The organism is Funiculus sociatus GB2-C1 (assembly GCF_039962115.1).
Lineage (GTDB): Bacteria > Cyanobacteriota > Cyanobacteriia > Cyanobacteriales > FACHB-T130 > Funiculus > Funiculus sociatus.
The window spans coordinates 57548-115218 of sequence record NZ_JAMPKJ010000008.1 but is presented as its reverse complement, the minus strand read 5'-3'; the positions used below and the strand labels follow the sequence as shown (position 1 = coordinate 115218).

At 45.9% G+C, this 57671-nt stretch carries 47 protein-coding genes and 1 pseudogene (2 of these 48 running past the window's edge); 19 read left to right on the top strand and 29 right to left on the bottom strand.

The features are described from left to right. From NDI42_RS06255 to NDI42_RS06240, 4 genes are all read right to left on the bottom strand, one after another. Positions 1-479, bottom strand: partial view of a TIGR02587 family membrane protein gene (locus NDI42_RS06255; protein ID WP_190460361.1) — the 5' portion only. Its footprint begins 403 nt before the window's first position; 479 of the gene's 882 nt are visible here — the first part of the coding sequence; it begins with the start codon at positions 477-479; the stop codon falls past the left edge of the window. Positions 480-725: 246 nt separating this feature from the next. Further along, a complete protein-coding gene (locus NDI42_RS06250; RefSeq protein WP_190460359.1) occupies positions 726-1655 on the bottom strand; it encodes a peptidoglycan recognition protein family protein in 930 nt (309 codons plus the stop codon). Positions 1656-1798: 143 nt separating this feature from the next. Then, on the bottom strand, positions 1799-2251 hold the full coding sequence (locus NDI42_RS06245) for a nitrate reductase associated protein (RefSeq protein ID WP_190460357.1): 453 nt from the start codon (positions 2249-2251) through the stop codon (positions 1799-1801). A gap of 537 nt (positions 2252-2788) precedes the next feature. After that, entirely contained in the window at positions 2789-4144 is a 1356-nt protein-coding gene (locus NDI42_RS06240) for a chloride channel protein (RefSeq protein WP_190460355.1), read from the bottom strand. A 711-nt stretch (positions 4145-4855) separates the two neighbouring features. Between NDI42_RS06240 and NDI42_RS06235 the strand changes: the two genes are divergently transcribed. Next, positions 4856-5356 carry a hypothetical protein gene (locus tag NDI42_RS06235; RefSeq protein ID WP_190460353.1) on the top strand — a complete coding sequence of 167 codons (501 nt, stop codon included), beginning with the start codon at positions 4856-4858 and terminating at the stop codon, positions 5354-5356. 174 nt (positions 5357-5530) lie between these two features. Here NDI42_RS06235 and NDI42_RS06230 read toward each other — a convergent pair whose 3' ends face one another. From NDI42_RS06230 to NDI42_RS06190, 9 genes are all read right to left on the bottom strand, one after another. Beyond that, the gene (locus NDI42_RS06230; RefSeq protein ID WP_190460351.1) at positions 5531-7039 is read right to left on the bottom strand and encodes a NarK family nitrate/nitrite MFS transporter; all 1509 of its coding nucleotides are present in this window, start codon (positions 7037-7039) and stop codon (positions 5531-5533) included. 764 nt (positions 7040-7803) lie between these two features. Next, complete coding sequence (locus NDI42_RS06225) at positions 7804-10026, bottom strand: molybdopterin oxidoreductase family protein (RefSeq protein ID WP_190460349.1); 2223 nt, start codon at positions 10024-10026, stop codon at positions 7804-7806. 85 nt (positions 10027-10111) lie between these two features. Further along, positions 10112-11770 (bottom strand): ferredoxin--nitrite reductase, encoded by a 1659-nt coding sequence (locus NDI42_RS06220; RefSeq protein WP_190460348.1) that lies wholly within the window; start codon positions 11768-11770, stop codon positions 10112-10114. A 311-nt stretch (positions 11771-12081) separates the two neighbouring features. After that, positions 12082-14295: a molybdopterin oxidoreductase family protein gene (locus NDI42_RS06215; RefSeq protein WP_190460346.1), complete on the bottom strand. Its 2214-nt coding sequence runs from the start codon at positions 14293-14295 to the stop codon at positions 12082-12084. 144 nt (positions 14296-14439) lie between these two features. Further along, the gene (locus tag NDI42_RS06210) at positions 14440-15300 is read right to left on the bottom strand and encodes a nitrate ABC transporter ATP-binding protein (protein WP_190421044.1); all 861 of its coding nucleotides are present in this window, start codon (positions 15298-15300) and stop codon (positions 14440-14442) included. Positions 15301-15351: 51 nt separating this feature from the next. Then, entirely contained in the window at positions 15352-17352 is a 2001-nt protein-coding gene (locus NDI42_RS06205) for an ABC transporter ATP-binding/substrate-binding protein (protein ID WP_190460344.1), read from the bottom strand. A gap of 142 nt (positions 17353-17494) precedes the next feature. Further along, positions 17495-18337, bottom strand: a complete 843-nt coding sequence (ntrB, locus tag NDI42_RS06200) for a nitrate ABC transporter permease (RefSeq protein ID WP_190421137.1) — start codon at positions 18335-18337, stop codon at positions 17495-17497. 88 nt (positions 18338-18425) lie between these two features. Beyond that, complete coding sequence (locus NDI42_RS06195; protein ID WP_190460343.1) at positions 18426-19772, bottom strand: CmpA/NrtA family ABC transporter substrate-binding protein; 1347 nt, start codon at positions 19770-19772, stop codon at positions 18426-18428. Positions 19773-19801: 29 nt separating this feature from the next. Further along, positions 19802-21337 (bottom strand): ferredoxin--nitrite reductase, encoded by a 1536-nt coding sequence (locus NDI42_RS06190; RefSeq protein ID WP_190460340.1) that lies wholly within the window; start codon positions 21335-21337, stop codon positions 19802-19804. A gap of 412 nt (positions 21338-21749) precedes the next feature. Here NDI42_RS06190 and NDI42_RS06185 point away from each other — a divergent pair, with 412 nt between their 5' ends. The 3 genes from NDI42_RS06185 (at position 21750) to trpE (ending at position 26193) form a co-directional block, all read left to right on the top strand. Continuing rightward, positions 21750-23819, top strand: a complete 2070-nt coding sequence (locus tag NDI42_RS06185) for a DICT sensory domain-containing protein (RefSeq protein WP_190460338.1) — start codon at positions 21750-21752, stop codon at positions 23817-23819. 151 nt (positions 23820-23970) lie between these two features. Further along, positions 23971-24405 carry a photosystem I reaction center subunit II PsaD gene (gene psaD, locus NDI42_RS06180; protein ID WP_190421054.1) on the top strand — a complete coding sequence of 145 codons (435 nt, stop codon included), beginning with the start codon at positions 23971-23973 and terminating at the stop codon, positions 24403-24405. A 261-nt stretch (positions 24406-24666) separates the two neighbouring features. Beyond that, entirely contained in the window at positions 24667-26193 is a 1527-nt protein-coding gene (gene trpE / locus NDI42_RS06175; protein WP_190460337.1) for an anthranilate synthase component I, read from the top strand. Positions 26194-26337: 144 nt separating this feature from the next. On the opposite strand, the gene NDI42_RS06170 is transcribed toward trpE, so the two are convergent. Continuing rightward, positions 26338-27609 carry a septal ring lytic transglycosylase RlpA family protein gene (locus tag NDI42_RS06170; protein ID WP_348231380.1) on the bottom strand — a complete coding sequence of 424 codons (1272 nt, stop codon included), beginning with the start codon at positions 27607-27609 and terminating at the stop codon, positions 26338-26340. A gap of 193 nt (positions 27610-27802) precedes the next feature. Between NDI42_RS06170 and NDI42_RS06165 the strand changes: the two genes are divergently transcribed. From NDI42_RS06165 to NDI42_RS06150, 4 genes and pseudogenes are all read left to right on the top strand, one after another. Beyond that, positions 27803-28690, top strand: a complete 888-nt coding sequence (locus NDI42_RS06165; RefSeq protein WP_190460332.1) for a PhzF family phenazine biosynthesis isomerase — start codon at positions 27803-27805, stop codon at positions 28688-28690. Between the two features lie 146 nt (positions 28691-28836). Then, positions 28837-29178, top strand: coding sequence for a DUF952 domain-containing protein (locus NDI42_RS06160; protein ID WP_190460329.1), 342 nt, complete (start codon positions 28837-28839; stop codon positions 29176-29178). A gap of 179 nt (positions 29179-29357) precedes the next feature. Beyond that, positions 29358-30203: pseudogene (locus NDI42_RS06155) on the top strand (Rpn family recombination-promoting nuclease/putative transposase). A gap of 58 nt (positions 30204-30261) precedes the next feature. Further along, positions 30262-31101 carry a M20/M25/M40 family metallo-hydrolase gene (locus tag NDI42_RS06150; protein WP_190460326.1) on the top strand — a complete coding sequence of 280 codons (840 nt, stop codon included), beginning with the start codon at positions 30262-30264 and terminating at the stop codon, positions 31099-31101. Positions 31102-31180: 79 nt separating this feature from the next. On the opposite strand, the gene NDI42_RS06145 is transcribed toward NDI42_RS06150, so the two are convergent. From NDI42_RS06145 to bicA, 3 genes are all read right to left on the bottom strand, one after another. Beyond that, positions 31181-33169 carry an alpha-amylase family glycosyl hydrolase gene (locus NDI42_RS06145; protein ID WP_190460322.1) on the bottom strand — a complete coding sequence of 663 codons (1989 nt, stop codon included), beginning with the start codon at positions 33167-33169 and terminating at the stop codon, positions 31181-31183. Between the two features lie 279 nt (positions 33170-33448). Continuing rightward, complete coding sequence (locus tag NDI42_RS06140; protein ID WP_190460320.1) at positions 33449-34378, bottom strand: ribonuclease D; 930 nt, start codon at positions 34376-34378, stop codon at positions 33449-33451. Between the two features lie 309 nt (positions 34379-34687). Further along, the gene (gene bicA, locus NDI42_RS06135) at positions 34688-36397 is read right to left on the bottom strand and encodes a bicarbonate transporter BicA (protein WP_190460318.1); all 1710 of its coding nucleotides are present in this window, start codon (positions 36395-36397) and stop codon (positions 34688-34690) included. 446 nt (positions 36398-36843) lie between these two features. Between bicA and NDI42_RS06130 the strand changes: the two genes are divergently transcribed. The 5 genes from NDI42_RS06130 (at position 36844) to NDI42_RS06110 (ending at position 42114) form a co-directional block, all read left to right on the top strand. Then, the gene (locus NDI42_RS06130; protein ID WP_190460317.1) at positions 36844-40584 is read left to right on the top strand and encodes a hydantoinase B/oxoprolinase family protein; all 3741 of its coding nucleotides are present in this window, start codon (positions 36844-36846) and stop codon (positions 40582-40584) included. 56 nt (positions 40585-40640) lie between these two features. After that, positions 40641-40958 (top strand): hypothetical protein, encoded by a 318-nt coding sequence (locus tag NDI42_RS06125; RefSeq protein ID WP_190460315.1) that lies wholly within the window; start codon positions 40641-40643, stop codon positions 40956-40958. Next, positions 40955-41323 carry an aspartyl protease gene (locus tag NDI42_RS06120; protein WP_190460313.1) on the top strand — a complete coding sequence of 123 codons (369 nt, stop codon included), beginning with the start codon at positions 40955-40957 and terminating at the stop codon, positions 41321-41323. Before NDI42_RS06125 ends, NDI42_RS06120 begins: the two co-directional genes overlap by 4 nt. A gap of 243 nt (positions 41324-41566) precedes the next feature. Beyond that, positions 41567-41782 (top strand): hypervirulence associated TUDOR domain-containing protein, encoded by a 216-nt coding sequence (locus NDI42_RS06115; protein ID WP_190460311.1) that lies wholly within the window; start codon positions 41567-41569, stop codon positions 41780-41782. An 8-nt stretch (positions 41783-41790) separates the two neighbouring features. Next, on the top strand, positions 41791-42114 hold the full coding sequence (locus NDI42_RS06110) for a DUF3140 domain-containing protein (RefSeq protein WP_190460309.1): 324 nt from the start codon (positions 41791-41793) through the stop codon (positions 42112-42114). Positions 42115-42247: 133 nt separating this feature from the next. On the opposite strand, the gene NDI42_RS06105 is transcribed toward NDI42_RS06110, so the two are convergent. Beyond that, positions 42248-43237 (bottom strand): pentapeptide repeat-containing protein, encoded by a 990-nt coding sequence (locus NDI42_RS06105; protein ID WP_190460306.1) that lies wholly within the window; start codon positions 43235-43237, stop codon positions 42248-42250. Between the two features lie 108 nt (positions 43238-43345). Between NDI42_RS06105 and NDI42_RS06100 the strand changes: the two genes are divergently transcribed. Further along, complete coding sequence (locus tag NDI42_RS06100) at positions 43346-43495, top strand: hypothetical protein (RefSeq protein ID WP_190460304.1); 150 nt, start codon at positions 43346-43348, stop codon at positions 43493-43495. Position 43496: 1 nt separating this feature from the next. On the opposite strand, the gene NDI42_RS06095 is transcribed toward NDI42_RS06100, so the two are convergent. Continuing rightward, complete coding sequence (locus NDI42_RS06095) at positions 43497-43736, bottom strand: hypothetical protein (RefSeq protein ID WP_190460303.1); 240 nt, start codon at positions 43734-43736, stop codon at positions 43497-43499. Positions 43737-43910: 174 nt separating this feature from the next. Here NDI42_RS06095 and psb32 point away from each other — a divergent pair, with 174 nt between their 5' ends. Continuing rightward, positions 43911-44615 carry a photosystem II repair protein Psb32 gene (gene psb32, locus NDI42_RS06090; RefSeq protein WP_190460301.1) on the top strand — a complete coding sequence of 235 codons (705 nt, stop codon included), beginning with the start codon at positions 43911-43913 and terminating at the stop codon, positions 44613-44615. Here the strand turns inward: psb32 and NDI42_RS06085 are convergent. The 5 genes from NDI42_RS06085 to NDI42_RS06065 all read right to left on the bottom strand — a co-directional run bounded on the left by NDI42_RS06085 (position 44612) and on the right by NDI42_RS06065 (position 49687). Beyond that, positions 44612-44995, bottom strand: coding sequence for a DUF4346 domain-containing protein (locus tag NDI42_RS06085; RefSeq protein WP_190460299.1), 384 nt, complete (start codon positions 44993-44995; stop codon positions 44612-44614). The two genes, psb32 and NDI42_RS06085, sit on opposite strands and share 4 nt — an antisense overlap. A 238-nt stretch (positions 44996-45233) precedes the next feature. Beyond that, on the bottom strand, positions 45234-45836 hold the full coding sequence (locus tag NDI42_RS06080) for a Uma2 family endonuclease (protein ID WP_190460297.1): 603 nt from the start codon (positions 45834-45836) through the stop codon (positions 45234-45236). Between the two features lie 121 nt (positions 45837-45957). Next, entirely contained in the window at positions 45958-47160 is a 1203-nt protein-coding gene (locus tag NDI42_RS06075) for a GNAT family N-acetyltransferase (protein ID WP_190460295.1), read from the bottom strand. Positions 47161-47352: 192 nt separating this feature from the next. Continuing rightward, a complete protein-coding gene (locus tag NDI42_RS06070; protein ID WP_190460293.1) occupies positions 47353-48945 on the bottom strand; it encodes a DUF1565 domain-containing protein in 1593 nt (530 codons plus the stop codon). A 193-nt stretch (positions 48946-49138) separates the two neighbouring features. Continuing rightward, positions 49139-49687, bottom strand: a complete 549-nt coding sequence (locus tag NDI42_RS06065) for a DUF2808 domain-containing protein (RefSeq protein ID WP_190460291.1) — start codon at positions 49685-49687, stop codon at positions 49139-49141. A gap of 338 nt (positions 49688-50025) precedes the next feature. Between NDI42_RS06065 and NDI42_RS06060 the strand changes: the two genes are divergently transcribed. The 3 genes from NDI42_RS06060 to NDI42_RS06050 all read left to right on the top strand — a co-directional run bounded on the left by NDI42_RS06060 (position 50026) and on the right by NDI42_RS06050 (position 51878). Continuing rightward, positions 50026-50892, top strand: a complete 867-nt coding sequence (locus NDI42_RS06060) for a hypothetical protein (protein ID WP_348231379.1) — start codon at positions 50026-50028, stop codon at positions 50890-50892. Between the two features lie 122 nt (positions 50893-51014). Further along, positions 51015-51188, top strand: a complete 174-nt coding sequence (gene rpmF / locus NDI42_RS06055) for a 50S ribosomal protein L32 (RefSeq protein WP_190421102.1) — start codon at positions 51015-51017, stop codon at positions 51186-51188. A 96-nt stretch (positions 51189-51284) separates the two neighbouring features. After that, on the top strand, positions 51285-51878 hold the full coding sequence (locus NDI42_RS06050; RefSeq protein ID WP_190460288.1) for a sulfite oxidase-like oxidoreductase: 594 nt from the start codon (positions 51285-51287) through the stop codon (positions 51876-51878). A 248-nt stretch (positions 51879-52126) separates the two neighbouring features. Here NDI42_RS06050 and NDI42_RS06045 read toward each other — a convergent pair whose 3' ends face one another. From NDI42_RS06045 to NDI42_RS06030, 4 genes are all read right to left on the bottom strand, one after another. After that, positions 52127-52333, bottom strand: coding sequence for a hypothetical protein (locus NDI42_RS06045; RefSeq protein ID WP_190460286.1), 207 nt, complete (start codon positions 52331-52333; stop codon positions 52127-52129). A gap of 234 nt (positions 52334-52567) precedes the next feature. Further along, a complete protein-coding gene (locus NDI42_RS06040; RefSeq protein ID WP_190460284.1) occupies positions 52568-53947 on the bottom strand; it encodes an aldehyde dehydrogenase in 1380 nt (459 codons plus the stop codon). A gap of 153 nt (positions 53948-54100) precedes the next feature. After that, positions 54101-55240: a hybrid sensor histidine kinase/response regulator gene (locus NDI42_RS06035; RefSeq protein WP_190460282.1), complete on the bottom strand. Its 1140-nt coding sequence runs from the start codon at positions 55238-55240 to the stop codon at positions 54101-54103. 264 nt (positions 55241-55504) lie between these two features. Then, positions 55505-55798 (bottom strand): hypothetical protein, encoded by a 294-nt coding sequence (locus NDI42_RS06030; RefSeq protein WP_190460280.1) that lies wholly within the window; start codon positions 55796-55798, stop codon positions 55505-55507. Between the two features lie 139 nt (positions 55799-55937). Here NDI42_RS06030 and NDI42_RS06025 point away from each other — a divergent pair, with 139 nt between their 5' ends. Next, entirely contained in the window at positions 55938-56369 is a 432-nt protein-coding gene (locus NDI42_RS06025) for a hypothetical protein (RefSeq protein WP_190460278.1), read from the top strand. 52 nt (positions 56370-56421) lie between these two features. Here the strand turns inward: NDI42_RS06025 and ureC are convergent, their stop codons facing one another. Continuing rightward, on the bottom strand, positions 56422-57671 hold the 3' portion of the coding sequence (gene ureC / locus NDI42_RS06020; RefSeq protein ID WP_190460276.1) for an urease subunit alpha. 481 nt of this gene lie beyond the right edge of the window; only the last 1250 of its 1731 coding nucleotides appear in the window; its start codon lies beyond the right edge, outside the window; the stop codon is at positions 56422-56424.

The window sequence follows — 57671 nt, the reverse complement described above, 5'->3', positions numbered from 1 at the left end:
GTTTGGTTTGGGGGTGGAGGCGTATCCTGACCATCTGAAGGCTGATAGCGATCGCCACTCAACAAGGCACGAGAAAGCGCCACGCCTAGCGAAAATGGGATACCCTCGAAAATCGCTTTTCCCACTGCCTCACTCAAAGAGGTATCCTGGGTGATTTCGCGCAACAAAATCAGGAGAATAGTAGCGCAGACGATGCCGATAGCGATCGCCTCCACGCTATCCATCAGTGCATCACTTGCTTTAATTCCCTTGGCTTTGCGGAATCCTTCCGTGCGAGTTAGCATAAAAACTGCAACAAAACTGGATGCGATCGCCCCCAAAAGTACGGGCGGTTTGGTAAACGATCCTATCCACCAAACTTCCATCGTATACAGCAGCGGAATTCCAAATAAAAACCCACCCGCTGCGCCCCGAATTAGGTCGTTGCATTCCTTCGACCATATATTTTCGGGTTTACGTTTTCGCGTGTGTTTGTACATGATGAAAATTTTAAAAAATGCTACCTCTAAATGGCATCCACTTTTAGGTATAGGGTGCGGTAGTCGCAACGTGACATCGCCCTTAAATTTTAAAGAAAACTCTAATATTTAGATTTATTACTCGTTTCCTGCTTACCTTAATAACGAAGGTTGTGAGGCTTTGTATTCTGCTTATTGCCCCTACCATATGTAAATTTTCCTTAATTGAAATTCTGTAGGGCGAGCATTGCCCACCCTACTCAATTACTACTTTTGGTTACGCCATCTTTTGGCAAACTCTTCCAGAGTTGCTTTAGGAATTTGCGTTTGCAGCCACTCCATCGCATCATCTTGATGAGGCAACCCCTGGTAATATTTACACATATTAACCAGATTAATTGGAGGGGGTGTAGCAGGTTTTGTTAACGCATTCCAGGTAGTAGTACCAACAATTCCATCAGCCTTTAGCCCTTGCGACTTTTGAAAAGCAATTACAGCGGTTTCTGTACCGCTACCGAAACTCCCGTCAATTGGGCCAGGATTAAAGCCTCTGTCTTTCAACAACTGCTGCAACTCTTTTACTTTTGCACCACTAGATCCTACCCTTAAAGAATCATCACTTAGCGGCACGCCTCCTGTAGACAACTTTTGGCGCACAGCTTGACGTAAACGTGGCAGTTGAGCATATAGCCAATCACCAGGACAATCAGTAGCAGAAAAGTCTCGATGTCCTTTGATATTGTCAGGGGAAATTTTGCAGGAATCGCAAATCGAAACACATAATTCCACTAAGCTATTCCATTGTTTTTCGCCCATTTGGTAGGTCATGAACCTGCCTTCATTTTCTATCCCCGGCGATTCGTTACCAACCGGGTTGCCAGAATGAGCTGATTTAACGCACAAACCCCGTTTTACTTTTGCTAAAGAACCCTGTCTTCCTTCTAAAAGAATGCCCCCAGTTGTGTTTAAAAAGTTGTGTCCGGAATCATCCCATCCAAAAACATCCATATGTGTATTCTGGACACTTTTGGCAAATCTTTTAGCTCCATCCACAGTTGCTTTCGAGATATCGCTTGGGGAATTTGGCGTATCGGTGTGGTGGATAATAACGTATTTAGGCACTGTTTCGGCAGGCCACTTTTTAGGAGGTCTGGCTCCCCATTCTTGGGATGAAATGACGCTAGCGGTGAAAGGCATTTTGATACTTCCTCTAATGCTTACTGGCAGAGAAATGAGCCTAACTACTAAAGTCTGAGCATTTTTCTCTAAGCGCCTCATTTTTAACCAAATAATTATGCTGTAGCAAGGTTGGAGGAAGATTTTTTACATTTCTTGATGCCTTACATTAAGTGAAATTCCTTGAGTGCTGGTAAAAAGTTCATGTTTTCGTGGCTGGGGCGACTGAGTTTAATTAGGGCAAAGCGTTGGGCGGGAGTCAAGGCTACCCACTGTTGGGGTGTCACCGTTACCCCAAATTCAGCTGCTTTTTCCTGAATGCTATCTGGCACGTTGATTGCATCCATCCAGGGAGGGTGAGGTTCTACTGGCAAGTCAGTTGGGGGAATGCCTGTGTGTTCGATAACGCGCTGGTGGAGAAATTGGCGATATGCTTGAATTTCGTCTGGTGTGGTGCAGGGCATATCTACCACAGATTGACGCTCAGCTTGGCTAAATTGGTGCCAGTGGGGTAATTTTAATTTTACGCCGCAAGTGTCTAATTTCATCCGCACTTGCATGGGAATGCAGCGTAGGGAATCTACGAAGTCTGCTTCAAATTGAAAGAAATCAGCCATTTGATTTTAGAGTTTGGATTTTGGATTTTGAAGGAATTTTTGGGAGGTTAATTCTTCCCAAAACAACGCGCGTGATTTTGCGAACATCGGATTTGTTCATTGCTCCGACGATTGCCAAAACTGAAGTTAAGGATAATTGTAAAGTTAGGGAGCCACCCCCGTGCGCGGGTTTCCCTCGTGAGAGACGTGGCGTTTGAGAAACTAATAGCAATTCACTTTTTTACCGCTAAGCTAATGGCTTTTCTTAGACCCCTGTCTTGCCCGAAGATTTGGGTAAGTCAACTTAACGTTAGCTTGGCGGTTGAAACCGCAGCTAGACAAACAAAACCCGCCTGCGCGGGTTAAAAGAACCTTGATATTTCGTCAGTCCGCGTTTGCTTTAGCGTTCCCGAAGGGTAGGCGGACTTCGTTTGTTTAGCCGCGACTTCCAGTCGCCAGGGCTTAAGTTGACGCAAATGAGCATTGCCATGTCCCTACCAAGGTGACAAAAACAAAAGAACTGCGATATATTCCACCCGGCTGAGAAACGCTACATTCTTAAGTATTTGCAATGCCAGCAGCTAATCTTACTTCCTGGGCTTCTCCGCCAAAGACAGTACGCGATCGCTGTGTTTTAATCAATGATACTTGAGTGGTCAACAGGAAACTCACAAAACTGGCAATTACCAGCACTGGAACCATCGCGGTATCGGAGAGTACGCCCAAAATCACAGTGGTACTGATGGGCGTTTTTGTCACCGCCACATTCACCGCCGCCATCATGCAAATCATCCCAATTGTCGGATGGATTTCCGGGAAAGCCAGTGAAATAGCTAAACCCACCGCTGCACCAATGTAAAACAGTGGAAAGATGAATCCACCCCGGAAACCGGAGTGCAGGGTGCAACATACCGCTAACATTTTCGCAAAAGCGATCGCAAGCAACATCGTCATCCCAAAAGTAGAACCTGTTTCAACGACGGTTTGAATTTCTTTCTCGCCAAAAAACAGCGTTTGGGGGAAAACCAAAGCAATCAAACCAATTGATAATCCTCCCAGCGTGGCAAGTAGAATCGTCTGGTGTCGCAGGTACTCACTCAGATGCCCGACCATCCGGAACAGATAAATAAAGATAACAGCAATTAGCGCCCCTAATATTCCTAGAATTGCACCCTGAGCTAAATTAGTTAGCGACAGTTTCGGAATAGCGGCAAAGTGGTACATCCCACCAATCGTTAACCCGGTATTAAACCGAAACACAACAAAGCTCAAAATCGCTGAAAGTACGGCTGGGATTAGGGCTTCGTAGTATTCCAAGCCTCGACGATGGGGAAGTTCCAAGGCGAAGAGTGCGCCACCAAGAGGCGCACCGAAGAAGGCTCCAAGGGCAGCACTCATCCCGCAAAAGGTCAGCACGCGGGTTGCTGTTAGGGTCAGGTGGAGCTTTTGACCAAGCCAGCCGCCAAAACTGCCATTAATCTGTACAAGTGGGGCTTCTGGGCCAGCGCTACCGCCTGCGGTAATCGAAAATAAGGATGCTAGAATCATCGCTGGAGTTTGGCGCACAGAAATTCGCCCTGGATCGTGTACCTTATCGACGACAAAGGCAACTTCACCGGGAAGTCCCATTAAGTGCAGCGTGACACCAACCAGAAATCCGCCAATGGTAGTGGCAATCCACACGTAATTCCATGCGGGGAAGTTGCTGGGGAAGTAGGGGTTGAGAACATCAGGAAGTGTGTGCCAGACAAAATGTAAACTTCCTTCCAGCACGTAGTAGTAAGCTGTTGCAACTAATCCTCCAGCAATGCCAATTACTGCGGCACAAAGGATTGTTTGCTGGTAGGTAAGTTCGCGATCGCTACTTTCTGGTGTATCGGTCGCCGTTGTTTGAGATTGAGCATTTGATGACATGAAATATCCTCAATTTTAGTAGCCATCGAATCAAAAGAGTTTCTCGTTTGTAGTTGGAGACAAAGAACGAGGGGAAAAATTGCTAATGCCCGATTATTGCTGCATCGTCCAGGAAATCTTCCTAATTAACTATCTGGGGTTCTTTGAGAAGAAATCCGCTGTTTCTCCCCAGACAGTTGAGAGGATGTCCCAGAAGTGTCAAAAGTTAGCTTGATCCCCCAACCCCCCAATGAATTGGGGGGAGAATCAAGTCTTAGTCCCCCTTTTTCAGGGGGATGCAAGGGGGATCTCCACCGTCTAAGCGTCTCGGTTATGACTTTTCAGACATCCTCTGAAATAATGAATGGCCTTTTTCAAATCTCTAGACAATTAAACCTACCCAAGCAGTAAAAGTGAAAATGTATTGAAAGTAGCTTTTAGCGCTGAAGTTAAAAATAGATGACATAACCCAGATGCAAGTTTGGCATCCTGGTTAGCTCAAACGGCACTTTCCACAGACGCGATCGCTTCTCAACCCCAATACTGGGTTAAGACTCGCTCCCACCTAGCCTTTTCATCACTAACCGAGATGTATTGTTAGCAAGCCTTTCAGATCGGGACAATTCCAAAATTGACCTGATCTGGTGATGAATGTCTTGTCCCAGAAATGTACAATAGTATCAATGACTACAAAATACTTTTAAAATTTGTGCAGCGGGGAAGGCAGGGAAAATGGTTTTAGGTAAAACACAGGCACGGTTTAGCGCTTCCAGCTTGTCAAACAGTCCAACGGGCGTTCAATCAGTTAGAAAATTCAAATTTAATTTTCTAGCTGCGTGTTTAGTGGCTTCGGGATTGCTTGCTTCTGCGACAGGCGCATTTGCGGCTAGCGGAGAGCCGCTTTTAGATGCAGAACAGGTACAGCATTTATCCTGTGTAAAACAGGGAGAGCGTTTGCTGTGCGAGGTGGAAAAGACTAGCGATCGCGCCTCGGCTCCCAACCAAACACCTGAAAGCCTAAAATCATCTACTGTCACTATTAACTTGCAAATGCTCACTCCCCAAGAGCAAGAGTCACTTGCAAATATTCTTCTCTGGCTTACCTATCTTATTCCTAGTGGCGCTTGTGTAGGAATATTGTTGTATGACAAGTATTGCCTTCATCGCGCTACGGCTCTCAATCAGAAAATAGAGGTTTTGGAGAAGTTGTGGAAGCAAACTACCCAAAACTAATCCCTTGATAGCCTTCCACTTTTAGAAAAATAAGACTGAAGCCCGACGACTGTACGCGAGAGCCTGCGCTCTCTTCGCTTAATCTTGGCGCTCGCGTATAAAGCCCGCTTTCGCGGGCTTTGTTTGTGTAGCCACACCCTTGTAGGGTGTGGCTGTATTTGGTAGTAGTTGAAATTAATGTCGTTCCTGTTCGTGGGAAAAAACTTCAGTTTTTGGAGATAAAACTTCTGCTTCTTCACCTTCATGAGAGCCTTCCGGTTCTTTGAGGAAGAATGCACAAAAACTAGCTGCAATTAAGCCAACTAAGCCTAGCATCTGGAAAAAGATGCGATCGCCCGCAGCACCTTGAGGTAACAAGCTATATACAGTGAGGAAAATCACCGCCCCCACATTGCCGTAAGCACCGACGTTACCAGCAATTTGTCCCGTCACTCGCCGCTTAATCAGCGGGACAATCGCGTAAGTTGCCCCTTCTGCTGCCATTACAAAGAAGGAAGCAGTCATGGTCATAATTACTACAACCAAAAGCGGTATATTACCACCCAAACTGCTAAATACTAAATACCCAGTTCCAGTTCCTGCCAGTGTCGCCGCCAGCGTCCATTTCCGGCTGCCGATTTTGTCAGAAATCAAGCCACCTCCCGGACGAGCTACTAAGTTCATAAATGCGTAAGTTCCAGCAACTGCCCCAGCGATCGCCGCAGTTAAGCCAAAGCTTCTTTGAAAAAATGTAGGCAGCATGGAAACAACTGCAAGCTCAGAACCAAAACAAGCGAGGTAAGCCAATTCTAAATTAGCTACTTGAGAAAATTTGTAGCGTTCTTCAGCGGGATATCGTTTTGTACCATTCATCAAATTCTTATTGGCTTTCCAGCAATTGTAAGCCTGGAACGCATATAAGCAGACCAGCAGAAACCAAGCGGTATACAGTTGCGTAGTGTTGATGAAGTCAACTCGATTTAAACGCCAAGCAATTAAGCCCAAAACTCCCACTAAGGGAATGTTCATCAGCATCATAAACCAGAAATCTTTCTGGGTTGTGACTTCCATCCCCGCGCTGCTTTCTGGGCGCTCGTAAACTTTGCCGGGAGGTGTATTTTGGACGTTAAAGTAATAAATTACCCCGTAGATAGCAGAAACAATTCCGGTGAGTGCGATCGCAAACCGCCAGTTAACTTGACCCGCACTTAAAAAGGCGACGGCGGCGGCAATAGTCGGTAAAGTGAACGCAGCACCCGCCGACCCAAAGTTACCCCAGCCGCCATAAATACCTTCCGCTAAGCCAATTTCTTTGGCAGGAAACCACTCCGCCACCATTCGGATACCAATCACAAAGCCACACCCGACAATACTCAATGCTAAGCGGCTATAAACTAATTGTTCAAAGTTCTGTGCCAAGGCAAACGCTAAACAAGGTATGGCAGCATAAACTAGCAGGCATGAATAGGTAATCCGAGGGCCAAAGCGATCTAATATCATCCCCACAATAATTCTGGCTGGAACTGTGAGAGCGACATTACAAATAGCCAAAGTTCTAAGTTGTGGTTCCGTTAAACCGAAGTCTGCTTTTACTGCTGTGGCAAATGGGGCAAAGTTAAACCAAACCACAAATGTCAGAAAGAAAGCAAACCAGGTTAAGTGTAAGATGCGGTATCGACCGCTAAATGACCAGACTCCAGACATTTAAAAATCTCCTTTTTTAAAAAAAAGTACAACAATCTTCCTCTCACACAACTTAGTCAAAACAAAGTTTTTGTTTACCCGAAAACTAATTTTGAATGCTTAGGCTTTCTTTAATTGTTCAATATCAAATTTTTCTTTAGGGATTTGAGCTGAAATGCAGGTAATTAATTTCATTTTGTTCGGGAGAGGGCTTTCCTGTTAGATTAATTAGGTTTGTCTAGGATTTTCGTATACTCTGTTACCAAAGTTCAATTTATTTTTAAATCTCTTTTATTTTGATAATTGAATCTATTTTTATAATTATTAGTTAATCCAGTATTGCAATTTACGCAACCATTGGATGCAAAAAGTGCCTAATGCGTTGTGCTATACAACCCAAAAAGCCCAATTTGTGTTACCACACGTTGGCGCGTCCGAAGCGATCGCGTCCCTAAAAATCGCCTAATTTATAATCCAATACAGTTCACTGAAAGCTAAAAATCCCAACCCTACCTAGAGAATGGTTGAACAACGTGAAACCTAACAGCACTCATGAATTCCTTAGGTTTCCTTCTCACCCAACCACTCCCCAGGAACTAATTAGGGTTATAGGATACCAACAGCATCCGTTCCCAGAGCTTAACTTACAATTAATCTTGAGATAATAGAAAAGTTGCCACTATTTTGATGTTTTTGTTAACTCATATCTTCCACCTGCCCTAGCGTTTTTATTTTGATGCCATCCTTCCCTCCATTGCGGAGGGGTTGCGGAGGTAAAAGATTCCTCAAACCGAAATTGGTGGAGAAAAAGTCTCAGAGTAAGCGTTTGACGGCAGATATTCAGATGAATCCATCTGGGTAGCAACGGGTACAAGTTGCACCGCACAGGCTTTTAACTCTGGTTGCAGGGATTGAGGACAAGAGACTGGATGGGTAAGGGCGTTGGCTTCTGCCTTGTCTGCCCAAAGATAGCCCCAGTGTATGGGGACAAAGACAGTTCCGGGGGAAATTGTCTTTGTGACTTTGGCTGGAAATCGGGATGTACCGCGACGACTTCGGACTTCCAGCAAATCGTTCTCCTGAATACCCAGCTTTGTAGCATCGCGCGGATGAATCTCAATAAACGGATTCGGGTGCATCTGGGAAATTTTCTCAATGCGTCCAGTGCGGGTTTGAGTGTGCCAATGTCCGTAAAGTCTGCCAGTCGTGAGGACAAAGGGATAGTCTGGATCTGGTGGTTCTGCTAAACCCCGCGAATGATGGGCAACAAAACGCGCCCTTCCATCAGGCGTGGAAAAACGGAAATTTGTATACAGCCTTTTTACCGTGCTTGGTAAAGATTTGGGTTCTTTTTTGTCCGGTTCGGGCCATTGTATAGGGCCTTGTGCTGCTAGTCGTGCATGACTGATGCCAGTTTGTTCGCAGACGCGATCGCGTGTCAACTGCACAAATTCCGCATAAACTTCTGCTGAAGAAGTAAAAGCAAAGTGTTCAGCAAATCCCAAGCGACGACCGACTTCTGCAAAGATTTCCCAATCTGCTCTCGCCTGTCCTACTGGCGGACGGAAAGCTGGACAAAGCGTTACTACTCGCTCAGAATTGGTCATCGTTCCAGTTTTTTCGCCCCACTGCGCTGCTGGTAACAAAACGTGAGCAAATTCGGCAGTTTCTGTGGGATAGTAAGCGTCTTGATAGACAGTAAAAGGCGAAGTCTTAAGGGCGGCTTTTGTCCGTTCCAAATCCGGCATACTCACCGCTGGGTTAGTCGCCGCAATCCACAAAAATTCTACTTCTCCCGCCTCTAGTCCAGTAATAATTTCCCAAGCGCTGCGGCCGGGAACTGGCGAAATTTGCCCAGGTTGTAATCCCCAAAACTGCTCAACTTCAGTTCTGTGCTGCTCATTCTTCACCAAACGATACCCTGGCAAAAGATGAGCCAAACCGCCAACTTCCCTTCCTCCCATCGCGTTCGGCTGACCTGTCAGCGAAAAAGGGCCGCTTCCGGGAAAGCCAATTTGACCAGTCATGAGGTGCAAATTGATCAGACTGCACACTTTGGCGGTACCTTCTGAAGACTGGTTTAAACCCATTGTCCACATAGACAGCACACGCTTCGATTCAGCCCAAGCTTTTGCGGCTGTTATCAAGTCATGGATGGAAATACCGCATCGTTCAGAGACAACTTCCGGCGGATACTGCTGAATTACCTCAGTGTAGGATGGAAAACCTGTGGTGCATTCGTCTATAAATTCGATGTTGAGGCGGTTCCAGCGCAGCAGCAGATAAGCAATACCATTGAGTAGATCGATGTCTGTACCTGGTCGAATTGCCAGATGCAAATCTGCGGCCTCAGCTGTGGTAGTGCGGCGCGGATCGACCACAATCATTTTGACATTATTGTTTTGTTTGTGGTGTTTCCGCAGTCGGTTAAAGATAATCGGGTGACATTCTGCCGCATTGGAACCGATGATAAAGGCACAATCTGTTAATTCCAGGTCTTCGTAGCAACAGGGGGGGCCGTCTGAACCTAAGCTGTAATAATACCCGGCTGTGGCGGAAGACATACACAGACGCGAGTTGGTATCAAAGTTATTAGTACCCAAAATACCTTTAAAAAGTTTTTGGGCAAGATAATAATCTTCCGTGAGGAATTGACCGGAACCATAGAGGCAGATTGCATCTGCACCAGAGGTGTCACGCACAGTTTTAATGCGGCTTGCGATCGCATCTAAGGCTTCGTCCCAAGAGGCGCGACGGAAAGGTTCATCCAGGGAATCGCGCATCATTGGATACATCAGTCGGTCTTTACTGATGGACTCTGTAACTGTGGCTCCTTTGACACATACCATACCCTGACTCGAAGGATGAGCGCGATCGCCCCGAACTTTCCAGACAGGATTGCCTTTACTATCTCGATTCGTTTCCCGATTAGCTTGGGCTGGCGGCGAAACTTCTAAACCACACCCAACACCACAGTAAGGGCAGAGCGTTTTGATTAAATCACTCATATTATTAGTTATTTGTTATTGGTAATTAGTCATTTGCTAATGGCTAATGGCAGTTAAGAATTACCTATTACCCATTAGCAACAAACTAATGACTAAGAACTAATGACTGCTTAGGTTTTGCCCCAAAGTGTTCAACCAGTAAATCTCGCAGCACTGGCTTAAGATCGTCGCAGGGAATCGATTTCATCACCCGGCTACCAAGTTCAGCTTCATAGCCGACTTTTCCGCCCATCCAGATATCCACGGCTTCGACGACTTTGCCATTTTTGCGTCCCTTTGTTCCCATCAACCCAATATCTGCCACTTGCGGTTGACCGCAGGAATTGGGGCATCCCGTCCAGTGAATTCGTATTGGTTGAGGTAAAGTTAATTCTGCTTCCAATGCTTTAACAAAAGCCAAAGCGCGGTTCTTAGTTTCTATTAGTGCAAAGCCGCAGAATTGACTTCCTGTGCAGGAAACTAACCCGCGCATCAAGTTTTCTGGATCGAATGAAAAACGTTCTAAAAGTGGTTCTTTTAAAAACGCTTCCATACGAGTATCGGGAATATTGGGAATAATCAAATTTTGCTCGACTGTAAAGCGAATTTCACCACTGCCATACACTTCGGCAATTCTGGCTAAGTCAAACATATCTTGGGCATACATCCGACCGACGGGAATATGTAAACCCACAAAGTTTAATCCAGGTTGCTTCTGTTTATAAACTCCGATGTAATCTTTCTTTTCCCATAGGAATTCATCTTTTTCAGCAGCCGATTGTAAAGGTATAGTTCCGCCAACTTCACCAAAGCGTTTTTCTACCTCTTCTCTAAACTTCTCAATTCCCCATTTATCAATTAGATACATCAGCCGCGACTTTTGCCGATTTGCCCGAAGTCCGTGGTCGCGATAAACTTCTAAAATGGCTCGACTCAAAGCCACCACGTCTTCTGGTGGAACCCAAGCATTCATGGGAACTGAAGCTTCGTAACGTTTGGGCGAGAACATCCCGCCGACGATGACATTAAAGCCGATGGTGTCGTTTTTGTAAGCTGGGATGAAACCAATATCGTTAAGTTCGGCGTGAACTGAATTGTCACGACAACCTGCGATCGCAATATTAAATTTTCTTGGCAAATTCGTAAACTCTGGATTCCCTTTGCCCATATTAGTGATCATGTCCTGCACCATGCGACACAATCCCCGCGTATCGACCAATTCATCTGGATCGATTCCTGCTAAAGGTGAACCCGTAATATTGCGAACATTGTCCACGCCAGACTGAACCGATGTTAATCCAGCTTGTTCTAATTTTCGGTAGATGTCTGGTACATCTTCAAGACGTATCTGTCGCAGTTGAATATTTTGCCGTGTGGTGATATCGGCGTTTCCCTCATCTCCGTAATGCTGCACAATTTCAGCCAAAACCCGCATTTGGTAAGCACTTAAAATCCCATTCGCCAGCCGCATCCGCAGCATAAATTTGCCTGGTGTCACCGTGCGGTAAAATAAACCCAAAACTCGCAACCGATAGTCTCTATCGGCTTCTTCCATCGCTTCCCAGCCAATCTCTGCTAAATAGTCTAGTTCTTGCTTTAATACCAGACCATCTTTTTCGGATTTAATCCTTTCAAATTTGTTTTGGGTTGGTGTTGCTTCGCCTGCATTTGTCAAATTTTCAGATGATTCGACGGTTGCTGGGGAGCCGTTCGCTTCCACCTGAGCTTTACCTACCTTTCCTGGTACTTCGGTTGCTTCCGTCATAAGTTTTAGCCTCGTTGCATATTATGTCTGTAGCGAGCGCACGACTCGCCTCAACAGCTATTTATTGGACAATCTAGCCAGATTTTTATCTAACCTTATGCCCTCTTATGCCAGGAATCGGTAGACTTTGTTACAGAAGATGCCTATTTACCCAGAACCCCACCTTTTGAAATATTTATAATTTTTTAACTCTTTCTTTTGGAAGATTGCTAAAACTCTCTTTGGATGTGTGCTTCTCTGACTCAGCGCCCTCAGCGCCTCGGCGGTTCGTTCCACCAAAAAGGACTAATTTTTCACAAATTTCTGGCAAGCTAAACTCGTGAAGAAAAAGCCGGAGATTTAGTGTCACAACGCAAATAACCTCCCTCAGATTTTTCGGCAGCAACAGGTACAAGTTGCACCGCACAAGCCTTTAATTCTGGTTGCAGCGAGTCGGGACAGGATATGTGATGAGTTAGGGCATTAGCTTCTGCTTTGTCTGCCCAAAGTGCGCCCCAGTGCATTGGGACAAAGACAGTTCCGGGGGAAATTGCTTTTGTTACTTTAGCTGGAAAACGAGATGTGCCACGACGAGTTCGCACTTCCACCAAATCATTCTCCTGAACATCTAAATTGGCAGCATCGCGGGGATGAATCTCAATAAATGGATTCGGGTGCATCTGCTTGATTTTATCAATCCGTCCCGTGCGGGTTTGGGTGTGCCAATGGCCGTAAAGTCTGCCTGTAGTTAGGACATAGGGATAGTCTGGATCTGGTGGTTCTGCCAAACCGCGTGAATGGTATGCCCCAAAACGCGCCCGTCCATCAGGCGAAGGAAAGCGGCCATCTGTATACAATCGCTTCACAGCCGGGAGTCTAGATTCCTTTTCCTTTGGGAGGGGCCATTGTAGCGGGCCTTGCGCTGCTAGTCGTGCGTGACTGATGCCACTCATATCGCAGACGCGATCGCGTGTTACCTGAGCATATTCGTCGTAAACTTCAGCTGAGGTAGAGTAAGGAAATTTGTCGCCGAAGCCCAGTCGCAGTGCTACTTCCACAAAGATTTTCCAATCGGCTTTCGCTTCACCGGGAGGAGTACGAAACGCCTTACATAAAGTGACAACTCGCTCAGAGTTAGTCATTGTCCCAGTTTTTTCGCTCCACTGCGCCGCCGGAAGCAAGACGTGAGCAAATTCGGCAGTTTCGGTGGGGTAATATGCGTCTTGGTATACCGTAAAAGGCGATCGCATTAACGCTGCCTTAGAACGTTCCAAATCGGGTAAACTCACAGCCGGGTTAGTTGCTACAATCCAGAGCATTCCGACATCACCAGTTTCTAGACCCGTGATGATGTCCCACGCCGCCAAACCTGGAACAGGCGAAATCTGTCCGGCGGGAAGTTGCCAAAATTCTTCTAATTCCGCGCGATGTTGGGGATTTTTTACCACTCTATAGCCTGGTAGGATGTGGGAAAGTCCCCCAGTTTCTCGTCCGCCCATCGCGTTTGGCTGACCTGTCAGGGAAAAAGGGCCGCTCCCCGGTTTACCAATCTGAGCGGTCATCAGATGTAGATTAATAATAGTCCGTACCTTGGCAGTCCCTTCCGAAGACTGATTCACGCCCATCGACCACATAGACAGCACCCGCTCAGAATCAGCCCAGTAGCGAGCAGCTGTTTCCAGTTCTTTTACGGATATGCCGCAGCGTTTGGCGACAACTTCCGGCGGATAGTGCTGAATCACCTCAGCATAAGCCGGAAAATTGGAGGTGCATTCGTCAATAAAAAAAGTATCAATTCTGCCCCAACGCATTAACAGGTGGGCGATACCGTTGAGTAAATCGATATCAGTCCCTGGTTTTATCGCTAAGTGTAAATCTGCTGCTTCCGCTGTGGTGGTTTTTCTGGGATCGACCACAATCATTTTCACCTTGGGATTTTTCTTGTGGTGTTTCCGCAGGCGGTTAAAAATAATTGGGTGACATTCTGCCGTGTTGCTACCGATGATAAAGGCACAATCGGTTACATCTAAATCTTCGTAGCAGCAGGGAGGGCCATCGCTTCCAAAGCTCTGAGAATAACCCGCCACGGCGGAGGACATACAGAGGCGAGAATTGGAGTCAAAATTATTAGTACCCAGACACCCTTTCAGGAGTTTCTGAGCAACATAATAATCTTCTGTTTGCAGTTGTCCAGAGCCATACATACAGACGGCTTCTGGCCCTTGAGTCGAGAGAACGGTTTTAATCCGACTCGCCACACGATCTAAAGCTTCTTCCCAGGAGGCGCGGCGGAAGGGTTCGTCTAGGGAATCGCGCACCATTGGATACAGAAGTCGGTCTTTGGACAGAGACTCGGCAACGGTTGCACCCTTGACACACACCATACCCTGACTGGAAGGGTGAGTGCGATCGCCCTGCACTTTCCAGATGGGAGTTCCTTGACTATCCCTATTTACTGCTTTACCTGGTTGTGCTGGAGGTGATACCTCCAGTCCGCAACCAACACCGCAGTAAGGGCAAAGGGTTTTTGTAGTGTCAGTTGTCATTAGTCTATAGTTTATTGCTAATGGCTAAGCAGTCCTAGTTTGATGAAAAAAACGAACTGCTGAGGCGCAGAGGGCGCAGAGTAAGAGAATTTACAACTCCTGCAAGGATTGCTATTAGCTATTAGCAATCCTTCAATTAGCCGACTATTCATCGTCATGAGCAAATCGGTTATACAGGAAGTCTAAGGCGTAGTTACGCAAGTTGTAGTATTCGGGATTTTCCATGATCTGGGCGCGGTTGCGGGGACGGGAGAAGGGAATATTCAAGATTTCGCCGATTTTAGCTTTTGGGCCGTTGGTCATCATTACTAACCGATCTGCTAGAAACAGCGCTTCGTCGATGTCGTGGGTAATCATTAAGACTGTTACCCGATGTTCCCGCCAAATTGTCAGGAGTTCTTCTTGTAATTCTTCTTTGGTGATGGCATCTAATGCGCCGAAAGGCTCATCTAAAATCAGAACTTTGGGGCGTATGGAAAGGGCGCGGGCGATCGCTACCCGCTGTTTCATCCCCCCAGATAGTTGCGTTGGCTTTTTGTCAGCGGCTTCGGTGAGTCCCACCATCGCCAAATGTTCTTTGACGATGGCGACTTTTTCTTTGTGGGGTTTGTCTGGGAAGACGGAATCTACTGCCAAATATACGTTATCAAAGGCAGTCATCCAGGGCAGGAGACAATAGTTTTGAAACACCATCATCCGATCTGGGCCTGGTTCGCGAATTGTCGCAGTTTGCAGGCGCACTTCCCCATGAGTCGGCTTGTTGAAACCTGACACCATGTTTAACAGTGTGGATTTGCCACAACCAGAGTGACCAATCAGGCAGATAAATTCGCCTTCGTAAACGGTGAGGTTTACCCCATCCAGAACGGTGCATGGCCCTTGGGCAGAAGGATAGACTTTGGAGACATTCTCAATTACCAAATACGGGTCGCGGTTAATTACCGGACTAAAGGCTGACGGCTGCGGACTGACTGATGAGGTGTTGCTGTTGTTTACAGTTTGCATGAGAAGGATGGGGGATGAAGGATTACTATTGTTTTTGCCATCAGCCATTAGCTATTTACTAATGACTAATTGGTCGATGTTGATTTCTTCGATGGTGATTGGGCGCTTAATTTTGACGCTGTTGAGGTATTGCAGGGGGTCGTCGGGGTTGAAAATTGTTCCGTCAAACATTTTGATGGGTTCGCGATCGCGTCCAATGTCTGTCAGCCCTAATTCCCGTGCCGCTTGCCCATAAACGTCCACGCGCCGCACCCGTTCTGTAACGTCTAACCAGTTTTTCGGGAACGGAATAATCCCCCATCGTGCCAGCTGAGTCATCACCCATAGTCCTTCCTCCCGTTCTGGGAAGTTTGCCTTGTCAACAAAGAACTGGTTGTAACGCAACATCATCTGAGGTTCTTCGCCTGTCCCGCGATCGTAGGGGTCAATAAAGCCGGGACGAATATGTTCGGCGGCAGCACCTACATAATCAGGCTTACAAAGTAATTTCAGAACTTCTTCCCGATGGCGGTGGTCATCGCAGTATTCGCAAGCTTCCAGCAGCGCTTTAATTAAAGCTACGTGGGTTTGGGGGTATTTATTTGCCCATTCTTCCTTGCATCCGAGTACCTTCTCCGGATGTCCAGCCCACAGCTGCATATCTGTAGTGATGACAAACCCTAAACCTTCCTGAACGGCGCGAGAGTTCCAGGGTTCGCCGACGCAGTAACCATCAATATTTCCAGCTTTCAGGTTGGCTACCATTTGCGGGGGCGGAATCACTGTGAGGTTGACATCTCGATCTGGATCTATCCCAGCGGAAGCCAGCCAAGAACGCAACATCAGATTGTGCATTGAGGCTGGATGCACTACCGCGAAATTGTAAATTTTGTCAGGATTTTGGGCGATCGCTCCTTTTAAGTCTGCCAGAGTACGAACGCCTTGATTGTATAATTCCTTACTTAAAGTAATTGCGTTGCCGTTGCGGGATAAGGTCAATGCTGTACAAATTGGTACTGGCGGCTTTCCCCCACCACCCAAAGTCATTGACATCGGCATTCCGGCGACCATTTGGGCAGCATCCAGCCGTCCCGTCCCCACACCTTCTGCGATCGCTTTCCAGCTGGGTTCGCGGTTTAAGGTGACTTCCTCTAACCCATGTTTGGCAAAAAATCCTTTTTCCTTCGCCACCACCAAGGGGGCGCAGTCAGTTAAAGGAATAAAGCCAATTTCCAGATTTACTTTCTCCAACCCATTGCGGGAAATTGCCATAGGTGCCTGGATCTGGCGCTTCTTGGCTTTTTTCTGCTGGTTGAGGAAGTAAATCATCTCGTTTCGCAACACGTAGTAGCTGGGATGATTCACCACGTCCATGCGCCTGCGGGGGCGGGGGATCGACACATCCAGAATTTGCCCGATATGCGCTTCCGGGCCGTTGGTCAGCATCACAATTCGGTCTGATAGCAACAGCGCCTCATCCACGTCGTGCGTCACCATAATTGAGGTAACGTGGCTTTCCTCGCAAATTTGCATCAATTTTTCTTGCAAACCGCCGCGTGTCAGTGCATCCAGCGCCCCAAAAGGTTCATCCAACAACAACACTTTTGGACGCAGGGCGAGGGCGCGGGCGATCGCTACCCGCTGTTTCATCCCTCCCGACAGCTGCCCCGGTCGTTTATCAGCCGCTTGCCGCAGCCCCACCATATCAATGTGATGTTCTACAATACCTTTTCGCTCCCCTCTCGGCTTGTTCTGAAATACTTCATCTACCGCTAGAGATATATTTTCCCGAACAGAAAGCCAAGGTAGCAACGAATAATTTTGGAAGACCACCATCCGGTCTGGCCCCGGCGAAGTGATTTGTTTCCCCTCTAAAATCACACCTCCTCTGGTTGGTTTATCTAAACCAGCCACCATATTTAATAAGGTGGATTTGCCACAGCCAGAGTGTCCAATTAAAGATATAAACTCACCCTGTTTAATTTTTAAATCGACATTCCTAAGTGCTACATAAGTGCCACCATTGGCAAGTGGGTAAATTCGGTCTACGTGGTCGATTTCTACAAAAGACATAGGGATTGGGGATTGGGGATTGGGGACTGGGAATTGGGGATTGGGGATTGGGAATTGGGAATTGAGAATTGGGGCTTGGGGATAATTCTTACCTAGTCTCTAGTCCCTAGTCCCCAGTCCCTAGTCCCTAGTCCCCAACCCTCTATTTTTGTTCTTCTGGAACTACCATTGAAGCGATAAAAGCCACTATTCTATCTAGCAGCAGACCAACAATACCGACATACACAAGCGCGATGATAATTTGACTCATCAAAGAATTGTTGTAGGCATCCCAGATAAAGAAGCCGATACCCACACCGCCTACCAACATTTCAGCCGCAACAATCGCCAACCAAGACAAACCAATTCCAATTCTTAATCCCGTAAAAATGTAAGGAACTGCTGCGGGAAGTAGAATTTTCAAGAAATACTTTTGTTTAGATAGCCGCAACACTCTGGCGACATTTCTGTAGTCTTGTGGTAGCTGCTGTACGCCTACAGTTGTGTTAATAATAATAGGCCATACTGAGGTAATAAAAATCACGAAAATAGCTGAAGGGTTGCTTTGTTGTAGTGCTGCCAGAGATATAGGCAACCACGCCAACGGGGGAATAGTACGTAACACTTGGAAAATTGGGTCTACAGCCCGATAAGCAAAATCATTCGCCCCAACTATAATACCTACAGTTATGCCAACTATCGCAGATAAAGAAAAACCAATTGCTACCCTTCCTAAGCTGGCTAAAATTTGCAATGCCAAACCTTTATCTGTACCGCCATTATCGAAAAAAGGATTAATAATGTAAGGGTTCCAAGTATCACCAATCACTTGGATTGGCCCTGGCAAACCTTTAGAACCGGGAGGGCAGAGGAGTTGCCATACTAGCAGAAACAATGCTAGTGCAACCAGGGGCGGCACAATATATTTAGCTTGCTTCTGAAAAAAACTTGTCAGTAACTGTTGAGGATTGTTAGTTTGCAGGCGGCGGTCAGCTTTAGCAGTCATTCTTCTTCCTAATTGTTGGTTATTAGTCATCAACTAATTGCTAATTGTTTAAAAGCAATTAGCAATTAGCTATCCTTCAATCAGCCATTTATGCCTTTTTAATCTTGAGACTCTTCAAGTATTCTTCTGGCTTTTCGGGGTCAAACTTGACACCATCGAAGAACGTTTCAATGCCACGAGAACTGCTAGTAGGAATTTCTGCATTGGGAACACCAAGCGCCTTAGCCGCTTCTTTCCACAAATCTTCGCGGTTTACTTTGTCCACGAGTTCCTTAAGATTTGTGTCAGCGGGAATATTGCCCCAGCGGATGTTTTCAGTTAAGAACCAGGTGTCATGACTCTTGTAAGGATAAGACGCATTATCTGCCCAGAACTTCATCTGTAGCGGGCTACCCGTAACCACTGGACGACCGTCGCCGTAGTCAATATTGCCTTTAGAACGCTCGATAATATCTTTGGCTGGCACCTTGAACCACTTCGCCTGGGAGACAATTTGGCACATCTCCTCTTTGTTTTCTGCTTTGTCGCACCATTGCTGGGCTTCCTGTACCGCCATCAGCAACGCTTTGGCAGAATTGGGATTTTTATCCACCCAATCTTGTCGCATGGCAAAAGCTTTCTCTGGGTGGTCTTTCCACAGTTCACCTGTCACTAATGCGGTGTAACCCTGTCCCTGGTTAACTAACTGCGCGTTCCAAGGTTCGCCTACGCAGAAGGTTTCCATGTTGCCCGTTTTCATATTTGCCACCATCTGCGGCGGTGGGATAGGAACAACAGAAATATCCTGGTTAGGATCAATACCACCAGCGGCTAACCAGTAGCGCATCCATAGGTCGTGGGTGCCGCCAGGAAACGTAATCGCAGCTTTGAGGTCATTTTTACCACCTGCTTTGGCTTGAGCAAAGGCTTCTTTCAGCCCCTTGCTTTCTAAACCAACTTTTGCATCTTTGTAAGTATTGGCAATGGAAATCGCCTGACCGTTGGTATTCAACCGCGCCAAAATGTACATCGGTACGGGTTGCTTGTTCTTGGTCTGACCCAAGGTCATGAAGTAAGGCATGGGGCTTAAGATATGCGCCCCATCGATACCACCGCCTTGAGAGCCTATTTCCAAGTTGTCGCGAGTTACAGGCCAAGAAGCTTGCTTGAGGATTTCGACACCTGTCATGCCGTACTTATCAAATAAACCCTTTTCTTTGGCAATAATCAGGGGTGCGGAGTCGGTAAGGGCGATGAATCCTAACTTGGCGTTGGGTGTTTCTACTTTTGGTGCGTTAGCCGCTAGGGTGGCGGGTGAGGAACCTGAACCACCTGTGGAGCTATTGGCACTTGTGGAGGTGTTGGTAGGGCCAGAGCTACAGCCATGAGCGAGTAAAGATGCAGCTGTAGCTGCTCCTGCGGTAATGATGAATTGCCTTCTGGAAAGTCTGGTCATTTTGTTTGTTGGTTCTTGCTAATTGCTGACTAATTTTTGATTTCCGCTTTGAATTGCTGGATGAGTAAATCGCGCAACACTGGTTTGAGGTCTTCGCAGGGAATGCTTTTCTGGACGCAGGTGCCGAGTTCGGCTTCTTTACCCACTTTGCCGCCCATGTAAAGATCCACACCTTCAACGGTTTTGCCGTTTTTGCGTACCTTTGTCCCCATTAAACCGATGTCAGCGACTTGTGGCTGGGCGCAGGAGTTGGGGCAACCTGTCCAGTGAATTCGCACGGGTTGGGTTAGGGAAAGTTCTGCTTCTAGCTCCTGAATCATTGCCACGGCGCGGTTTTTGGTTTCAATTAGGGCAAAGTTGCAGAACTGTGACCCGGTGCATGAAACAAGTGCTTTTGTTAAGGGTTGGGGACTGGTGGAGAATTTTTCTAAGAGGGGTTCGGCTAGGAATGCCTCCATCCTTGAGTTTGGGATGTTGGGGATGATGACGTTTTGTTCAACGGTGAGGCGAATTTCGCTGCTGCCATAGACTTCGGCTATTCGGGCGAGGTCAAACATATCTTGGGCAAACAAACGCCCGACGGGAACGTGCAAACCGACGTAGTTTAAGCCGGACTGCTTTTGAGGATATACGCCGAGGTGGTCGCGTTTTTCCCAGTCGATTTCGTCTTTTTCGACTGCTGGTTGCAGTGGTTTACAGAGATATTTTTCTACTAATGCCCGGAAATTTTCGAGTCCAAGTTCATCGATAAGCCACATCAACCGGGCTTTTTGCCGATTGGATCTGGGGCCTTGGTCGCGAAAAACTTCGAGAACTGCTCTGGATACATCCACAACATCTTCGGGAGGAACCCAGGCATTTAGGGGAATTGCTGCGTCGCAGCGTTTTGCGGAGAAGAAGCCACCGACGAGAATGTTAAAACCGAAGGTGCCGTTTTTGAAGGCGGGGACGAAGGCGAGGTCGTTGATTTCGGCGTGAACCGAGTTGTCGCGACAACCTGCGATCGCTATATTAAATTTTCTCGGCAGATTCGAGAAGGCTTTGTTGCCTTCCCCCTTACTGGTAATCATGTCTTGAACTTGCTGCACAAGTTCTCTGGTATCGAACAATTCATCCGCATCAATTCCCGCTACTGGCGACCCTGTGATGTTGCGAACGTTGTCCATCCCAGACTGGACGCTAGTTAAACCGACTTGGTTAAACCGATTGAAAATCTCTGGCAGATCCTCAATCCGGATTCCCCGCAGTTGAATGTTTTGCCGAGTGGTAATATCAGCATTGCCATCTTCGCCATACTGTTGCACGACTTCAGCTAACACCCGCATTTGACTAGCTGTGAGAATGCCGCTTGGCATCCGCAGCCGCATCATAAACTTTCCGGGAGTGACTGGTCGAAAGAACACACCCACCCACTTCAGACGGTGGTCACGGTCTGTTTCGTCCATCGCCTCCCAGCCAATGCGGGCGAAGTGTTCCAGTTCTGACTTTACTGCCAGACCATCTTTTTCGGCTTTAAATTTTTCAAACTTGTTCAGACTTGCTGTTGGCGTGGCTGTGCTTGTCATGGGTGTGTCCTCATTACTTAGCGCTCAACTGCCCCCAAACCGATTTCAGGTGTTTCGTCAATCGCTCGTTGATGATAAGTTATGCGGACTGACTGAGGAAATTCGTATACAAAGTTACAAAATATTAATGTAAATGAAGTTTCTGCATAATTCTTATGCTAATTTGACATCAGCTCCTACTTAAGAAAGATTGATAAGTAGGGCTGATTATGGTTATAAAGACTAGGAATTAGGGGATGGAGAGTGAGGAAAGAGAAAATATAAGATTTTTTAATTAATAACTGATAAATAATAATTTTCTTTTTGCTATCTAATGTGTAGCAAATAAATACAGAAACCCTATTTAAAAGTTAGAATGCAGCGCTGTTTTGTACGATAAGCATTAGAACGGGTACAAAACTCGGCAAAATTAATGATCATACCGACTTCTGTGCTGACAGAGCTGCTCTGGGCCCTGCCTCAGCTGCGAACCCAAATGTATTTCAAGTCTTCCTTAACGGCACTCTCTCATGCTATGGAAGACCAAATTCTGGCATCTTTAGACAAGCATCTAGTGATTGCCAGCTTCCAGCGAGAGCGTTTCTATCGTCAGGAGGCTCATCGGTATCGACGGATTGCTGAACGGACGGATCAGGTATATGTGATGGCGGCACCGGAAACATCCTTTACCAACGGATCGGGCTATTACGAAACTGTGGCTTTTGAGCCTGAGGACGGCTTGAGTAAAGAATGGCACTTAGTGGTGATAGGACAGCACTATGCCACCTGCTTAGTGTGTCGGGAAAGAACAGCTGAAGAAACGAGAGTTAAGAAGGAAGAAGCCAGAGGAGAAAAGTCTCGCCTGTCGGCTCCTTTGGAGATGGACACAGCCCGGCGATTTGAGGGAATCTGGACTTTTGATCGGCAAGTAAGCTGTACTGTTGCTGGATTGTTACTGAATCGGATTTTACAGTATCGCCCGGAGTTGGAAGAGAAGATCGCTCAAGCGCAAAACGCTTACGGCATTGCGTCGGTAGCACGGATTGTAGGGGTTGGGGAGAATTTATTAGCTCAAAATGCAACAGCCACTAACCCCGATCCGTTTGTTGAGTGCCTGCTGACTTACTTGCAAGCTGGGCAGTATAAACTGCTAAAAGCTTATCGCTCTATTTCTGCTCAGGAACGCAAAGAGCGTTTGGTAAACTCGATTACCACTGCCATCCGCAGGGGTAGCAATACAGGGCAGCCGCTACATCCGGATGAAATTCTGGAAGTGGCAGTGCAGGAGTTGGGTCAGGCTTTGTTTGCTTGTCGGTGTCTAATATATCGCGTCTCAACGGATACAGCTACGACAATTAATCATGAATTTTTGGGTGTGAGTAGTAGCGGGGATTCTCGACTTGTCTCAACGCTAGGTCAGACTTGGCCTTTGGAGAATAATCCTCTGTTTGAGGAAGTTGTACAGAAGCGAGAACAAGTGTATGTAACTGATACTCATACAGATTCTCGGATTGTCGGGGATGGGTTGAAATCAGGCTCTAATAGCCAGCTACAAGCTATTGTGAGCAATTTTTCTATTTCTTCGTGGCTAATGGTACCAGTGCTGTATCAGGATCGGTTGCTGGGGATGGTGGAGTTGCATTATTGCGGCGGGACACCGTATGAGTGTGAGGAAGATGAACTGGAATTGGTGGAAGCGATCGCTACTCAGATCGGTGGTGCTTTAATTCAAGCTGAAGCCTACGCTAACCTGCAAGACCTCAACCAGCAGCTAGAAGCCCTCGACCGCACCCGCAGCAACTTGGTCGCCATTACTGGTCACGAATTACGCACCCCTTTATCTACCATCCAAGTCTGTCTGGAAAGTCTGGCAACCGAACCTGATATGTCTCCAGAAATGCGGCAGGTAATGCTTAACACTGCTCTCTCCGACGCGGAACGGATGCGTAAACTCGTGCAGGATTTCCTCACCCTTTCGCGGTTAGAAAGCGGTCGCGTACAATGGCACCCAGAATCACTGGAATTGCAAGAGTGCATTGATCTGGCCCTCAGCAGTATCCGCGCCCGTCATTCTGATGCTCAATTGCCAAAGATTATTACCCAAGTCCCCAATCCCCTGCCTTTGGTGAGAGCCGATGGCGAGTGGTTGGTTGAGGTTCTTGCCAAGCTGCTAGATAACGCTTGTAAATTTACCACGTCTAAAGGAAAAATTAGCATTAAAGCTAGCAGTAATGGTGGCTCTATGCTGGAAGTTACTGTTGCTGATACGGGACGCGGTATTGAACCCAATCGACTTGAGGCTGTTTTTGATCGGTTCTATCAGGAAGAAGGCGCTTTGCGGCGAACTACTAGCGGTACTGGTTTAGGACTGGCAATTTGTCGCCAGATTGTCAGCGGTTGGGGTGGTGAGATTTGGGCTGAATCTGCTGGTAAGGACAAAGGCAGTAAGTTTCACTTCACCGTTCCCATCGTGGCAAAGCAGTCAATGGTTAGTAGTCAGTAGCCGTGGGAAGGTGGGAATGTTGTAGTTCCCACCTTCCACCTTCCACCCTCTAACCCCTTGACTAATGACGAACTGTTACAGTTCTTGACAGAGTGGCAATAGAGACGTTTGCTGGGTGATAGGATGCCCTAAAACGTTGGGAGAAAAATCTATGCCAGAAACGGTAGAGACTCTAACTGGACAAACCCCGATATTTGGTGGCAGTACCGGAGGCTTGCTAACAAAAGCCCAAACCGAAGAAAAGTACGCTATCACCTGGACAAGCCCCAAAGAGCAAGTGTTTGAAATGCCGACTGGTGGTTCTGCCATCATGCGGCAAGGCGAAAACTTGCTGTTCCTCGCCCGCAAAGAATATTGCATTATGTTGGGTGGACAGCAACTACGCGCCAAGTTCAAAATCAACAACTACAAAATTTACCGTGTCTTCCCTAACGGTGAAATGGAGTATCTGCATCCGAAGGATGGCGTGTTCCCTGAGAAGGTAAACCCCGGTCGTCCCTATGTAGGTAAGAAAGAACGCCGGCTAGGAGAGAATGTAGAACCTCCAAAAGTGAAGTTTAGCGGTCGTAAAACTTACGAGGTGTAGCGTCCGTTTTTGGGGTCAATGTCGATAGTTTTGTGGCGCGGTACGCCGTTGTGCATAACTTTAGGCACATAGCCCCAATTGTTCTCAAAAATACATAAAAAATAGTAGGGTGGGCAAGAAAAAGGCAAACGGCAAAGGTAAAAAGGCAAAATTATTCATTTTTCCCTTTTTCCTATTGCTTTTTCCTTCTTAATGCCTGCCCTATTTGTTTGAAAGGCTTATTGTGTTTTTTACACTTGAGGAACAATACCCAATAAATTTATGATTTTTCCTGACTTTACTCAATTTTCCGATTTAGCTAAAGAAGGCAACTTTGTACCTGTCTACCAGGAATGGGTAGCGGATTTAGAAACCCCTGTGTCTGCTTGGTACAAAGTCTGCGCGGGACAGCCTTATAGCTTTTTGCTGGAATCAGTGGAAGGTGGGGAGAATATCGGACGCTACAGTTTTTTGGGATGCGATCCGTTGTGGGTGTTGGAGGCGAGGGGAGAGAAGACTAGGCAAATTCATCGGGACGGGAATGCGATCGCATTTGAAGGCGACCCGTTTAAGGCATTGGCATATTGTCTAAAACCCTTTCACCCAGTAAAGCTGCCTCAATTACCGCCAGGAATTGGGGGATTGTTTGGCTTCTGGGGATATGAATTAATTAACTGGATTGAACCTCGCGTACCGATTTATCCAGCTACTGAAGAGGATTTGCCGGATGGGTTGTGGATGCAGGTGGACAACCTGATTATTTTCGATCAGGTGAAGCGGAAAATTTGGGCGATCGCTTATGCAGATTTGCGCGATCCTGATGTGGATTTGGCTACTGCGTATAAGTTAGCTGGTGATCGCGTTAAGCAACTGGTAAGCAAACTCCAGCTACCCTTATCCGGAAAAGACACAGTTTTAGAATGGACTCCGCCAACCGGAGAGGGGAGTGAATATACCAGCAATACTTCCCGCGAACAATACTGCGCCAACGTCCAAAAGGCAAAAGATTATATTCGCGCTGGGGATATTTTCCAAGTTGTACTTTCCCAGCGACTCTCGGCTGAGTATAGCGGCGACCCCTTTGCTTTGTATCGTTCCCTGCGCTTAATTAACCCTTCGCCTTACATGGCTTATTTCAACTTTGGCGACTGGCAAATTATTGGTTCTTCTCCAGAGGTGATGGTGAAAGCGGATCTTTCTCCAGAAGGGAAAGCGATCGCTACCGTCAGACCAATTGCTGGAACGCGCCCGCGAGGGAAAACGCCGAAGGAGGATGACAGCCTTGCGGAAAACTTACTTCAAGACCCCAAGGAAATTGCCGAACACGTCATGCTAGTTGACTTGGGACGCAATGACATGGGGCGCGTTTGCACCAGCGGTACCGTGAGAGTCGATCAACTGATGGTAATTGAGCGTTACTCTCATGTGATGCACATTGTCAGCAACGTTGTGGGACTCCTGGCCCCCGATAAAACCGCTTGGGATTTACTTAAAGCTTGCTTCCCCGCTGGGACAGTCAGCGGTGCGCCCAAGATTCGGGCGATGGAGATTATTAAGGAATTAGAACCTTGTCGTCGCGGGCCATATTCTGGGGCTTATGGCTGGTATGACTTTGAGGGACAATTGAATACTGCGATCGCTATCCGCACGATGGTTGTCCGCCCCCAAGACGGCGGTAAACATACCGTTTCAGTTCAGGCTGGTGCTGGTTTGGTTGCGGATTCTGACCCGGAAAAAGAATATGAAGAAACTCTCAATAAAGCCAGAGGGCTTTTAGAGGCGATTCGCTGTTTAGCTATTAGCCAGTAGCCCGCTGCTACTGGCTAATAATTTCAAATCCGTCTGTCTAGTTGTCCATAATCAAAGAACCCCACTCCCAACCCCTAGAGAGATCAACCGGGGAGGGGCTGGGGTGACTCTTCATTGCGGGTAATCAACGGGATTTGGCTTAGGCTACAGCTGCTTCATAACGACCGCTTCATACGGCACGACACCAGCTTTTTCACTTTTAATACAGCGTGCCGCAGTCCGCGATAAATCAAGCGTCCTGGGGGCAATGTAGGGGCCGCGATCGTTGATTCGGACGATGGTAGCATCCCCATTTTTCGTATTTGTCACCTTGAGAAAGGTATTAAACGGTAGAGAGGGATGCGCTGCCGTTAGTGCGTACTGATTATACTTCTCGCCGTTTGCTGTTAAGCGCCCGTGAAAATAGTCTCCATACCAGGAGGCAAAACCTTCAAATTTGTCATCTGTGGAGACTAATCCGTGCAGTTGCGCCTGTGCTTTTACCAAGGTTAAAGGTGCAGCGCCCAAAGCGACGCGGAGATTATTTACCCATTCGATTGCCAATAGTTCTCCATTGCGATCGAGATTGGATGCGATCGCTTCATCAATGACAAACAACTGGTTATTGCCTAACCTCCCCCCAGGCATCCCATACAATAGCATTGGTTGCACTTGTGAACCATCCAAATTGGGGTTTTGCAAAAGTTTCGCTACACGCTTGGCAAAAGCTTCAGCTTCAACTTTGTCGGGAATTTCGGCAATCAAATTTCCCTTCACCCAGACTTGAAACTGCTCGTGTTCTGTGGCTTTTTTGCCAGAAGAATTCTTTTTTCCCTTCGCCAATGACAGCCAAAATCCTCGCCGCTGACTGAGTTTAGAGCTGTTTAAATTCTCCCCTGCTTCACTTTTGTAGCGAGTCCGAACCACAGCAACAGGCGCAGGCTTTGCTTTTTCATTAGGCTCAAAACGAGCAGGCCAGTTTAACAAATTCTGCACAACCTGCATTATTCTTTGAGGGAAACTAATCTTTGATACTCTACTGCCTGGTACTTCAATCCATGAGGCAGATTTGGAAATAATTGTTGGTGTAAAGGGCGCAGATTCATTGCTTTGCTCTGACGCTGGAACACAGAGATCATTGTCTAACGCATCCATCCAGCGGATAGATTGAACAGCCGATTTTACTTTGTCTTTGTTTGGTAGAGGCTCTCCTATTCCCGATCCAGCCTGCAAACCCAAGCTAGGTAAAACCGCACTAAATTTCTGAGAATGCAAGCCCCCTAAGTTGAATTGTGCCGGAAAAACTACGGGATTATAAGTTTCCAGGGGATTACCCACAGCCGACAAAACCTTGGACGGAAGAGCAGCCGACAAATAATCTGGTACCCTCAACAACGCCTGGTTAGACGATAAAAAATAACTGAACCAGGATGTCACCCAAAAAAGTCCGAAGAATGGCATGAGCAGTTAAATATTTGGTTACAATGCACTCTGGGTAGCTAATCGTTACCCAGTATACATAACTCCAATAAGAGTATATCTGCTCAATCCTTAATTGTACAGTCTAGGGCGATCCCAGCCTCTGGGTACCGTAATAGCGATCGCAACAACGCAACAATTTTTACCAAATATGGACAACCTCACCTTCTACATTGTGGATGTATTTGCTCTAGAAAAATACACCGGAAACCAGTTAGCAGTTTTTACCAATATCGGTGAACTTTCTGATGGTGAAATGCAACGAATCGCTAAAGAAATGAATTATTCAGAAACCACCTTTGTGATATCTCCAGATATTCGCGAAGGTGGTTATGACGTGCGAATCTTTACGCCAGAGCAAGAACTACCTTTCGCAGGTCATCCTACACTAGGTACTGCCTACATCTTGCAGCAGAAAATTATTAATAAACCAGTTGAATCCCTGAATCTAAACTTAAAAGTTGGACAAATTCCTGTAACCCTGCATTACGCTGAGCAAGCAGTTGAATGGTTATGGATGCAGCAAAAAGCGCCTGTTTTTAACCAAAACTTGGAAATAGATACACTTGCCAAAGTTTTAAATCTAGATTCAAGCGAGATAGATAACCGATTTCCAATTCAAGAAGTTTCCACTGGAGTTCCGTTTATCATCGTTCCATTGAAAACTCACTCCTCCCTAAAGCGGATCAAAATCAACAAAGATAAATACTTTGAGCTTGTAGATACCACTCAGGCAAAATCCATACTGGTTTTTTGTCCGGAAACCTACCATGCAGAAAATGACCTAAGCGTGCGCGTATTCGCCGATTATCTTGGGGTTCCAGAAGATCCAGCCACGGGAAGTGCGAATGGTTGTTTGGCTGGATATTTAGCGCAGCATTCCTATTTTGGAGAAAAACCGATTAATATCCGAGTGGAACAGGGATATGAAATTGGCAGACCTTCCTTGCTGTTGTTAAAAGCTGAAAAGAATGCTGATTCAATTGACGTATTTGTAGGGGGAAAGGTGATTATGGTAGCAAAAGGAGAATTTGTTTAATAATAGCCCCGACAAAGGGGAATTATAGCTAAATAAACAAAGCCTACCTACCCAAGCTTTAAAAATATCGTTCCTAGGTTGCGGTCTGGGAATGAATAGGGAGGCCGAGACTCCTGATAACTACGTACCTAAAATTTGAGATTTGTATGAATATCATATTGCATATCACGAAGCGCGAACAATGGAAAGAAGCACAGTCAACAAAAATATATTGCGGCGATACTCTAGACTCTGAGGGTTTTATTCATTGCTCAACACCGCAGCAAGTCATTAAAGTAGCTAATAACTTTTTTCGCTACCAGACTGGTTTAGTTATCCTGTGTATTGAATCTGAAAAAGTAGAGCCAGAAATCCGATATGAAGGATTAGATGCAGGAGAGCAGTTTCCTCACATTTACGGTGCTTTGAATATCAGTGCTGTGGTGCAAGTGCTGGACTTTGAGCCTGGTGAAGATGGCTTGTTTACATTGCCAGCCGAAATTGCGTAGGATTAATAAGTTTGTAGGTTGTCTTAAGCCCGAAAGAAACCCAACGTGAATTTGACTGGCATAGTTGGGTTTCCCATCCTCAGTCCCAACCTACGCTACTACTTTATATTGTGTACTTTCATCAGTTACTCTCGGTGAGAGAATAATATTTTAAATCATCTATCTACACCGAATCTTTCTTGAACTACGACAACGCTTGTAAATATCTTGCCCAAAAGTATCCGCGCCAATTTGCCCGTTGGTTACTCTCAGTTGACACTGACGATATCCAGGTACTGAAAACTGAACTGAGTCTAGAACCAATTCGCGCTGATTCTCTAACATTTCTGTAAACCGATAACCAAATCCTGCACGTAGAATTTCAAACCCTACTAGTATCTAACTCGCCATTACCACTGCGGATGCTTGACTACTGGATGAGACTTCATCGCCAGTACGGTTGTCACATTGAGCAGGTTGTCCTATTTTTAAAGCGTACTACCTCAGAAGTTGCTTTTACCGAGCAGTTTGAAGCTGTCAATACCAGACATCGCTACCGAGTAATTCGTCTGTGGGAGCAAGACCCCGCGCCACTCCTGGCAAACCCTGCGCTTTTACCTTTCGCCACTTTAGCTCAAAGTGACTCACCTAATACTTTACTAGAGCAAGTCGCCGCACAAGTCGCTAGGATTGAGTCACGCGAAGAACGAGCGAATCTGTCAGCTTGTGCTGGGGTTCTCGCGGGGTTGCGGTTTAACGATAATTTAATTCGTCAATTATTGAGGGAGGACATTATGCGAGAATCTAAGTTCTATCAATACATCCGCCAAGAGGGACGCCAAGAGGGACGCCAAGAGGGAATCCAAGAGGGAGAGGTGGCGTTGCTACTGCGTCAGCTTACTCGTCGGTTTGGTACTATTACCCCTCAATTGCAAGAACAGATTCGTACTTTATCTATCTCCCAATTGGAAGATTTGGCAGAAGCATTTTTAGAATTTTCCAATGTAACCGATTTAATTAATTGGCTAGAGGTTCATTCCTCATAAGCACTCACAGGGGAGACTATTTTTGTCACCTAGTGGGAAAATCAGGAGGGATAAGAAATTGGATTTAAAAGAGCAGCTACATACACATCTTAAGCAGATAGTCCGCGATCGCGATCCTTATCTGGCAAGTTCTGGACATTTTTATGTCCAGCAATACATCCGCGAACATTTGGCACAGTGGGGAACAGTAGAAACCCATGAATTCCAGATAAGGGGTAAAACCCATCAAAATTTAATCCTGAACTTACCAGCTAGTGCCAAGAATCAAAAACCACCGATTTTAATCGGCGCTCATTATGATGCTGTACCCGGAACTCCTGGTGCAGATGATAATGCTACTGGTGTCGCCGCACTGTTGGAGTTGGCGAGAATTTTCGCAGCAGAACCAACGAAATATCCAATGCAATTTGTGGCGTTTGATATGGAAGAATATGGCTTATTGGGTAGTCAGCAATATGCAGCTGATTTGAAAAAACAAGGGCAACCAATACGCTTGATGCTGTCTTTAGAAATGTTGGGATATTGCGATTCTACCCCTGGTTCGCAACGCTATCCGGCTGGTTTAGAACGCTTTTACCCAAATCGGGGTAATTTTATTGCTTTAATTGGCAATTTAACGGCAATTCCTGACTTGATTCGCCTTAGCAGTAATATTCGTAAAGTTGGAACGCCAGCGGAGTGGTTACCTGTCCCTAATAGAGGTTTAATTGTACGTCAGACGCGACTAAGTGACCATGCTCCTTTTTGGGACAATGGTTATCGGGCGATGATGGTGACGGATACGGCTTTTATGCGAAATCCGCACTACCATCAGACAAGCGATCGCATCGACACCCTCGATTTAGACTTCCTCACCGGAGTTTGTCGCGGTTTAAGCGAGGGTATTCGCCGTCTGTAAAGGGGGAATAATTTTTAACGCAAAGGTAATCGCAAAGGGACGCAGAGGAAAATTCTACTTTGCGTCCCTTTGGGTTTTATTAAACTAGCGCGTACACTTTAGCTTCCCACGGAAAAATTGGCTCTTTCCCAGCCCATTCTCCGGGAACGATGCGATCTTGTGTTATTTCTTTCCACTGCTTGCCAGGGGGCGTTGCCGGCCAATTGGGTACAACATACTTAGCGTTAGGATTATTAGGATCGGGCGTGCCATATTCGGAAAAATTCGCCACGACGACCACTAAGTTTTCGTCTTTACCTCGCTGCCAAACAATAACCCGCTTACCTTCATTGAAATCAACATGGATAAAGTTCGTGTCGTTTACTGCTAATGCGTCAGAAGTAGTGCGGAACTTTACTAATCTGGAAACGTAGCCGAAAATACGCTTTCGCCAATCATCATCCATGCGGCTGTAGTTAACTGGATCAACTTGTTTTTTATGGTCATCTGAAGTAGACAAGTCATTTTGATCGGCAAATTCATCTCCTGCTAAAATCATCGGAATTCCTACAGCAGTGAGAAGACAAACAAAGGCTAATTTAATACGATTTTCTGTGTCAACAACTCCATTATTAGTCAAGTAGCTGTAAATTCGCTCGTTTCCAAAACCTCCCACGTCATGAGAAGTTAGATAGTTAACAGCTTGCGAACCATCCGTAAAACCTAAGTTTCTACAATCAATGAGTTTCCGGACACTCCATTCAAAGCTGGGTTCATCAAAAGCACTATTTCCTAAAATTACCCGGCGGATAATCTGCTTAAATTTTTCGTTCCACAGCCCATCGAGACGATTTTGATAAACTAAATCCAGAGGTACGCTTAGTTCTTCACCAATTACAGTAAATTTATCGCCCTTTCCGCTTCGTTCTTGCCAAAGCGATCGCGCATAGTCTTTGAATTCTTGTAAAAAGTCATAATTGCTAACATTATTAACACTATCCAGCCGTAAACCATCCACGCGATAATAATCTATCCAGTGGGCAATGTGGGCTTTCATGTATTCACGCGCCGGAACATATCGGGAAAATTTGCCTGTAATTGGGTGATAACCTTCCACCCAATAATTGTACTTAAATAAATCTCCGCCAAATCCATCCCGATTTCCTTGTTCTGGATCGCCGCTACCAAACTTGATGTATAAATCCAGAAAATTGACGTTGTGGTAAGGATTGTTGCGCGAAAAAGCCATCACCACATCAAGGAAAAACCGCACTCCATACTGATGACAAACTCTGATTAAATCCACTAAATCAATAGAAGCGGTGGGTGCATTGTGGCTATCCGGGCGACCTAAATCAAAATCTGCGGCGAAATAGTTAGCTGTACCGTAGCCCCACTTTGTTTTATCATCGCTATCTTGCGGTGGTAAAAGTTCTAAAGCGTTAACACCCAATTCAACTAAATGAGCGTGACCTTGCTGAAGTTCTTTAACTTCAAGAAAACTAGGCGCGATCGCTTGTTTTTCTACTAGCGCCAGTACATCGCGAAAAGTGCCGTTTCCTTCGGGAATTTCCCCATCCGAATTAATTTTAGTCCAGCGCGTAGGCAACTCGTAAATAACTAGCCGATTATTCGGTTGCAGCTTTTCTGTAGTATCTCCTTGCCAACTCGCAGTTTGCCCCTCCGGATCGCACGGAATCAGCATTCCATCCTGATAAAGTATTACACTGGCTGGGTCTTTACTACCTTCTTCTGATAATCCCTTCGGAGCAATGAAACGTCGATCAACTGTATAAGCTGTGGGATCGGTGCAGTAATAAATTTCATTTTTACCATGATAGGCATCGGTATCGCGTACTTTGAACCAGTAAAAGTACACTTGTCCGTTTTTTAAATTGCAATCTGCGGCTGGTATTTCCCATACTTCGGGAAATTCTTTCGATTGAATGAGGTCTAATTCTTGAAATGCAAATTCATCTGAACTATTTTTTTGAAAATTGCCGATGTAAAGCGTTGCTGGTGGGTCAATTTTTCCTGGTCGCCACAATACAAAGTGAGTCTGTTTGCGGTTCAATAAATCTGGAAGCATAATATACACCTCTTTAAGAATTTGGCGAGTTACGGAGGTTGCTTACAAGAGAGTATTATGCTATTCCGGATAAAAGTTAGTATGGTGGGTGTTACCCATCATATCAAACCCGATCTTCAACCCATAATCTCTGTAGAGTGATTGGAGGAACCTCGCGTAAGTTTCATTAAGGTGTGAGTTGGGTTGCGCGATCGCTTAACCCAAGCTACTATTTATGGCTATTGCAGGTAAAACGACTGCCCCACATAAGAAAGTAGCATTTTCACAAATTTATATTTTCTAAAACGGAATATCATCATCCGTCTCATCTTGTTCTTTTTCTTTGAAATTCAGCCGTGAGGTAATGCTTTTCTCCTCTTGTATGGGCAAGCCATCTGTCAATCCTAATTGTTTTTGTAAATTTTGCGTCAGCGTTATCGGAAAATCTAAGTTGATACCTCGCTCTTGGGCAAATTTTGCCAACTCGTCAAAAGAAACTTTTTTAGTGGTTTTCTCATAGCTGGAGAGTTTAAAATAATCGCTTTCTGATAAATTCTGTGCCTGCATTCCTGCTTTAATTCGGTCTTTAAGATGGTTGATTTCTGTATCCAACGATTTCCAGTCATGCTCAATTTCTCGATAGCGTTGACCAAGTGCTGTTAAATCTTCGTTAGCTGGATTTGGATTAATTAGCTGAGTTAATTGCAACAGCCGATGATGTACGTGAGCCAGATAAACTGGATCCATTTTTGCATAGTGTAGCTGGCTTTTTGTCAAAGGTCGCTGTCCCCAATCGCTTTGGCTTTGGGTTTTGTCTACATTTGGGAAATAACATAGGTTTTCTGCCAAGGTTTTCAGTTGCAGATTCGGCACTGGTAGCAGATAGTAGGGAATTGTTTTGGCTATCTCTAAAGTGCAGATTACATTTTTAGCTTTAGTTTTACCCAAGAATTTTAGGTCAAAGCTGGAATTGTGAAATACCTTTTCAATCGCCGGATTTAACATAATTTTTTCTATAAATATATCGGCAATATCCGGGTATTCTAAGATATCTAAGATAAAGACGCGATCGCCACTCAAGTCTGTGGATTCATCTAATACCTGAATCAAAGATAGTCGCGGTTTTTTGGTTTTGTAGTCAGCAACTTCTGTATCAACCCAGAGAGTTTTCGCCTGAGTATATGCTGCAATCTGTGAACTGATATCGTTAGGGTTGGTGATATATGGCATTGCCGGAAGGAGTGGATCTTAAATGTCAGATTAAACCAATGAAAGCAAAATCTTAGTCTAATGACGCAGATTGCTTATTTATTCAATCGGGAAATATATGTATCTTAATCGCAGTTTGGCTGTTCTACTCCTAATCAGCGGTATAACAGCCAGCAATTTCACCCTAGCGCCAGAAAGAGGCTGAATTCAAAGCGCATTCAGCTTAATAAACCCACTAACTCCGCCCTAAAAAATCGCCCTACCTCATAGATTCTGTGAGGTAGAGCGATTTTTTAAAAGCAAAGTTCAGTTTAACAGGCGGATTCCGCTTTATGCAGGCTGGTATCCAATATCACCAATGTCCCCTTGAGCTGTATTTCTCGCCATCGCTGGTTGTCCATTTACTAACGCAACCGCTTGGCGTAATGCGTCAACACGATTCCGCACCAGGTGATTTCGTGGGATGAGCTTCAGAATGCCAAAGCGTTCCAGGCGTTGCTCGATCTTTTCAGTAGCACCGACAATGAACACCTCAAGACCTTTATCACAAGCATCTTTGATAGCATTCTCAATTGCCAGCGAAGCTGTCACACCCAGCAGAGGAACATCACTCAGATCAAGAATCAGGGCTTGAGAGTTTTGTATAGCTGCGTGTTCGCGAGCGATCGCTTTCGCCACACCAAAGATCATCGGCCCGCTCAAGTAAAATAGCAGCACACGCCCATCTGCTTGATTAAACAGTTGCTTCTCTTCTTCGGAGAGCAAAATCGCATCGTCTGCATCGGTAATTGTCTTCACATCTTGAGCTTGCAAATTCGACAAACGTTCGATTGTCAAGATATTGGCAATGAACACGCCAACGCCAACTGCCACAATCAAGTCAACAAACACAGTCAGAAACAACACGCCGTACATGATCAGTGAACCCTTGACGGAAACCTGATGTGAGCGTTTCAGGAAACTCCAGTCCAGAATATCAATCCCCACCTTGAGGGCAATCCCCGCCAGCACTGCCATCGGAATCGGCTGCGTCAGAGGTGCTGCCCAGAGGACAACAACCAGCAACAGCAATGCACGAGTCAGACCTGAAACTGCCGTGCTAGCACCCGTTTGGATATTGACCACTGTACCCATTGTTGCCCCTGCACCGGGCAATCCACCAACCAGTCCCGAAACCAAGTTGCCAATACCTTGACCAATCAGTTCTTTATCAGAGTTGTGCTGGGTGCGAGTTAAGCTGTCTGCAATCACAGCAGTGAGCAATGTATCAATACATCCCAACATCCCCAACATTACCCCATCAACTAGCATCACCGTGAGTTGATTCGGGGTAAAGGTTGGCATAATCAAGCTCGGCAGACCCATTGGAATCTCACCAATCCGTCGGATGTCAGTGCCTTGGAACACGATCAGAGAAACAACTGTGCCTATTACCAGTGCCAGCAGTTGGGGTGGAACGAAACGCTTCAGTTTCGATGGTGTTAAGAAGAGAATCGCCACTGTCAGCGCTCCCAAAGCCGCCTCAGCAGGATTAATATTTGCTAAAAGCTGGGGCAAGTTAGAGATTGTACCGAGTACACCACCTTTTGGGCTTGCCTGTCCGAGGAATGGGGCAATTTGCAGGATAATTAGGATTACACCAATTCCAGACATAAAGCCGGAAATCACGCTGTAGGGCATGAGCGTGATGTATTTCCCCAGCCGAAAGATACCGAAGATAATTTGGAATAACCCCGCAAGCATCACCACCGTAAACGCCATCGCCATGCCGTTTTCTGGATTGGTAGCTGTAAGACTCGCCACGATGGCGGTCATGATTACGGTCATGGGGCCAGTTGGCTCAGAAATCAGGGTTGGAGTACCTCCGAAGAGGGCGGCAAAAAAGCCAACACAGACTGCGCCATATAGTCCGGCGACAGGCCCAGCACCAGAGGCAACGCCGAATGCTAGCGCCAGGGGTAGGGAGACAATCGCAGCTGTGAGTCCGCCGAAGAGGTCGCCGCGCAGGTTCCTGAAATGGATACGGTTCGTGAGTTGCATGGGGAATGGAGATTAGAAGGTGACTACAAACTTATATAGATAAAAATCTATGATTACTATAGATTTGATCTATTTATTTCTATACTTAGATATATATATGAAATACCATGATTGCAAAAACAAATGCAATTTATTAAGAATTGTTATTACCAATACCAGCCCAAACTTTTATCTCTGATCGAACTAACAGAGGCACGGCTGCAAAAAAAAATAATTCATTACTCTAAAAGGGGATATATAAAATTACGATTAATAGTACAGTTCTTACTCCTGTGGCGATCCCATCTCTTCCCTGTTTAACGAGGCGGAACTGGATACTATTAAAAGCTCCGCAATTGATGAAGGGTTGGGGCGATAAAATTTTCTTGATCAATGACCTCTGAGTAGCATTTTACAAATCGCTTAGGATTGCTATAGAAATCCTTTTATTTTGAGGAGCAATAGCGATGAATACCACCTTTGATAACCGTTGGCAATTCTGGATCGATCGGGGTGGTACGTTTACTGATATTGTGGCGCGTCGTCCCGATGGGCAGTTGGTGATTCATAAGCTGCTGTCGGAGAATCCGGAACGCTACGCTGATGCGCCTGTGCAGGGAATTCGGGATATTTTGGGTATTGCTGCTGATGCACCGATTCCCTCCCAACAGATTGCGGTGGTGAAAATGGGAACGACAGTGGCGACGAATGCGCTGCTGGAACGCAAAGGCGATCGCACTCTCCTAATTATCACCAAAGGTTTCGGCGATGCCCTCCGCATTGGTTATCAAAACCGTCCCGATATTTTCGCCCGTGACATTGTACTCCCAGAGATGTTGTATGAGCGAACAATCGAGGTGGAGGAACGCTACAGCGCCCAAGGGGAAGAGTTAATTCCGCTGGTAGAGACGTATGCAACATCTTTACAACAAGCATACGATGACGGCATTCGTTCGTGCGCGATCGCATTCATGCACGGTTATCGCTACCCGGAACACGAGAAACAAGTTGCAGCATTGGCGCAAAAAATTGGGTTTACTCAAGTCTCGGTATCTCACGAAGTCAGCCCATTAATGAAGTTGGTGAGTCGCGGCGATACCACTGTTGTTGATGCTTATTTGTCACCCATTCTGCGGCGATATGTGGATCGAGTTGCAAGTCAGTTGGGTGGTACGGGCGGAAACAATATATCTGGGTTAACCTCTCCCCAACCCTCCTATGAGGAGAGAGGCCACTCCTCCTTTCCTAGTAGGGAAGGGGGAGAGGGGTTAGGTTTGCCCAATCCGAACAGTAGTGGATTTTCCCCGTCCTTACAATTCATGCAATCTAACGGCGGGCTTGCGGATGCTAAAGCTTTTCAAGGTAAAGATAGCATTCTCTCTGGCCCTGCTGGGGGAATTGTTGGGGCGGTGCAAACAAGCCGAATGGCGGGATTTAACAAAATTATCAGCTTTGACATGGGCGGTACTTCCACCGATGTCGCCCACTATGCAGGCGAATATGAACGCACCTTTGAGACGGAAGTTGCTGGTGTGCGTCTGCGAACGCCGATGATGGCAATTCATACAGTTGCTGCTGGTGGTGGTTCGATTCTGCAATTCGATGGATCGCGGTATCGGGTGGGGCCAGAGTCAGCTGGCGCAAATCCTGGCCCTGCATGTTATTGCAAAGGTGGCCCGTTAACGGTGACGGATTGCAATGTGATGGTGGGTAAGTTGCAATCTGCGTTGTTCCCGAAGTTGTTTGGGCCAAATGGGGATTTGCCACTGGATGCAGAAGTGGTGCGGCAAAAGTTTACTCAACTAGCGGTGTCCATTGGCGACAACCGGACACCGGAGGCGGTTGCGGCTGGATTTTTAGCGATCGCAGTCGAAAAGATGGCAAGTGCGATTAAAAAAATCTCTCTTCAACGTGGTTATGATGTGTCGGAATATACTTTGTGTTGTTTTGGTGGTGCTGGTGGGCAACACGCTTGTCTGATTGCTGATGCGTTGGGGATGAAGCAGGTATTTATTCATCCTTATGCTGGGGTTTTGTCTGCTTATGGTATCGGTTTGGCTGATGTGCGAACTATTCGGGAACGGGCGGTGGAGGCGAAACTGAGTGAGGAGTTGGGGCTGAGTCAGGTTTTAACTCAGTTAGAGGCGCAGGGGAGGGAGGAAACGAACCGCAGAGGCGCTGAGGACGCTGAGGAAGAGAAGGAGGAGGTTTTTTGGAGGGTGCATTTGCGGTATGAGGGAAGTGATTCGTCTCTGGTGGTGGATTTTGGGGATGTTGGGGCGATGCGGGGGCGGTTTGAGGAGGCGCACCGCCAGCGTTATGGTTTTGTTGTCCCGGAAAAGACGCTGATTGTTCAGTCGGTTTCGGTTGAGGTGGTGAGTAAGAGTCAAGTTCTGGAGGAGGCAGTTATTTCGCGTACTTCAGAGGATGCACCTGTGCCGCTTGATACTGTGCAAATGTATGCTGCTGATGCGTGGCACTCGACTCCGGTGTATCAGCGCGAAGATTTGCAACCGGGAGACTGTATTTCTGGCCCTGCGATCATTATGGAGGCAACGGGGACGAATGTGATTGAACCTGGTTGGCGAGTAGAATTAAGCGATCGCAACCATCTCATTTTGCAGCGTTCTGCCGATATCAATCCAAAATTGAAGATCCAAAATCTAAAATCGCAAGATCCAGTGATGCTGGAGATTTTGAATAATTTGTTTCGCGCGATCGCTGAACAAATGGGCATCACTCTGCAAAACACCAGTTCCTCAGTTAACATCAAGGAACGCTTAGATTTTTCTTGTGCTATTTTTAACCAACACGGGCAGCTAGTCGCCAATGCCCCACATATTCCCGTGCATCTGGGTTCGATGAGTGAAAGTGTTACAAGCCTGATTGCAGCGCGTGGCAACGCCCTCAAGCCCGGCGATGTGTTTGCATCCAACAACCCTTACAACGGCGGCACTCACCTGCCAGATGTAACAGTTATTACACCAGTTTTTGCTGATGCCACTCTTCCCCTCTTCTACGTCGCCTCGCGGGGACACCATGCAGACATCGGCGGTATCACTCCGGGTTCCATGCCTCCCAACAGTACAAGTGTAGAAGAAGAAGGCATTTTACTAGATAATTTCCAGCTAGTTGCTGAAGAAATATTTCGGGAAAAAGAACTAATTGAAGCGCTTTCGCAAACGTCTTATCCAGCAAGGAATATAACTCAAAATATTGCAGATTTGCAAGCACAAATTGCGGCAAATAAACGCGGCGTGCAGGAACTGCAAAAAATGGTAGAACACTACAGCTTAGAAACTGTACAAGCTTACATGGGCTTTGTGCAAGATAATGCTGAAGAATCAGTGCGTCGTGTTATTGAGGTTCTCAATGATGGGAATTTTACCTATCCTCTGGATAATGGTAGTACGATTCAAGTTGCAATTACCATCAACAAATATACTCGCAGCGCCAAGATTGATTTTAATGGCACTTCTGAACAGCAAAATACCAATTTTAATGCCCCAGCAGCAGTGTGCAAAGCAGCAGTTTTATACGTTTTCCGCACTTTGGTAAATGACGATATTCCTCTAAATGCCGGTTGTCTCAAACCTTTAGAAATTATCATTCCCGAAGGTTGTATGCTAAATCCGCGTTATCCTGCTGCTGTAGTTGCCGGAAATGTGGAAACGTCGCAATCTATAACCGATGCGCTGTACGGTGCGCTGGGCGTGCTGGCAGCTTCCCAAGGGACGATGAATAACTTCACCTTTGGAAGCGATCGCTATCAATATTATGAAACCATCTGCGGCGGTTCTGGTGCTGGCGCAGATTTCAATGGTACTGATGCTGTACAAACTCACATGACAAATTCCCGCCTCACTGATCCGGAAGTTTTAGAATGGCGCTTTCCCGTTCTCCTAGAAAATTTTACTATTCGTCCTAATAGTGGCGGTAATGGACATCATCGAGGTGGTAATGGCGTTATTCGTCGTCTGCGTTTTCTCGAATCAATGACAGCAGGAATTCTCTCAAACCATCGCCTTATTTCACCCTTTGGTTTGCACGGTGGTGACGCGGGAGAAGTAGGGAAAAATAGCGTTGAACGCAGTGATGGAACTTTAGAAAAATTAGGAAGTACCTCTGTTGTTGAAATGCAACCTGGGGACGTATTTGTAATAGAAACACCCGGAGGGGGAGGTTATGGAATTGCCAACAATAGGTAACGTATCATTAGTAAATAATAAAAACCACACTTATCCTTTAATAAGGAAGCCAAGCCATGACTCAAACAAAACCAACTCGTCCTCGTGGTAGAGGCAGATTATTCCCAGAATACACAACACCATCAGAAGAGTTAGCCAAACGCGAAGCCGAAAAAAATGCTCGTTGTCAAAAAGCTCGCAGTTTTTTTGATAAAATTTGCCCTCAACTGATCGACAATCATTACAACTGGTTCATTATCATTGAGCCTAATAGTGGCGATTACTTTATCGATGCTAGTGAGGAATTAGCTTATCAAAAAGCGCGTCTAAACTACCCTAGTGGCTGGCTTGTGACTTTTCGTCTTAATGAGACAGGCACTTGTGGCAGGATATGATTTTAGGAAAATTCGGCGAGATTGGAGAGCTAATTTTTGAAATTGATTTGATTGCCGCTGATGGAGAAAGATTACCAATTGAAGTGTTATTAGATACGGGTTTTACAACAGACTGGCTAGCACTTGATAATCAAGATGCTGACAGCTTGGGTTGGCCTTTAAGGGAAAATAATTGGACAATGCAGACAGCAAGAGGTGAGGAATATTTTGATATATATGAGGGAAGAGTTGTAATAGATGAAGTTGAGTACATTATCCCAGTTTTGGCAGGGGTAGGAATTGCTGAACCTCTACTAGGTTTACAGTGGTTAAAAAGGCTGCCACTATCGGTTAACTTTGCGACGGGAGTGTTGACGCTGGGGTAAAAAAGAGAATGCGATCGCGCTAAAAGAAAAATATGCGATTTGAAAAATTTTGACTTCTGTGGTAAATACAACCCTTAGGCTAACTAGGGGTACTTAATAAATTAACACGCAACTAGCCACGCACATAAGGCGTATTTCTGGTGGATAATTTCTAGGTTGCTAATCTGCAACTAGACTGATTAATTTGTTTTCAGCCGCAAACATAATTAAGCAAGTAAAGGAATATTAAGCAGGAGCAAAACATTGGCTGACGAATTTAAGAAAGGCGACAAGGTGAAGTGGAAGACTTCTCAAGGTGAAATCACAGGGGAAGTGAAAAAAAAGCTTACCTCACCTATAGAAATTAAAGGACATCACGTTGCAGCATCAAAAGATAACCCGGAATACTTGGTTGAGAGCGACAAAACTGGAAAAGAAGCTGCTCACAAACCTGATGCTTTAGAAAAGATAGAGGAGTAAAGCCAATTATGACTAAAGATACAAAAACGGTAATTGGCGAGTTTGAAGAAGCAGTTAACATGACAGCAAAGGAACTGGAATCTTGGCTGGAGACGGAAGATTCCAAAGCTGTTGGACAAAAGGATGGCGATGAGGAATCAACTGGTCACAAGTCTGGTAAGCGTATCATTGAATTGTTGCAGAAGAATGACTACAGCGAGGATGACTTAGCGCACATGAAAAAAGTCATTAGTTACGTTCATCGCCACAGCGCTCAAAAACCATCAGGGGATGTGGAGCATACGCGCTGGCGCTACTCGCTGATGAATTGGGGATACGATCCATTAAAGTAGTTGAAGAATCCTCGACGACTGTTGGCGAAGCCTGCGCGTTAGCGCTTAGCCAACGGCGAACAAACCCAATCCAATGGCTGTAGAGACGCTTTCATTCCGCGTCTCTAAATTAGACCCTTTTCGGAAAATGTCTCTATTCGTGAATGGTTCCATCTGGCAGGGTTGCGCCAGTAAGAGTTGCCTTACGCCAGTCTGTGGCTTCGAGACATGCTCCGCGCAGGCTGGCTCCTGTTAAGTCTGCGCCATGCAGTTCTGCAACATTAAGATTAGCTCCCCACAGGTAAGCTCCCCGCAAAGCAGCGTTCGATAAATCGGCTTCTTGCAGACTTGCCATATTCAAGATAGCTCCAGTCAAGTCTGCTTCGCTTAAGTTGGCTCCAGTTAAGTCTGCCTTACTCAAGTTAGCTTCGCATAGGTCGGCTTTATTGAGCGATGCGCCAGTTAGATTGGCTGCGTGCAAATTTGAGCGAGACAGGAGTGTGACGCGCAACTGGGCGGAAGATAGATTTGCTGCACTCAGGTTGGCTCCACTCAGGTTGGCTCCACTCAGTTTGGTTTCGCTGAGGTTAACACCATCCAAGTCTACGCCATTGAGATCAACTCCGTTCATAAACGCAGATTTCAGTTGCACTCCGTTGAGTATAGTGCCTCGCAACAAGGCACCGCTCAATCTGGCTCCACTCAAGTTTGCCCAACTCAAGTTTGCATCGATCAGGTTAGCGGAACGCAAGTTAATTCCGCGCAAATCTGCGCTACACAGATTAACTCCAGATAAGTTAGATAAACGTAAGTTTACTGCTGTGAGGATGGCACCGCTCAGTTTTGCTCTTACCAGTAGCGACTTAACAAGGGTGGCTCCTCTAAGGTTAGCTTTTGTCAGGTCGGCTTCAGTTAGTTTTGCCTCGTTCACTTTGGCAAAACTTAAATCGGCTCGTTGCAGGAAGGCTCCACTGAAGTCTGCTCCTGTCAGGAATGCTCTACTAAGGTTTGCAGCTAATAGATACGCTCCGGAAAAGTTTGCTTTTTCCAGGTTTGCTTTTTCCAGGTTTACACCGATGAGATTTTCTCCGCTAAAATCTCTTTCTCCTGCTGCATAACGCCGTTTCAGTTCTTCAGCATCCATATTATTTCCTCATTGGCTTAATCAATACTCTCTAGTTATAGATTTCCCAAATTAAGCTTTAAAAATGCGTTAAGTTTTTAATCTTTTTTTTGATGTAAATACTTTAAGGTGCATGAAGAAATCTTTACAGCTGCGGCGAAAACAGGCGATCGCTTGCATTATCCTGAGTGGAGGTTCTATCAATGGTTAGCGTCGCGTGTAGCAAACGGCACCGATGCTGTAGCCAATATTCTCAACAGAGATCGCGTTGCTCTCTAGCTCAAAATGGAATATCGTCGTCGTAGTCGCTATCAGTGGAAAAAGGATCGAACGGGTTCGGCTGACTATTTTCCGGTTGTGATTGCATATCAATCCAGCGCTTTGCCAAGGAGAGGGCTTCTTCCTCTGTCTTAGCGTTGTGAACGGGTATAATACACTCGCCGCCAGCACTCCAAACTTGGACGCAGAACACTGGTCTTGCTTCGATGAGCCAACCCTTGTAAATTTCTGGCGAACTCATAACTGACACCATCCAGAGCGACTACAAGAATATTTTCCTTAACCTAGCACGCTCATACAAGACACTAGCGCTCAAAAGGTTTTTTTAAACGTAACACGTCCGACTAATTTATAGTGAGTTTTACAGGCGTTTATGTAATATTTTTGTTAAACGTTATTTTTGTAATTTCATCAAATGAGACAACTCCTCAGGCAAATTTTCAGGCGGATACTGCCTATCGTCCTAATGGTTTTGGTATTGGGGCTGGTTGCGGCACCAGCAAACGCTACAGGCGTTTATCAAATTCCTAATCTTACCGCAGGCGATCGCGCTTGGATTCTCGATAAAGCTGAAGTCCTCAGCCGTCTAAACGAAGGTGCAATTAGCAAAAATCTAGACGATTTAGCTAAAACTACCGGAAATCAGGTGAGATTTGTGACTATCCACCGCCTTGACTACGGGGAAACAGTGCAAAGTTTCACTAATCAGCTGTTTGAAAAATGGTTTCCCACAGAAGAAGCACAAGCTAATCAAACCTTACTGGTTATCGATAGTCTGACTAACGATGCTGCGATTCGCAGTGGCGACAAGGTAAAGTCTGTTCTGACAGATGAGATTGCCAAGAGTGTTGCTTCTGAAACTGTACAGGTGCCATTGCGGGAAGGCAATAAATACAATCAAGCTTTAGCGGATGCAAGCGATCGCTTAGTTGCTGTACTCTCAGGAGAGCCAGACCCAGGCCCCCCTCAAGTCACAGATACGCTTAACGTAGCCAGAACCTTTAAAACCGCAGAAGAAACTGACACTGACAACGCTACCGTTTGGGTAATTGGCTTACTGATTGCCGCTACCGTGATTCCGATGGCAACTTACTTCTTCTATCAAGGCTTCTCCGGCTAATCCTGAACGTATTCCTGCCGATTAACTAAAGCCAACTCAGCCCGAACAAATTCTCGACCCAGATAAGCTGCATGATCCAGCATTGTCACCGGGCTGGGCTGAGTTTCCTCAAAAATTTTGACGCAAAGTTCCTTAGCGGTTCTGCCAGTAAATAGCGCTGCGTGGGTACGTTCCACCTTGCCTCTTACGGGGATGGGTTTCCCTGTTTCTGGATCGACAGCTAAACCGCGATCGCTAATTATATTGGTGAAATGTTTGGCACAAATTTCTCCAGCTTCCCGATCCAGGTAAATAATAAAATATCCGCCCGGATCTAAGTTAATAAAACGCTTGGAAAGCTTATCATCAATTGCCGCTAAAGTTAAATCAGTTTGATTCATACAAAATCAGGCATCATCCACACACTATTTTTCTACCTATTTTCAGTTTAATGCCTTCTCTCTTTTTTTGCGGTCTAACCGCTATTACCTAACATCTGATGCTAACGCCTAGCGACTGATTCCTCTAAATCCTTCTATTGCTCTACAGCAAACTTAGTTAATTGCTCATACTCTGTGTTTTGACTTTTTATTTTATGTGTGATAAAAGTTTATCCACAAATTACGCAACTTAATATTGTTAATTCCAAACTTCGGTTAAATCTAGAACAAACCCAAGTAAAACATCTTCACCTGACAAAGTTACAGGATTATCCAACACTTCCACATCCTGGCCTTGCCTGTAAATTTCCACCTTCGTGTTTTTTCGGTCAATCAACCAACCTAAACGCGCTCCGTTTTCCATGTATTCCCTCATTTTGGTTCGCAGGGGTTTGATGTTGTCACTTTCAGAGCGTAGTTCCAGCACGAAATCAGGACAAAGAGGAACAAAGCTTTTTCGTTCTTCAGGGCTAAGAGCATCCCATCTGTCTTGACGCACCCAAGCTGCATCAGGAGAACGATCCGCGCCGTTGGGGAGATGAAAGCCAGTTGAAGAGTTGAACGCCTTACCGAGTCTAGCCTGACGGTTCCACAACCAGAGTTGCCCCTCCATATCCAGGTTTCTATTCCCTGTCTCGCCTCCTGTTGGTGGCATAAGAATTAACTCTCCTGTAGCAGTGCGCTCTAATTGTAAATCTCGGTTAGCAATGGCCAACTCAACGAACTGCTCGTGGGTGAGTGTAAGGGTTAGTGTAGGTGGGATATTGACGGCAATGGCTTGGGGTAAGTTGACTTGTGTCATCGTTTTTGACTTATGACAGCTACTTTTTTAAACGAACCGCTGAGTCACAGAGGATGCAGAGCAAGAGAAAGGAGAGAAGTTTATAAATGATTTAGGATTGCTTTAGATGCAAGATGTCAGTTCAATCAAAAGTTATTTGCTTGTCGGTATCGCGCTGAGCAAATGGTAACTCTTGGTTAATAGCGTCAATTTCTTGTTGTTCGTAATTGTTAATTTCGTTGATATGATTGCGTAGAATTTGAGCAAAACGTGGATTGTAAAATCGGTGCATACTGTGATTGGGCGTAGCTGGGAAACCGCGACGTTTTTTATGCCGCCCACCTGCACCTGGGTCAAAAGATTGGATATTGTGCGCGATCGCCCACTCAATCGGCGTATAGTAACAAGCATCAAAGTGCAGACAGTCAATATCCTGTAAGCTTCCCCAATAGCGTCCATAAAGTTTGTCGCCCTTGGTCAGACAAAAAGACATTCCCGCTGGTTGACGGTTATCCTGCTCATTGTATGCCGCCACAAATAACACCCGATGCCGATAGTTAGAATGCAGTTGCTCAAAAAAGCGCTTTGTTAGATACTTACTCCCCCACCAGCCAAACTTGTCGCAAGTATCGGCGTAGAAGGTGTACATCAACGGAAACATCTGTTTAGGAATCTCATCCCCAGTTAGGGTTTTCATTTGCAAACCTGCATTCTCCACAGCTTTGCGTTCCCGCTTGATGTTGCGGCGCTGATTGGCATTGAAAGCGCCTAGGTAATCATCAAAAGTATTAAACCCGTTATTTTGCCAGATGTAGCTGTGATGTAGCCAAGGCATGAAACCGTGACGTTCTAGCACCATTTTCCATTGAGGATCTACATAAAGAAAATGACAGCCAGAAATGCGGTTTTGAGAACAAAAATGGTCAATGGCATTTACCATTAACTCTGTTAGCTCATCCTCATCTTCACCTGGTGCAATTAAAAAACGATAGCCTTCCGCTGGGGTAAACGGAGACATACCAAGTAATTTTGGATAGTATTGCACACCCAAGCGTTGAGCTAAATCTGCCCACTGATGATCGAAGACAAATTCGCCGTAACTATGCCCTTTCAGATATAGGGGTGCAGCAGCAATTAAGTTTCTGTCTCGCCACACAGTTAGATGGTTGGGTAGCCATCCTGCTTTTGCCGTAGCGCTGCCAGATGTTTCCATATTGTTGAGCCAATCCCATTCTAGGAAAGGTGTCAACAGCGGCATAGCGATCGCATCCCACTCGGCTTGAGGCACTTCAGAGATTTTGTTAATCCAGGCAACAGAATAACGAGGCTTGAGTTGTTCCACCATTTCAGAAATTGATGAGCTGGATGAGAAAGCCTTCTCTAGGGTAAGTCAACTTTCGCGATCGCATCAAAGTGTTGGCACCATTTCTCGTTTTAGGCTGAGCCTGGGAATGCCTACGTTTCATTAAAGAAAGGGAGGCAGAAGCTCCTTAAAAGCGTTCCCAGGCCGCAGCCCAGGAACGCAGGGGAGAAAGAATCAACCAGTAACGATAAAAGGTGAGTCAATCGGTTGTAGACGATTGGCATCTACCAAAGCTTGATAAACCATCGCTGCTACTTCCGCACGGGTAGCATCGCGGGTGGGGTTGAGTTTTTTAAGGTTCGGTTGATTGACAATAATCCGTTTTTGTGTGGCTGTTGCTACTTCATCTTTAGCATAGTCAGGAATACTAGCGCGGTCGTCAAAGGTGTTTAGGGCAGTAGCAGCGCCACCAGTTAGCTTTAGCCCATTAACTAGGGAGACAATCACTTGTACGCGCTGAACATTCTGGTTTGGTTTGAAAGTTCTGTCAGGGAAACCGGAGAGAAATTCGCCCCGATAAGCTTGTTGAATTGCGTTGAAGCCCCAGAAATTCTGTGGTACATCTACGAAAGCGATCGCATTTCGTTTCGCAGGTGGGTTGAAGGCTTTCGTCAGTAAGGCGGCATACTGCGCCCGTGTCATACTCGCATTAGGCTTGAAGGTTTTGTCGGGAAAGCCACTGATAATATTCTGCTCGACTAATTCCTGAATAAAGGCAGCAGCCCAATGTCCGGCAATGTCGGTTAACTCAACAACAGTATCACCACCTGCTCCGCCGCCTGCTCCATCACCTGCTCCATCACCTGCTCCGCCACCTGCTCCGCCACCACCGCCTGCTCCATCACCTGCTCCGCCACCTGCTCCGCCACCACCGCCTGTTGTATCGACGGGGGGAGTTTGATTATTAACTAACTCCACATTTCCCTGAACTTTAGCCGGATTCATCTGATTTCCCACAGCAACCAGCTTGTTAGAACTGGTATTTTGCAAATCAAATTTATCGTTATACCGCAGGATGTTTCCCCCAGGATCGGAGTTACTACCTAAATCTGGTAAAGCTGTAGTAATTACTGTTAGCCCATCGTCAGTATTTCGTTCACTAAGATTATTTCGCAGTTTCGGGCGAGAATCACCAGAAACGAATATCCCAGAGCGATTTTCCGAAATTTGGTTATCTATAACTAGGGGTGCGGCACGTTCAGCAATGCTAATTCCATAACCTGTATTCTTACAGGTATTACCTCGGATTTCGCCTCTGGCATCCCCTGCCAAGGAAATACCATTGCCCAGATTTTGCGTAAACAGATTACCTCTGATTACTGGAGTGCCATTGGCTGTAACAAAAACTCCCTCGCGTTTGCTATTAATAAAGGTGCAATTCTTCACGGTGGGGGCAGTCGATTCAATCCAGACGGCAGTGCCACGGCTAGAGAGATTGGTAACGGTTACTCCTACCAGTTGGGCATTATTGCCTAAAACCATTGTCACATTTTGTCCGCCAGAGGAGCTGGGGCTGCTGTAGGTTCCGCTACCTTCGATTAAGATGCCGCTGCCTTTGTTCGCTTCATTACCGATAACTATTACGCCAGATGGCACTCTCAGGGGAAACACTTCGCCGTTGGCTGCATTATAATTTCCTGCTGCCAGTTGAATTGTGGTGTCTGATTGAGCTTGAGTGAGAGCTTTGCTAATCGTTTTGAAAGGCGCTGACTGACTGCCAGCAGCGTTATCATTGCCAGTTGCTGGATTGACGTAAATTTGAGCCATAGTGATCTTGAAATATGGTAATAAGAGCATTAACCGCTTGCAATTTTACCCATTTTATGCAGGTAATTCAAACAGCTACATTGCCAATAAGAGCGTATCCGGAAAATAGGGCAATTGGTTTTAAAAGCTACATTTTGAGAGTTTTGTTAGTGAAATCTGCTTTTGAAGCGATCGCAAAGAGGACAGTTTTCTTCTAGAAGGGCGGATAAAAGTGCAAGCGTCCGACACCCAAATCTAAACCATAAGCTTTCTCGCCGGCTGGAAAAGCTGTAACTCGGAAGAGGTAGACACCGCTAGTCCAGGGGTTGCGTACTGGATCGAGTCCAACAGTAACAGTCTTACCCGGAGGTACTGGGGGAGCGAAGGTGACAGTAATAGTGCCTGTTTTGTTGTCCTTTGTCACTGCTTTGAGTCTTAGCTTCTCACCTTTACGTTCAGGGGTGCCTTCAAATGCCACGCTATCTTTGAGTTGAAATCGGATGTCATCAAATCCTTGATTTTGAGCGATCGCAATCCGTTGAAGCGGTTCACCAGCATTTTCTGGTAAGCCGACAGTGAAATAATAGGTAGCTCCCCACACATTAACAGTTTCAAAAGTGGTGGAAGCATTAACCAGGCGAGGCGACTTGTCAAAAGAAACTGTTCCATCCGCCAGTCGGATTGCGACAGCCGAGGGATTGGCAATTCCCCAGATGCTTGCTGCTACAGCTAGGGTGGAGCCGAAAAGAAATGAAAGGCGCATTGCTTCAAGATCAACGACAAGAAGTGTTGTTATTTTAATGAAAGCGATCGCTTTCCCGGTAAAATCTCTCTACAGTCTGGAGTAGTTCTCCGCCACGATAGAGGTAAATTGCATTTTTGTAAGGCATTATCTTTAGTAAGAATAACGCTTAAAGTTGGCGATTTCACGCTGTGAGTAAAAAGTAGGTGGCGATTGTGGGCGAATCTATCTCTTTTAATTTCAAGGCTCTACCAAGAATCGAGTTTAAGGTCAAAAGATCCCAGAAGTCTTTTGCACACCGATTCCTTGCACCGTTGAGTTTAGTTGGTATCTTGGGTTGTACGGGAGTAACGTGGTTAGTGTCAAGCGCTCTTGCACCCCAGATTGCCCAAGCTTACACCGCTCGTATTGACCTTCGCATGGTCGGTCAGCCAAACGAAACCTACGAAGGCTTGATTCGCCGAGCCGAGGCGGTGGCGAGAGCCGCAGCACAGCGTAGCTTTGACCGGGACATCTTAGTAACAGATGTTGCGGTGATGATTATGGGGCAAAATCAAGGTGCGATCGCGCCAATTCTGGCTCTTAAAGTCAATCGCGGCGCATGGAGAAGCCGCCCTGATGTCTCTCGTTGGGCAACTTACTTTCCCAGTACCAAAGCTTTACTCGGCTTTAGAGATGATGTAATACCAGATCCCCAACCAGCACCCGCAGCCGCACCCCAACAAGCACCAGCAGCCGCGCCAACAGCAGCACCACGGGCAACTCCCCCAACAACTATAACTCCAGGTAACGTTAGAGATATCCCACGACCACCGGCTGGAGGTACTCCACGAAACCAGGCACCAGGAGCTGCTCCTGGTACTGGGCAAACCCCAGGTGGAGCGGGTGCTGGAGGTACTCCACGAAACCAGGCACCCGGAACTGCCCCCGCAGCTGCTCCCGGTACTGGACAAACCCCAGGCGGAGCGGGTGCTGGAGGCACTCCACAAAACCAGGCACCCGGAACTGCCCCCGCAGCTGCTCCTGGTACTGGACAAAGCCCAGGTGGAACAGGTGCCAACGCGCCGACACTTCCTTCCGCTCCAACGCTTCCAGGGGGAAATACGAACAATCCTAATCCCACAGAGAATATTCCTAATCCCACAGAGAATATTCCTAATCCCACAGAGAATATTCCTAATCCTGCCACGCCAGCACCTGCGACAGGAACGAATGGACAACGGTAATTACAGAATGAAGTTGTCGTTGCCCAATTGGTTTCCAGCAAACTTGAGAGGTTAACTAGATTGCACTTGTCAAGGAATCTTCTACAATGGGAAGGCTGTAACCGATTGCCTCATTAACAATCATGGCTGTTCCAAAGAAGAAAACGTCAAAATCCAAGCGCGATAAGCGCAAAGCTACCTGGAAGCACAAGGCGACGATTCAGGCTCAGAAAGCCCTCTCGTTGGGCAAGTCAATTCTGAGCGGGCGTTCTAAGTTCGTGTATCCGACACAAGAAGAAGAAGCCGAAGAAGAATAATTCGACCTGCTGGGATGTCCGAGCGCCTTTGGGCGCTATTTTTTTAGCTGTTGTGCATAGTAGATATAGTACCTAAAACGCTTTTCTACTTGACTCATGCTAGGAAAATTTTTCAAAAAACCAGAATCGCCAGATAGCGATCGCACTCCTCCGGGTCAATATCTGACAAAAGGCTTCCCAGTGCTAACTTACGGCAATACTCCCCGCGTCAATGCTGATACCTGGCAATTTCGCGTCTGGGGTTTGGCAAAAGAAAAAACTTTCAGTTGGGCAGACTTTATGGCTATGCCCCAACATGACTTTACTGCTGATTTCCACTGCGTTACTCGCTGGTCTAAACTCGATGTGCAGTGGACTGGCGTTAAGGTTACAGACTTTATGAAGCTGGTGGAGGTTGACCCGAAAGCTGCCTATATCATGGAACACTGCTATGGCGGCTACACCACCAATATCTCTATGGACGACTTTGTGCGGGAAGAAAACTTTTTTGCTCACACCCTATTTGGAGAACCATTACCTGCCGAACATGGTGGCCCGATGCGGCTTGTTGTCCCTCACATCTATGCCTGGAAAAGCGCTAAATGGATTAATGGTTTGGAATTTCTCAGTCAGGAAGAGTTGGGTTTTTGGGAGCGGAATGGCTACCATCGCCGGGGGGAGCCGTGGGCGGAAGAGAGATATAGCTATTAAGCCCTTGGTGATTAGTCATTAGTTAGAGGCGAAGGGCTAGAAACTAAAAAGCGCACTTCGTGCCACTTCCTTAACATAACTTCAGCCTTGCGTTATATAAATAAAGCCTGCTTCAAGCAGGCTTTATTTATGTTGGCACACGATCCGAACTTTTTTTGCTCGCCCTTGAATAAGCTCTAACGCGCAGGGTGCGCCAACAGTCGCCGGGTATGTTCGCTCACTGAGTAGAGACGTTACAGATAACCTCTCTACGCAAGCTTTTTTGCCGTACTCATTAATTGTCGTGACTCTTGCTTGACAAATCCAGCTATTGCTGCGCGCTGCAATTTTGTCAAAGCTTCTATGTCTTCTAAGTCATAGTCAATAGCTAAAAGCTGCCGCAGTTGGTCTTCGGCTTCAATTGTCAAACAGCCATTTTGAATCACTCGTTTAACTACTTCACAGATTTGGGTCATAGAATCTACCTTTTGGGCGTTATAAGTAGTATTCAGTCTGGCTGTATAACTTCTGGTGATGCTTCGGCTGGAAATTTGTGATGTTCTATGGGAAACTTTCGTGATGGAGTGGTTACTTTTTGAGTGAGCTAAATCACAACTTGTCTGCTGTCAGCAGTCAGCAAGGAGTTGTCAGGTTATAACAATCCAACCTGACAACTTGAGAACTCTCAAACGCCAACGGACAACGGATAACTATTTAATCAGCGACTTGAGTAACTTGAGCTTGCCAAGGTAGGGAGCGTATCTTAACTTCACGTCCACCAAAAAAGATTTGTTGAGAACGCTTTTTTGATGGGAAAATGTATCAAAACCTGCTTTGCCGTGATAACGACCGATACCGCTCTCCCCGACACCGCCAAATGGTAAATCTAGGACAGCAAGGTGCATGACTGTATCATTGATGCAGGCACCTCCTGATGATGTCTGGTGTAAGACTCTCTGTTGCTTTTGTTTATCTGTTGAGAAGAAGTAGAGGGCTAGAGGTTTGGGTTTGGCGTTGACAAGCGCGATCGCTTCCGATAATTCTGTATATTCGATTACTGGTAAAATGGGGCCAAAAATTTCTTCTTGCATCACTGCATCTTGCCAGTCAACCCCTTCGATCAGTGTGGGAGCAATGTATTTCTCAGATGGATTTGTATATCCACCAATTACAATTTCCCCGTTGTCTAAAAATTTGCAAAGACGATTAAAGTGTTTTTGATTAATAATTCTGGCATAATCAGGACTTTTTTCCGGGTTCTCTCCATAAAATTCGCTAATACATTTTTTAATTTGCTCTAATAAATCTTTTTTAATTTTTCTATCTACTAAAAGGTAATCTGGAGCTACACAGGTTTGACCTGCATTCATAAACTTACCCCAAACTATTCTTCTAGCTGTATATTCCAGGTGAGTTTTTGCATCAACAATACAAGGAGTTTTTCCACCTAGTTCTAGCGTTACTGGTGTCAAATGTTTTGCCGCCGCCGCCATGACAATTCTTCCAATTTCACCGCTACCCGTGAAGAAGATATGGTCAAATTTTTCTTCTAGTAGCTGCTGACTGGTGTCTACGCCGCCTTCAACTACAGCAACAAACTCTGGATTAAAGTATTTTAGGATAATTTCAGCTAGCAGATGGGATGTGTTTAGGGAAATTTCGGAAGGTTTTAAAATTGCACAATTCCCAGATGCGATCGCTGCTACTAAAGGAGCAATTACCAGTTGAAATGGATAGTTCCAGGGGCCAATGATCAGAACCACGCCCAAAGGCTCAGAATATATCTTTGCTGTGGATAAAAACTGGGTAATTGGTGCCTTTATTTTTTTTGGCTTTGTCCAGTTATTAATATTTTTTAGAACATTATTTATTTCTTCTAAGCAAAATGCTATCTCCAAGCCATAAGCTTCAAATTCTGGTTTGTTTAAGTCAGATTGCAAAGCCTTCAATATAGCTTCTTTATTATCTACAATCGCTTTCTTTAATAGTTTTAATTGCCCAATCCGAAAAGATATATCTTTGGTTTTACCTGTCCCAAAAAAATTGCGCTGTTTATCTATGACATCACTAAATTTTGGTACTTTTAGCATTTTGGTTTCTTGTAGTTGATTTTATATTTTTGATTTTAGTTACTATAAAATCAATAGGGCTAACGCTTACGCGCTGGCTATAGCAACAGTATAAGCCATGCGATCGCCAACGGAGGCGAAGAAACTCCTTTGCCCCCGCAATAGGCTCTCATGTCAGTGTTGAACAGGAAGGCGAATCCTAAATAAACTACCTTTCCCCAACTCTGATTTAACCTCAATTGCACCTTGATGAGCTTCCACAATCCGACGAGATAAATGTAGCCCTAAACCACTACCGGAACGCTTGTGGTTTCCTTGACGAAATCGCTCAAATAATACTGCTTGGTCTTCTGCTGGGATACCAGGGCCAGTGTCTTGGACTTCCATAATGAGGGAAGGAGTATCGGAGTCAACAATGTTAGTATCTGGCACCATTCGGACAACGACTGAGCCTTTATCTGTAAACTTGATGGCATTTCCAATTAAGTTGGTAAAAACTCGGTGAAGTTCCAGGCGATCTCCTACCACTTTGCTATTAAGTTTATTATGAGCGTCCTTATCTCCTACATCTAGCACCAAAGACAAATTTTTTTCCCCAGCTAAGGGAGTAAGTTCTTCAATAACTTCCTGAAGCAGTTGCTTTAGATCAATGGGGGAAAAAGTCAGGGTCTTACGACCTGCTTCATAGCGATAAACTTCTAGCAAGGTGTTGACCATTGCCAGTAAGTTGCGGTTGCTACGAGCCATTGTAACGACTGCTTCCTGCATCCCTGGCGCGAGTTCTCCCAATGCTCCTTGCTGAAATAAAGCCAGCATCCTCTCAGCTGCGACTATCGGTGTCCGCAAGTCATGGGTGAGCCAGGAGACAAAATCTTCTCGCTGACGAGCAATTTGGTCGCGTTCGTCTACACTGTGTTTTAGCCGCAGTAGCGATCGCACCCGTGCCAGCAATTCATCTACTTGCACTGGTTTACGAATAAAATCATCTGCGCCTGTATCTAATCCCTCTACGACACTGGCGTGATCGTGAGCGGTGATTAGTAAAATCGGAATAAACGGCAACTTAGTATTGTCTCGTACTCGTTTGGTGACTTCATAGCCATCCATCCCTGGCATCATCACGTCCAACAATACTAAGTCTGGTGGGCCTTGTTCGATTTCAGCTAGGGCAGAACGACCATTCTCCGCTAATGTAATTTGATATCCCTCTTCTTCCAGAATGGTTTGAACGAGAAACAAATTATCCGGAGAATCATCCACAACTAGAATACGGTCAGTTTTAGAGGCTTGAGTGATACTCGAATGATTCTTCATGAAACGGTAGGTTTACAACAAAACTTATCAAAAATTCAATCTTCTCAAATTTTCAGCTATCAAGTATCATTCTTTACGCCTAAGGTATCATTTTGCCTCATTCCCAGGAAGGATTCTTAAGAATCCGTTTAACCAAGTAGTCTGAGCTTTTTTAGCTTTTACCTAAAGACTGTAATAGATTAGTAATTTTTACTACCGTGACATAGCTGAAAAGCTTACGTATGTTTGATGAAGCAACATGGGATTCACAGGTTCCCACCTATGCTATGAACTGGGGACTGGGAAACAGAGTAATGCAACTTTTTTCTCTTCTTCCTCACCAATTATCAATCTCCAGTAAATTTTTCTGAGTCCTATACATCTGGCTGTTAACTGGGAAAAAGCCGCCAAACGATGCTGTATTTCCAATTCTATAAAGATAAAACTCGAAGAATACAATCTTTTGCCCTCTGGGGATTTCAATTTTCGTGAACTGTAGATTGTCATCAGTTTTGTAAAAGTTGTTTGAAAAGCGATTGCAACCATCAGCGGCAAATAAGTTTCTCTGCCATCTTGCATAATTCCCAGTAAGTAGCTAAGTATTAATATGCCTTATTCGGCTTGACACATCCGCCAAATTAAATCTGTATATAACTATCGATAGATTGACAGCATAACTCGGTGTTGTAGATTTAAGCAAAATTCAAAGTTAATCTGTATGGGTCGATCTGCTTCTCCATCAAGCCCAACCATCGGCAACAAAAAAGCTCCAAATCGCCGTCCTTCCCCCAAAGGCCCTGTAAAACTTGTAACGGGCATCTACTTTTCTGTGCTTATTTGTACCACGATTGGGTTAGTAATGCTTAGCAGCGGTAGAATGACTATTGGTGGCGTTCCGTTACCGATTGTTATCAGCTTTTTGAACGATCAAACTGCGCGAGATGCTTACTTTTCAGGGAAAAAAACTAAACTCCACGATCGCCTTGATGATATGGGCATTGAAGAACAAATAAAAAACTTTTATCGCCCCCAGATTCCTGACGAAGCAAAGCTAGACCAGCACATTCACCAAATTCTTTATGAACGCACTGGCTATGTGGGTGAACAATATCGTGTAAACGCACAAGGGTTTTTGGTATTGAAAGATTGATCGGTTGTCTTGGCGCTTGACCATTGGGTGACAACGCACAACAGACAAAAAATCAAAATAAAAAGTAGCGTTGCGCTAAGGGTAGGATGGTTGCGGGTTCGCAAGTGAGTAATTCTCCATCGGCTCTAACTTCGTAGGTTTCAGGGTCTACTTCTATACGAGGGAGAGCATCATTAAGCTTCATGTCCCGCTTGCTCAATTGCCGCGTACCACTTACCGCAACTGCTGGCTTTTGTAAACCAAGTTGAGTGGGGATGTTTTTTTCTAAGGCAGCTTGGGAAATAAAGGTGAGGGAGGTAGCAGCGATCGCACCCCCAAAACTGGCAAACATCGGACGCATATGCACTGGTTGCGGGGTGGGGATACTAGCATTGGCATCTCCCATCTGCGAGTATGCGATCGCTCCCCCTTTAATCACCATCTCTGGTTTCACACCAAAAAATGCTGGTCGCCAGAGGCACAAATCAGCCAGTTTCCCCACTTCTACTGAACCGACGTGCTGAGAAATTCCGTGAGCGATCGCCGGGTTTATAGTGTACTTTGCTACATATCTCTTTGCCCGAAAATTATCTGCCCTTTCTTGAGCTTCTCCTTGTAGAAGGGGGGTTGGAGAGAGGTTTCCCCGCTGTACTTTCATCTTGTGCGCCGTCTGCCATGTGCGAATAATCACCTCACCCACTCGTCCCATCGCCTGTGAATCTGAGGCAATCATGCTAAATGCGCCTAAATCGTGCAGAATATCCTCAGCCGCAATCGTCTCGCGCCGAATTCGGGACTCGGCAAAGGCGACATCTTCGGGAATGCTTGGATCGAGGTGATGGCAGACCATCAGCATATCTAGGTGTTCATTTAGGGTGTTGACGGTGTAAGGACGTGTAGGATTGGTGGAAGAAGGTAGTACGTTGGCTTCGCCGCAAACTTTGATGATGTCCGGGGCGTGACCTCCCCCAGCTCCTTCCGTGTGGTATGTGTGGATAACGCGATTTTTAAAAGCATTGATGGTAGTTTCCACAAAACCAGCTTCGTTTAAGGTGTCAGTATGAATTGCTACTTGTACATCATATTCATCAGCAACGCTTAAGCAGGTATCAATTGTTGCTGGTGTGGTTCCCCAGTCTTCGTGCAGCTTCAAGCCCATCGCTCCCGCTAAAACTTGCTCTACCAATCCTTCCGGCTGGCTGCTGTTCCCTTTGCCCAAGAAACCCAGGTTAATTGGAAAGGCATCGGCGGCTTGTAACATCCTGTAAATGTTCCAGGGGCCAGGGGTGCAGGTGGTAGCATTTGTACCCGTAGCGGGGCCAG

Coding starts and splice junctions, on each gene's coding strand:
- psaD (WP_190421054.1), top strand. CDS start 23,971: ATGCCAGAAACGGTAGAGACTCTAACTGGACAAACCCCGATATTTGGT.
- NDI42_RS06145 (WP_190460322.1), bottom strand. CDS start 33,169: ATGCTTCCAGATTTATTGAACCGCAAACAGACTCACTTTGTATTGTGG.
- rpmF (WP_190421102.1), top strand. CDS start 51,015: ATGGCTGTTCCAAAGAAGAAAACGTCAAAATCCAAGCGCGATAAGCGC.
- NDI42_RS06225 (WP_190460349.1), bottom strand. CDS start 10,026: ATGAGTGATTTAATCAAAACGCTCTGCCCTTACTGTGGTGTTGGGTGT.
- NDI42_RS06050 (WP_190460288.1), top strand. CDS start 51,285: ATGCTAGGAAAATTTTTCAAAAAACCAGAATCGCCAGATAGCGATCGC.
- NDI42_RS06185 (WP_190460338.1), top strand. CDS start 21,750: ATGATCATACCGACTTCTGTGCTGACAGAGCTGCTCTGGGCCCTGCCT.
- bicA (WP_190460318.1), bottom strand. CDS start 36,397: ATGCAACTCACGAACCGTATCCATTTCAGGAACCTGCGCGGCGACCTC.
- NDI42_RS06080 (WP_190460297.1), bottom strand. CDS start 45,836: ATGACACAAGTCAACTTACCCCAAGCCATTGCCGTCAATATCCCACCT.
- NDI42_RS06160 (WP_190460329.1), top strand. CDS start 28,837: ATGAATATCATATTGCATATCACGAAGCGCGAACAATGGAAAGAAGCA.
- NDI42_RS06065 (WP_190460291.1), bottom strand. CDS start 49,687: ATGCGCCTTTCATTTCTTTTCGGCTCCACCCTAGCTGTAGCAGCAAGC.
- NDI42_RS06165 (WP_190460332.1), top strand. CDS start 27,803: ATGGACAACCTCACCTTCTACATTGTGGATGTATTTGCTCTAGAAAAA.
- NDI42_RS06220 (WP_190460348.1), bottom strand. CDS start 11,770: ATGACGGAAGCAACCGAAGTACCAGGAAAGGTAGGTAAAGCTCAGGTG.
- NDI42_RS06195 (WP_190460343.1), bottom strand. CDS start 19,772: ATGACCAGACTTTCCAGAAGGCAATTCATCATTACCGCAGGAGCAGCT.
- NDI42_RS06025 (WP_190460278.1), top strand. CDS start 55,938: ATGGGTCGATCTGCTTCTCCATCAAGCCCAACCATCGGCAACAAAAAA.
- NDI42_RS06095 (WP_190460303.1), bottom strand. CDS start 43,736: ATGAGTTCGCCAGAAATTTACAAGGGTTGGCTCATCGAAGCAAGACCA.
- NDI42_RS06205 (WP_190460344.1), bottom strand. CDS start 17,352: ATGTCTTTTGTAGAAATCGACCACGTAGACCGAATTTACCCACTTGCC.
- NDI42_RS06250 (WP_190460359.1), bottom strand. CDS start 1,655: ATGCCTTTCACCGCTAGCGTCATTTCATCCCAAGAATGGGGAGCCAGA.
- NDI42_RS06035 (WP_190460282.1), bottom strand. CDS start 55,240: ATGAAGAATCATTCGAGTATCACTCAAGCCTCTAAAACTGACCGTATT.
- NDI42_RS06240 (WP_190460355.1), bottom strand. CDS start 4,144: ATGTCATCAAATGCTCAATCTCAAACAACGGCGACCGATACACCAGAA.
- NDI42_RS06245 (WP_190460357.1), bottom strand. CDS start 2,251: ATGGCTGATTTCTTTCAATTTGAAGCAGACTTCGTAGATTCCCTACGC.
- psb32 (WP_190460301.1), top strand. CDS start 43,911: ATGAGACAACTCCTCAGGCAAATTTTCAGGCGGATACTGCCTATCGTC.
- NDI42_RS06190 (WP_190460340.1), bottom strand. CDS start 21,337: ATGACAAGCACAGCCACGCCAACAGCAAGTCTGAACAAGTTTGAAAAA.
- NDI42_RS06030 (WP_190460280.1), bottom strand. CDS start 55,798: ATGCAAGATGGCAGAGAAACTTATTTGCCGCTGATGGTTGCAATCGCT.
- ntrB (WP_190421137.1), bottom strand. CDS start 18,337: ATGACTGCTAAAGCTGACCGCCGCCTGCAAACTAACAATCCTCAACAG.
- NDI42_RS06105 (WP_190460306.1), bottom strand. CDS start 43,237: ATGGATGCTGAAGAACTGAAACGGCGTTATGCAGCAGGAGAAAGAGAT.
- NDI42_RS06235 (WP_190460353.1), top strand. CDS start 4,856: ATGGTTTTAGGTAAAACACAGGCACGGTTTAGCGCTTCCAGCTTGTCA.
- NDI42_RS06140 (WP_190460320.1), bottom strand. CDS start 34,378: ATGCCATATATCACCAACCCTAACGATATCAGTTCACAGATTGCAGCA.
- NDI42_RS06110 (WP_190460309.1), top strand. CDS start 41,791: ATGACTAAAGATACAAAAACGGTAATTGGCGAGTTTGAAGAAGCAGTT.
- NDI42_RS06120 (WP_190460313.1), top strand. CDS start 40,955: ATGATTTTAGGAAAATTCGGCGAGATTGGAGAGCTAATTTTTGAAATT.
- NDI42_RS06040 (WP_190460284.1), bottom strand. CDS start 53,947: ATGCTAAAAGTACCAAAATTTAGTGATGTCATAGATAAACAGCGCAAT.
- NDI42_RS06075 (WP_190460295.1), bottom strand. CDS start 47,160: ATGGTGGAACAACTCAAGCCTCGTTATTCTGTTGCCTGGATTAACAAA.
- NDI42_RS06130 (WP_190460317.1), top strand. CDS start 36,844: ATGAATACCACCTTTGATAACCGTTGGCAATTCTGGATCGATCGGGGT.
- NDI42_RS06230 (WP_190460351.1), bottom strand. CDS start 7,039: ATGTCTGGAGTCTGGTCATTTAGCGGTCGATACCGCATCTTACACTTA.
- NDI42_RS06210 (WP_190421044.1), bottom strand. CDS start 15,300: ATGCAAACTGTAAACAACAGCAACACCTCATCAGTCAGTCCGCAGCCG.
- trpE (WP_190460337.1), top strand. CDS start 24,667: ATGATTTTTCCTGACTTTACTCAATTTTCCGATTTAGCTAAAGAAGGC.
- NDI42_RS06215 (WP_190460346.1), bottom strand. CDS start 14,295: ATGACAACTGACACTACAAAAACCCTTTGCCCTTACTGCGGTGTTGGT.
- NDI42_RS06070 (WP_190460293.1), bottom strand. CDS start 48,945: ATGGCTCAAATTTACGTCAATCCAGCAACTGGCAATGATAACGCTGCT.
- NDI42_RS06125 (WP_190460315.1), top strand. CDS start 40,641: ATGACTCAAACAAAACCAACTCGTCCTCGTGGTAGAGGCAGATTATTC.
- NDI42_RS06085 (WP_190460299.1), bottom strand. CDS start 44,995: ATGAATCAAACTGATTTAACTTTAGCGGCAATTGATGATAAGCTTTCC.
- NDI42_RS06045 (WP_190460286.1), bottom strand. CDS start 52,333: ATGACCCAAATCTGTGAAGTAGTTAAACGAGTGATTCAAAATGGCTGT.